This is a genomic window from Lewinella sp. W8 (assembly GCF_004375085.3).
Taxonomy (GTDB): Bacteria; Bacteroidota; Bacteroidia; order Chitinophagales; family Saprospiraceae; genus Neolewinella.
Genome location: NZ_SNAQ03000003.1, coordinates 1 through 57,671 on the forward strand (window position 1 = coordinate 1; position 57,671 = coordinate 57,671).

The 57,671-nt window shown below is 55.9% G+C and carries 40 protein-coding genes and 3 tRNA genes (1 of these 43 running past the window's edge); 19 read left to right on the forward strand and 24 right to left on the reverse strand.

Going from position 1 to position 57,671, the window contains the following annotated elements:
* Positions 1-193: 193 nt before the first annotated feature.
* The 8 genes from E1J53_RS04435 to E1J53_RS04470 all read right to left on the reverse strand — a co-directional run bounded on the left by E1J53_RS04435 (position 194) and on the right by E1J53_RS04470 (position 9,767).
* Positions 194-1,237 (reverse strand): zinc-dependent alcohol dehydrogenase family protein, encoded by a 1,044-nt coding sequence (locus E1J53_RS04435; RefSeq protein ID WP_134271751.1) that lies wholly within the window; start codon positions 1,235-1,237, stop codon positions 194-196.
* A gap of 9 nt (positions 1,238-1,246) precedes the next feature.
* Positions 1,247-2,536: a TlpA disulfide reductase family protein gene (locus tag E1J53_RS04440; RefSeq protein WP_134271752.1), complete on the reverse strand. Its 1,290-nt coding sequence runs from the start codon at positions 2,534-2,536 to the stop codon at positions 1,247-1,249.
* A gap of 110 nt (positions 2,537-2,646) precedes the next feature.
* The gene (locus E1J53_RS04445; protein ID WP_134271753.1) at positions 2,647-3,420 is read right to left on the reverse strand and encodes a hypothetical protein; all 774 of its coding nucleotides are present in this window, start codon (positions 3,418-3,420) and stop codon (positions 2,647-2,649) included.
* A 296-nt stretch (positions 3,421-3,716) separates the two neighbouring features.
* On the reverse strand, positions 3,717-4,757 hold the full coding sequence (locus E1J53_RS04450) for a T9SS type A sorting domain-containing protein (protein ID WP_134271754.1): 1,041 nt from the start codon (positions 4,755-4,757) through the stop codon (positions 3,717-3,719).
* A 419-nt stretch (positions 4,758-5,176) separates the two neighbouring features.
* Entirely contained in the window at positions 5,177-5,782 is a 606-nt protein-coding gene (locus E1J53_RS04455) for a riboflavin synthase (RefSeq protein ID WP_134271755.1), read from the reverse strand.
* Positions 5,783-5,811: 29 nt separating this feature from the next.
* Entirely contained in the window at positions 5,812-8,349 is a 2,538-nt protein-coding gene (locus E1J53_RS04460) for a TIM-barrel domain-containing protein (RefSeq protein ID WP_134271756.1), read from the reverse strand.
* A gap of 39 nt (positions 8,350-8,388) precedes the next feature.
* The gene (locus E1J53_RS04465; RefSeq protein WP_173021360.1) at positions 8,389-9,447 is read right to left on the reverse strand and encodes a DUF547 domain-containing protein; all 1,059 of its coding nucleotides are present in this window, start codon (positions 9,445-9,447) and stop codon (positions 8,389-8,391) included.
* Between the two features lie 235 nt (positions 9,448-9,682).
* Positions 9,683-9,767 (reverse strand) — tRNA-Ser (locus tag E1J53_RS04470).
* Positions 9,768-10,154: 387 nt separating this feature from the next.
* On the opposite strand from E1J53_RS04470, the gene E1J53_RS04475 reads away from it, so the two are divergent.
* Positions 10,155-11,366, forward strand: a complete 1,212-nt coding sequence (locus E1J53_RS04475) for a cytochrome-c peroxidase (protein ID WP_253930456.1) — start codon at positions 10,155-10,157, stop codon at positions 11,364-11,366.
* 1,292 nt (positions 11,367-12,658) lie between these two features.
* On the opposite strand, the gene E1J53_RS04480 is transcribed toward E1J53_RS04475, so the two are convergent.
* The 3 genes from E1J53_RS04480 to E1J53_RS04490 form a co-directional block, all read right to left on the reverse strand.
* Positions 12,659-12,743, reverse strand: a tRNA-Leu gene (locus E1J53_RS04480).
* 86 nt (positions 12,744-12,829) lie between these two features.
* Positions 12,830-13,534 (reverse strand): LytTR family DNA-binding domain-containing protein, encoded by a 705-nt coding sequence (locus E1J53_RS04485; protein ID WP_134271758.1) that lies wholly within the window; start codon positions 13,532-13,534, stop codon positions 12,830-12,832.
* Positions 13,535-13,552: 18 nt separating this feature from the next.
* Positions 13,553-14,671 carry a sensor histidine kinase gene (locus E1J53_RS04490; protein ID WP_134271759.1) on the reverse strand — a complete coding sequence of 373 codons (1,119 nt, stop codon included), beginning with the start codon at positions 14,669-14,671 and terminating at the stop codon, positions 13,553-13,555.
* Positions 14,672-15,082: 411 nt separating this feature from the next.
* On the opposite strand from E1J53_RS04490, the gene E1J53_RS04495 reads away from it, so the two are divergent.
* Both E1J53_RS04495 and E1J53_RS04500 read left to right on the forward strand, forming a co-directional pair.
* Entirely contained in the window at positions 15,083-17,548 is a 2,466-nt protein-coding gene (locus E1J53_RS04495) for an outer membrane beta-barrel family protein (protein WP_134271760.1), read from the forward strand.
* A 153-nt stretch (positions 17,549-17,701) separates the two neighbouring features.
* Positions 17,702-18,382 carry an NAD-dependent epimerase/dehydratase family protein gene (locus E1J53_RS04500; protein WP_216650003.1) on the forward strand — a complete coding sequence of 227 codons (681 nt, stop codon included), beginning with the start codon at positions 17,702-17,704 and terminating at the stop codon, positions 18,380-18,382.
* Between the two features lie 57 nt (positions 18,383-18,439).
* On the opposite strand, the gene E1J53_RS04505 is transcribed toward E1J53_RS04500, so the two are convergent.
* From E1J53_RS04505 to E1J53_RS04530, 6 genes are all read right to left on the reverse strand, one after another.
* A tRNA-Leu gene (locus tag E1J53_RS04505) sits at positions 18,440-18,521 on the reverse strand.
* Between the two features lie 136 nt (positions 18,522-18,657).
* Entirely contained in the window at positions 18,658-19,974 is a 1,317-nt protein-coding gene (gene rimO, locus E1J53_RS04510) for a 30S ribosomal protein S12 methylthiotransferase RimO (RefSeq protein WP_134271762.1), read from the reverse strand.
* A 128-nt stretch (positions 19,975-20,102) separates the two neighbouring features.
* Positions 20,103-21,053 carry a sugar phosphate isomerase/epimerase gene (locus E1J53_RS04515; RefSeq protein ID WP_134271763.1) on the reverse strand — a complete coding sequence of 317 codons (951 nt, stop codon included), beginning with the start codon at positions 21,051-21,053 and terminating at the stop codon, positions 20,103-20,105.
* Between the two features lie 45 nt (positions 21,054-21,098).
* A complete protein-coding gene (locus E1J53_RS04520; protein WP_134271764.1) occupies positions 21,099-22,220 on the reverse strand; it encodes a hypothetical protein in 1,122 nt (373 codons plus the stop codon).
* A gap of 71 nt (positions 22,221-22,291) precedes the next feature.
* A complete protein-coding gene (locus E1J53_RS04525) occupies positions 22,292-23,260 on the reverse strand; it encodes a succinylglutamate desuccinylase/aspartoacylase family protein (protein WP_154640135.1) in 969 nt (322 codons plus the stop codon).
* The gene (locus E1J53_RS04530) at positions 23,257-24,135 is read right to left on the reverse strand and encodes a RimK family alpha-L-glutamate ligase (RefSeq protein WP_134271765.1); all 879 of its coding nucleotides are present in this window, start codon (positions 24,133-24,135) and stop codon (positions 23,257-23,259) included. Before E1J53_RS04530 ends, E1J53_RS04525 begins: the two co-directional genes overlap by 4 nt.
* 214 nt (positions 24,136-24,349) lie before the next feature.
* Between E1J53_RS04530 and E1J53_RS04535 the strand changes: the two genes are divergently transcribed.
* Positions 24,350-25,864, forward strand: coding sequence for a putative maltokinase (locus tag E1J53_RS04535; RefSeq protein ID WP_134271766.1), 1,515 nt, complete (start codon positions 24,350-24,352; stop codon positions 25,862-25,864).
* Positions 25,865-25,879: 15 nt separating this feature from the next.
* On the opposite strand, the gene E1J53_RS04540 is transcribed toward E1J53_RS04535, so the two are convergent.
* Positions 25,880-26,446 (reverse strand): hypothetical protein, encoded by a 567-nt coding sequence (locus E1J53_RS04540; protein WP_134271767.1) that lies wholly within the window; start codon positions 26,444-26,446, stop codon positions 25,880-25,882.
* Positions 26,447-26,637: 191 nt separating this feature from the next.
* On the opposite strand from E1J53_RS04540, the gene dapB reads away from it, so the two are divergent.
* The 9 genes from dapB (at position 26,638) to E1J53_RS04585 (ending at position 33,169) form a co-directional block, all read left to right on the forward strand.
* Complete coding sequence (gene dapB / locus E1J53_RS04545) at positions 26,638-27,402, forward strand: 4-hydroxy-tetrahydrodipicolinate reductase (protein ID WP_134271768.1); 765 nt, start codon at positions 26,638-26,640, stop codon at positions 27,400-27,402.
* A gap of 83 nt (positions 27,403-27,485) precedes the next feature.
* Positions 27,486-28,373: a hypothetical protein gene (locus E1J53_RS04550; RefSeq protein ID WP_134271769.1), complete on the forward strand. Its 888-nt coding sequence runs from the start codon at positions 27,486-27,488 to the stop codon at positions 28,371-28,373.
* A 79-nt stretch (positions 28,374-28,452) separates the two neighbouring features.
* The gene (gene ald / locus E1J53_RS04555; RefSeq protein ID WP_134271770.1) at positions 28,453-29,538 is read left to right on the forward strand and encodes an alanine dehydrogenase; all 1,086 of its coding nucleotides are present in this window, start codon (positions 28,453-28,455) and stop codon (positions 29,536-29,538) included.
* 69 nt (positions 29,539-29,607) lie between these two features.
* On the forward strand, positions 29,608-30,186 hold the full coding sequence (locus E1J53_RS04560) for a hypothetical protein (protein WP_134271771.1): 579 nt from the start codon (positions 29,608-29,610) through the stop codon (positions 30,184-30,186).
* Positions 30,187-30,254: 68 nt separating this feature from the next.
* A complete protein-coding gene (locus E1J53_RS04565; protein ID WP_134271772.1) occupies positions 30,255-30,884 on the forward strand; it encodes a TMEM175 family protein in 630 nt (209 codons plus the stop codon).
* Positions 30,871-31,260 carry a DoxX-like family protein gene (locus tag E1J53_RS04570; protein WP_134271773.1) on the forward strand — a complete coding sequence of 130 codons (390 nt, stop codon included), beginning with the start codon at positions 30,871-30,873 and terminating at the stop codon, positions 31,258-31,260. The genes E1J53_RS04565 and E1J53_RS04570 overlap by 14 nt, the downstream gene beginning before the upstream one ends.
* 36 nt (positions 31,261-31,296) lie before the next feature.
* A complete protein-coding gene (locus tag E1J53_RS04575; RefSeq protein WP_134271774.1) occupies positions 31,297-32,055 on the forward strand; it encodes a DUF2071 domain-containing protein in 759 nt (252 codons plus the stop codon).
* Complete coding sequence (locus tag E1J53_RS04580) at positions 32,022-32,774, forward strand: class I SAM-dependent methyltransferase (RefSeq protein WP_134271775.1); 753 nt, start codon at positions 32,022-32,024, stop codon at positions 32,772-32,774. The genes E1J53_RS04575 and E1J53_RS04580 overlap by 34 nt, the downstream gene beginning before the upstream one ends.
* Complete coding sequence (locus E1J53_RS04585) at positions 32,774-33,169, forward strand: hypothetical protein (RefSeq protein ID WP_134271776.1); 396 nt, start codon at positions 32,774-32,776, stop codon at positions 33,167-33,169. Before E1J53_RS04580 ends, E1J53_RS04585 begins: the two co-directional genes overlap by 1 nt.
* Before the next feature lie 69 nt (positions 33,170-33,238).
* Here the strand turns inward: E1J53_RS04585 and E1J53_RS04590 are convergent, their stop codons facing one another.
* Positions 33,239-33,667: a hypothetical protein gene (locus tag E1J53_RS04590; protein WP_134271777.1), complete on the reverse strand. Its 429-nt coding sequence runs from the start codon at positions 33,665-33,667 to the stop codon at positions 33,239-33,241.
* Between the two features lie 195 nt (positions 33,668-33,862).
* Between E1J53_RS04590 and E1J53_RS04595 the strand changes: the two genes are divergently transcribed.
* Positions 33,863-34,846 (forward strand): hypothetical protein, encoded by a 984-nt coding sequence (locus tag E1J53_RS04595; protein ID WP_134271778.1) that lies wholly within the window; start codon positions 33,863-33,865, stop codon positions 34,844-34,846.
* Positions 34,847-35,069: 223 nt separating this feature from the next.
* Here the strand turns inward: E1J53_RS04595 and E1J53_RS04600 are convergent, their stop codons facing one another.
* On the reverse strand, positions 35,070-35,699 hold the full coding sequence (locus tag E1J53_RS04600) for a metallophosphoesterase (protein WP_134271779.1): 630 nt from the start codon (positions 35,697-35,699) through the stop codon (positions 35,070-35,072).
* Positions 35,700-35,905: 206 nt separating this feature from the next.
* Here E1J53_RS04600 and E1J53_RS04605 point away from each other — a divergent pair, with 206 nt between their 5' ends.
* Positions 35,906-36,556, forward strand: coding sequence for a DUF2911 domain-containing protein (locus E1J53_RS04605; RefSeq protein ID WP_253930467.1), 651 nt, complete (start codon positions 35,906-35,908; stop codon positions 36,554-36,556).
* Here the strand turns inward: E1J53_RS04605 and ilvA are convergent.
* From ilvA to E1J53_RS04620, 3 genes are all read right to left on the reverse strand, one after another.
* On the reverse strand, positions 36,549-37,805 hold the full coding sequence (ilvA, locus tag E1J53_RS04610) for a threonine ammonia-lyase (RefSeq protein ID WP_134271780.1): 1,257 nt from the start codon (positions 37,803-37,805) through the stop codon (positions 36,549-36,551). The genes E1J53_RS04605 and ilvA overlap by 8 nt on opposite strands.
* Positions 37,806-37,913: 108 nt before the next feature.
* Positions 37,914-38,960, reverse strand: a complete 1,047-nt coding sequence (gene ilvC / locus E1J53_RS04615; protein WP_134271781.1) for a ketol-acid reductoisomerase — start codon at positions 38,958-38,960, stop codon at positions 37,914-37,916.
* 145 nt (positions 38,961-39,105) lie between these two features.
* Positions 39,106-41,154 (reverse strand): bifunctional riboflavin kinase/FAD synthetase, encoded by a 2,049-nt coding sequence (locus E1J53_RS04620; RefSeq protein ID WP_134271782.1) that lies wholly within the window; start codon positions 41,152-41,154, stop codon positions 39,106-39,108.
* A 794-nt stretch (positions 41,155-41,948) separates the two neighbouring features.
* On the opposite strand from E1J53_RS04620, the gene E1J53_RS04625 reads away from it, so the two are divergent.
* The 4 genes from E1J53_RS04625 to E1J53_RS04640 all read left to right on the forward strand — a co-directional run bounded on the left by E1J53_RS04625 (position 41,949) and on the right by E1J53_RS04640 (position 55,357).
* On the forward strand, positions 41,949-43,061 hold the full coding sequence (locus E1J53_RS04625; protein ID WP_134271783.1) for an Mrp/NBP35 family ATP-binding protein: 1,113 nt from the start codon (positions 41,949-41,951) through the stop codon (positions 43,059-43,061).
* Between the two features lie 723 nt (positions 43,062-43,784).
* Positions 43,785-49,802 carry a M14 family zinc carboxypeptidase gene (locus E1J53_RS04630; RefSeq protein ID WP_134271784.1) on the forward strand — a complete coding sequence of 2,006 codons (6,018 nt, stop codon included), beginning with the start codon at positions 43,785-43,787 and terminating at the stop codon, positions 49,800-49,802.
* A 770-nt stretch (positions 49,803-50,572) separates the two neighbouring features.
* On the forward strand, positions 50,573-54,442 hold the full coding sequence (locus tag E1J53_RS04635) for an SdrD B-like domain-containing protein (RefSeq protein WP_134271785.1): 3,870 nt from the start codon (positions 50,573-50,575) through the stop codon (positions 54,440-54,442).
* A 207-nt stretch (positions 54,443-54,649) separates the two neighbouring features.
* Positions 54,650-55,357 (forward strand): hypothetical protein, encoded by a 708-nt coding sequence (locus E1J53_RS04640; RefSeq protein ID WP_134271786.1) that lies wholly within the window; start codon positions 54,650-54,652, stop codon positions 55,355-55,357.
* Positions 55,358-55,365: 8 nt separating this feature from the next.
* On the opposite strand, the gene E1J53_RS04645 is transcribed toward E1J53_RS04640, so the two are convergent.
* Positions 55,366-57,671: the 3' portion of a TonB-dependent receptor gene (locus E1J53_RS04645; RefSeq protein WP_134271787.1), read on the reverse strand. 196 nt of this gene lie beyond the right edge of the window; the window shows 2,306 of its 2,502 coding nt (coding positions 197-2,502); its start codon lies off the right edge, out of view; its stop codon occupies positions 55,366-55,368.

The window sequence follows — 57,671 nt, forward strand, 5'->3', positions numbered from 1 at the left end:
ATCTTGACCAAGTAGGGGCTTACCACTTTTAAGATGGTCTGCTAACAGCTTTTGGAGATCCGCTGGTAATTTGTCTTTTGCGCTTTTCATTCTTAAAGATAGTAGACACACTTACTTGAACAGTCTCTTTCATCATTCCCTTAACAGACCAACAGACCAACAGACCAACAGACCAACAGACCAACAGACCAACTTACCCAAACGAATCAATTACCATCACCCCCCGGTGGTCGAAGTCATTCATTTTGGTCAGAATCTTTGCCGCTTCTTTCAGGGTGACGGTAAGCTTGACCAGCTTCCCGGGCTTCAGTTTGCCACTGCGAATCATGTTGAGCATGTCGGCGTAGCGGAAGGCCTGCATGCCGTGGCAACCGAGTATTTCTAACTCGTGGGCGAGCACGCGGTCCATTGGGATTGTCGGATGCTGGTGGTCTCCGGTCATGAGCCCTACCTGCAGGTGTTTGCCCCGTTTGCGTAGGTTGGCGATGGAGTTGAAGCAGGTGGTCTGACTGCCCAGGGCATCCATGGAAACGTGAACTCCACCTCCGCTGAGGTCCCGGATGGCTTCCACTACGTCCGGCACCTTCTTGGCGTTTACGGTGTGCTTTGCGCCCAGGCGTCGGGCCAGGTCCAGGGTGCCTTCGTCAATGTCGACGGCAATGACCTGAGCGCCCAGCGCACGGGCAATCATGATGGCGGAAAGCCCAATTCCCCCACAACCGTGAATGGCGACGCACTGGCCCCCACGCACTTTCCCCTGATCCACGATGGCCCGAAAGGAGGTGACGAACCGGCACCCCAGCGTCGCGGCGGTGAGGTCGTCAATTTCTTTTGGCAGGCGAACGAGGTTGACGTCGGCGTAATCCACCCGCACGAACTCGGCAAAGGAACCCCAGTGGGTGAATCCGGGCTGAGACTGATGGTCGCAAACCTGATGATTGCCGGAGATGCACTCCCCGCATCGCCCACAACCCGCCACGAAGGGAACCGTCACCCGCTCACCGACCCGGAAGTTCTTCACCTCCCTTCCGGTCTCTACGATGGTGCCGGCCAGCTCGTGGCCGGGAACGTGGGGCAGGTTGATGTCCGGATCGTGCCCCATCCAGCCGTGCCAGTCACTACGGCAAAGCCCCGTGGCTCCCACTTTGATGATGACGCTGCCCGGAAGGGGCGTTGGGTCGGGGAGGGATTCGTGGGTGATGGGGCCACCAAACTGCTCGTAGTAGAGTGCTTTCATACGGGTAAGCTAGTCAAAAAATGCCTTTAGTTCCACGACCGATGTCGTCTTAAAGACCAGCTTGCCTTCCTGATCCAGCAGCAGATAAGAAGGGAATCCGCTTATGGCCAGGCGTTCAATGGTTGCGTTGTCCACCCGCCAGGAAGTCCAGGGGATAGCGTGTTTTTCCTTGAAGGCATCGATTGCTTCCTGCTCGTCCCCAAAATTCAGGCCGACGATTTTCAGTTGGCCGGTTTCCTGATCCACTAACTCCTTAAGTTGGGGCAGCTGGACGATGCAACCCTTGCACCAGGTTCCCCAGACGTCAAATAAGGTGTAGGGATGCTCCTCACTAATCAGCGAGGGAATACTGGTCGCCGTTTCCACGTCGAGTGATCCCTGGACGTCCGACAGGTAGCCACCAACCCGCAAACCCAGCGAATTGTCGCCAATGGCGGCCGGGCGAAGCGTCAGGGACGCACCGGATGGCTCCATGTCCACCAGCCGGAAACCATGCTCCTGTACGGCAATCAACGCGTTCTCTTCGTAGTGGAACCCATGTTTACTCCGGTCTTCGTTCAGGGGCTCACGGGAAGACCCCAGCAGTACCATGTCTTCTCCCTCATCATCGTAGGTGCCGTTACAGTTATAATCGTATACACCCACCGCGTAGGTCGAATCCTGGTAGGTGAATTGCGCGTAGCGATAATTCATCCTGCGGTCTTCCAACCAGTGATCGGCATCCGTGATGTCGTTCTTACCCATCTGACGATCGTTGCCGAAGTAGGTTTCGATCATTTGTTTTCTTTCCGCATCCGGGTAGTTTGGCTTGCGGTAGGCGACCAAAAATTTGCAGTCGGCACACTCTCCGTGGGTGGTGACGACGACGGTGGAATCCTCCCTCCGAAAATCAAAACGCTCGGCCGCCAAAAAATTGAAGGAATAGGTGGTGTCCTGGTAGATGGTGGGGAAGGGAGCGTCGTAGGGGTACAGCAGGTAGGGAATGCTTTTGCCCAGCGGATTGTCCGGCTTGCCGGCGAAGTAGTTCACGGCCAGGGCAATTTTCTCCGGATCGAGGGTGCTGGGGTACCGAACGTGGTAGACGGTATCTCCGAAGTGGACGGAATCGTTGTGCATCCGGAAGGTCGCCATCATGCCATGACCGTTCCGGTCCTGCCGCTGATCGTATTTCCCGGCGAACGAAATGGTGATGTCCTCGCTGAGTGGGTTGAGGCTGGTTTGCCCTAATACCGGAAACGACAGGAAAAGGCAAAAAGCCAAAAAACAAAGTTGTCTTTTGTGGGTATTGAAGTGTTTCATTGGGTTGGTTTAGACCGGTAGATGAAGTGCACGTAGCTTTCGGTGGGAGCAATTCTTCACGAAAATGCTTCACCTTAACGGACGGGTGTTTCTGCCCCTGGGTTGCCGCATCAGAAATTTGAATCGATCAGCACCTTCCAGGTGTCCGGCGCGGACTGCTCCCAAACGATCAGGTACTTCCCACCGTAGCTGCCACTGCACTGACCAATTTCAAACACCAGACGATCGTTGACGGCCCGGGAGATCAGGGGCGTCAGGTTGAGGGCGTAGTCGGGATTGTTCATGTAGCTGTATACCGGAATCAGCGCCTCCTGCCCCCGAACTACCGGTCGGTGGTTGTAGTAAATCGTATTGGTGGTGTAGACTTCCCGGATCAATGTTTCCGCGTCGTGCTGGTTGCACAATTCCACCCAGCGGTTCCTGCCGCGATCGATGGCGGCCTGGGGTAAGGGCCCAGGCAGGTGGGGGGTGACGACCTCAAAGGTCCGCTTCCTGCCCGTGCTGTCGGTCATCCAGATCGCCAGGAATTTCTTAGGGGATTCACCCCGGGTGAAACCACCAATTTCGTATTCAATCCAGGGCTCTTCCCGGGCGAGGATGAGGGTATCGGTGTACATTTCACTGATCTCACCTTCCTGGCTGCTCCAGTATCGCTGAATCTCCTCCGCTCCGGAAATCACTTCCCCCGACGGGAGGGCCAGCACGGCGTCGGGGAGGTAAAGGTCGGTGGGGGACTCTCCACCATTGATGGCTTGCCGCCAGCGGAGGTTCTCCGGGCTGGTTTTGGAAGTCTGAGGTGCGTCCGCCTTATCGACCGGGGGACCATCCCCGCACCCGGTGAGCAAAAGGAGGCAAAATGCAAGCCAGTTGAAAAGGATACGCATCGGAAAGTATTTGGCTGCTGAAAATACCCCTCCCCGACGGATATTCCAATCTTTGGTTGGTCCATTGCCGAGCAAAAAAAAGCCGACCCAACGGGAGGTTGAGCCGGCCGATACCATTGATTTTCGTTGGCGAACGTTACTTCTAGTTGTAGGCTGTTCCGCGAATTAACCCTTTGGCCATCAAGTCCTTGAATTTTCCAGTAGCGGCAAGGCATGCCTTGCCGCTACCAATTGCCCCACTGAACGGCCGCGATTCCGCAGGAATCGCTGATGAAACCTCTCGGAACAGCCTACTTCTAGTTACCGATCATGAGCTTACCGGACTGCCGGCCTTCGGGGCCGTCGAGGTGGTAGAGGTACAGTCCGTTGGGGAGGTCCTCCACGGACCATTCCAGCGTGCCATTACCGGCCACGGTGCGCAGTACTTCCCGGCGTAATTCCCGACCGTTGAGGTCCGTCAGAGAGGCCGTAAATTCGGCGGCCGTTGGGGCGTTGACGTTGAGGGTCACCATTTCGCGGGCGGGATTGGGGAAGACCCGCATCCCGTAGTCCGCCACCCGGCGATCTACGGAGGTTACGTCGTCATCGATGACGACGCCCACCAGCATCTCGGCGTTGAGGCCGTTCCAGTTGGCGTTAACCGTATTCCAGGCCAGGTTCATGTCCTGGGTCGGGAAGAGTTCGAATACGTTCGTTCCGTCGCCACATCCGTCCCGGGTGGAGAGGATGCCCAGGTCATCAGAAATATCTTCGCCGTATACGTCAAAGAAATCGACACTGACGAAAAAGTCGTCGTCGGTGACCGTGACCGGGGTGGAGAAGGGGAAACTGGTAAAGAGAATGGCGTTCTCGTCAACAAGTAGGTCACTGACCAGCACGGAATCACTGCTGCCGAGATATTCCCCAAACGACATACCGTCTTCGGGTAAACCGCCGTAGATGTTGATGACCACCTTCCGGTCGGCAATATCTGCACCGACTTCACCAAAGGCAACCAGGACTTCGGTGACGTTAAAGGTCTGTTCTTCCGGCAGGGTGAAGAGCTGCGCTTTTTCGAGGTCGAAAAATTCGTTGCTACCGAAGAGGTAGCCTCCCCCCTGGGTGGTGAACAGGGTCACCGTGTTGGCGCAGGTGTCGGCGAAGATGTCGGGGAACAGGGTGTCGATGACGGCCTTGTTCTCCTGGCGGGAAACGAGTTCCGGGAGGGGGAGACGTTCTCCCTCCAGTAGTTGGATGCCGACTTTAGCGTCGGTGGTTTGGATGGGGGTGATTTCCTGGGCCGCGAGCTGGCCAAATGCGAAGACAAAACAGAGTAAACCGAGTAAATTTTTGAGCATCTTGGTGGTTTTTGGGTGAATTGATTGCACAATGTGCACAGGATGATCATCATAAACAACCCCCTCAATGTCTTTAACCCTACCTTAATTGGCTTTTTTCCGAAGGGGAAGCCCGATTTGGTGCCAATTAAGGCCTACGCTGTTCCGTGAGGTTTCATCATCGATTCCAGCGGAATCGCGGCAGTTCAGTGGGACAAACGGTAGCGGCAGGTAATTACCAGACACTATACTGCTATACAAATGTGTTTCTCCCTCTCCTAACCCCGTCCGACTGGCGGCCAGGCCGGGCGGGCTCTGCATTTCGCTACGCTGGAGAGGAACTGAAACAATCATTTGTCTGGCAGTGTACTGCCGCTACTAAAAAAATCAGGGACTTGATTGCCGAATGATTAATTCACGGAGCAGCCTACAATTAATGCTTAGCGAGCAACCGCATCCCGGTAGGCGGCCATCTGTCGGGCGATGTACTTCCCGATCACGTCGAACTCCAGATTTACTTTGGCACCAGCGCGCAGCGCCCCAAAATTCGTGTGATCGAAAGTGTAGGGGATGATGGCCACCTTGAAAGTATCGTCAACGGGCGTCACCACGGTCAGCGAAACCCCGTTGACGCAGATGCTGCCCTTGTCCACCAGCAGGTGCTCCGGGGTGGGGGTGTAGCGGAAGGTGAAGTACCAGCTGCCGCCGGCCTCTTCCACCGCCAGGCATTCGCCTACGGAATCCACGTGCCCCTGCACGATGTGCCCGTCCAGGCGGGCACCGGCCATCATCGCCCGCTCCAGGTTAACGGTGTCGCCCACGGACCAGTCGCCAAGGCGGGTCCGCTCCAGGGTTTCCCGGATGGCCGTCACGGTATGGGTGCCCTCGCCCAGGGCCACCACCGTGAGGCAAACCCCGTCGTGCGCGATGCTCTGGTCAATCTTCAGGGAAGCACTCAGATCGCTGGCGATGGTGAAGTGGACGTTGTCCTGCTCCCGCTCAATGCCCGCAATGGTGCCGGAGGACTCAATGATACCCGTAAACATGGAGGATGCTTTGTTTAACTGGTAAACAATCAGGCGAGCTGAAGTTCTTGAAAATCGAAGGGAACTTCGACAACCATCCCACGTTTGCCCTGCTTCAGTTTGACTTTCTGCTCCTGTCCGTCAATGGTCATGGTCTTCGGGGAGAAGGGAAGCCCGACGAAACGCAGGCGGATGGTCTTGAAGGAAGCCCTGAAGTCACCGGCAACTTCCTGCGTCAGGCGGAGCTTTTTGCCCTTCATCGTAAAGTGGAAACTGCGGTCGGTGAAACCGTTTTCCTGGTAGTCGTACCCGTCCAGGGCGTCCCAGTAGAGCCGTCCACCACCGCGTTTGGCACAGCAGATGGAAAGATTCAGCTGTCGTAGGCCATCCAGTTCCGAGGTGGACTGCACCGCCGCCACGGTGGGCAGCACCGCACCGGCGCGGACGAAGACGGGAATGCGGTCCGGCCGCAGGGAAACCCGCTTTTTCGACTTTCCGGCGTAGGATTTTCCGGTCCAGTAATCGTACCAGGTGCCCTTGGGCAGGTACACCTGCATGCTTTTCGCTCCGGGCTTTACGACCGGACAAACGAGCAGATCGTCGCCGCACAGGAACTGGTCCGGAAACTTCCGGCAGTAGGGGTCCTGCTGGTCGTAGAAGAAGAGATTCCGGAGGACGGGGGTACCGTCTTCCACGTGTCGCTTCATGACGGTGTAGAGGTAGGGTAGGAGGCGGTAGCGCATCTTGATGGCTGCCCGGTTCCGCTTGGTGTGCTTTTTGCCGTGGACCCAGGGTTCCTGGTCCTGCCGGTTGAGCTTTTCGGCTTCCTTGACGGCCTCGGCTTCCGCCTCGGCGGCCCCGTCCTCGTTGTTGCCCATACTGTGGATGCGCATCACGGGATGGAAGACGGCCAGTTGCAGCCAGCGCGTGAGCATCTCGGGTGTGGGGTCATCCACGAATCCGCCGATGTCCGTCCCGACCAGGCTGTAGCCACTCACGGCCAGGCGGATGCACTGGCGGTTGGCGATGGCGAGGTGTTCCCAGCTGGCTACGTTGTCGCCCGTCCAGAGGGCCGCGTAGCGCTGCCCACCGGCAAAGCTGGCCCGGCCGAGCAGGAAGGGCCGCTTTTCGGGTTTGAGCCGGCGCAGGCCGTCCCAGCTGGCCCGCGTCATCTGCATACCGTAGATGTTGTGGGCCTTCTTGTGGTCGGCGCCGTAGCCCTCATAGTGGTGGCGGATGTCTTCGGGGAAGGTCAGGGCATTGACCTTGAAGACGGCCGGCTCGTTCATGTCGTTCCAGAAGCCACTGACGCCCTGGTCGATGTAGAGTTCTTTGTAGAGGTTGCCCCACCAGTCCCGCACTTCGGGGTCCGTGTAGTCCGGCCACACGCACTCGGGCGGCCAGACGGGGCCGATCATGTGGGTACCGTCCGGCCGACGGCAGAACATGTCCCCTTCCATCCCCTCGGCGTACACGTGATAATCGGGATCTACCCGGATGCCCGGATCAATCATCACCACGGTATGGAATCCGTTTTCCCGCAGATCACTGATCATTTTGGCGGGATCGGGGAAGTGCTCCTTGTTCCAGGTGAAGCAGCGGTACCCGTCCATGTAGTCGATGTCCAGGTAGATGGCATCACAGGGAATGTTCTTTTCCCGGAAGCTATCCGCCAGTTCCCGCACCCGACTTTCGGGATAGTAGGACCAACGGCACTGGTGAAAGCCCATAGCCCAGAGGGGCGGAAGCTCGGCCTTGCCGGTCAGCTGGTGGTAGCGGACGGCGACCTCGTTCAGGCTCGGACCGTTGATGAAAAAGTAGTCCATTTCTCCGCCCGCGGCCCACATGGTGGCCTTGTTGTCGTGGCGGCTGTTGAAGTCAAAGAAGGAGCGATAAGGGTTATCCAGGAAGATGCCGTAGGCCTGTCCCTTGCGCAGGCCATAGAAGAACGGAATGCTGCGGTAGAGTGCCTGGCGGCCCTTCCAGTACCCGAAGGCGTCGCTGTTCCAGTTTTCCCACTCACTGCCCTGCAGGTCGGTGTCCCAGGCCTTGTCGCCCAGGCCATAAAACCCTTCCTTCTTATTGGTTTTGAATTGTACCCGCACCTGATCGAGGCCCTTCAGTAGGGTAGACCGACCGGTAAAGGGGGCGGCAAAATCGTGGAGGACTTTGCCGGACGTGCGGTCCGTGATGGTCAGTTTTCCGTCGGCCTTGGCCACGGAAACGACGAGGGAAAGGGAGGTGAAGGTGAAGGCTTCGGCGCTACTGCTGCTCGTGACCATGGCCGCGGCGGGGTGGGCCCGCTCGTCGCGCGCGTAGCTGAAATCCGGACCGGCCTCGCCCACGCTGAACCAAATGCGCACAATGTCGTCGCTCCAGAAGGAAAGGCTCAGCTTGGCTGCTCCACTGCTCAGCAACCGGAAGGACTGGCTCCCCTCGGCTACCACCGCGGTGATAGCACCGGGATGATGGAGATAATAGACGTCTTCGTAACGGGCGGTATTTTCGGTGGCCCCGTTAAAAACTACCTCGGCGGGAGGGTCGTAAGTGTGGGGAACCTTACCTGCTTTTTGTGGTTTCTTGGACATAAGCCTTCTTTCAGTTGGCCGCCCAAGGTAAGACCTTCTCTAATTATTCAGCGACCAGTCGTAGTCCCGAAACTGAATTTCGGTGGATTCCGCGATGGGGTCGTCCAGGTATTTGTTGAGGTAGGTCCGGAGGTCACCAAAATCACTGCCGTACCAGTCAAAAATCTTGGACACCTTCACGGCCCCCGCCTCAATCTGGTTGTAGCGGCCGTTGTTGATGAATTTCCGCGTCAGGCTTTCCAGCATGCCGTTCAGGTTGCTGGCGGTGAAGGCCCGGTTGGCCAGGGGCGGACAAGAGGCAGCGGCACAGTTGACCGCAAAGTGGATGCGGGGGTCTCCGTATTTGGGGCGAAGAATCTCGTGTTCAATCTGGTTTAGGCTGTAGGTTTTGCCGTCCAGGTCGATCCACTTGACGTCCCAGGTTTTGCCACCGTCCAGGTCCATGATGCTCTTCACCGGCCAGTTGTCCAGAATGCGCTTGACGGTGAAGGCATTGTAGGCATTGATCCAGTAGGCCATCGAGGCATTACGTCCCCAGTCTTTGTCCGGAGTCGCTTCGGCGAGCGTGGCGAGGTAGGCGTCGAGGGCCGCCTCCTGGTTTTTCAGTCGCGCGTAGTTGACGTCGCCCGAAGTGGAGACGTACTGCTTCAGCAGGGCGTTCCAGGCGGAATGATCGGGCGGGGTGGGGGCCTGTGGAGCTGGCTCCGCTGCCGTGGTGACCTCGGTGGTTCGTTCCTCGCTAGAAACGGACTGATCCGCTGGCTTTTCGGCGGTAGCGGGAGAAGAGCTGGCGGCGGGTTGCGTAGTGGGAGCAGGCTTGGGGGCTTTCGGGGCAGTGGTGGTTTTTGTTGGCTGCTCCGTGCCGGCGGCCGCCACGGGTTTTACGGGGAGCTTTTCCTCCGCCACAAATTCGGGGTTGGCTTCCTGGGTGTGCTCAATGACGTCGCGCACCACTTCCTCTTTTTCCATCAGGTCCGGTGCCTCGGTGGACGCCACGCCTTTGTCGGTGGACGCGGCTTCCGGCTGCGGGCCTCCGCAGGCCACTAGGGAAAGAAGGCAAAGAAACGACAGATAGGTAGCAAGGTTTCGAAAGGTCATGGATTCATGGTTTTTTGGGCGCATGCGCGCAGGTGCAGGGTGGTTGGGCAAGGGATAGAAGGATAGAATGATTGGTGGACTGAAGGATTGAAGGAAAAACAAGCTCTTCATGCCCGGTCACTACTCTATTTACGTAAAACCGGGCCACCTTGGTTCGCAGGAGGCGTAAAACTGTCCGGATCGGACAAAATGAAAAAAGCCCGTTCGCGGGGCGAACGAGCTTTTACTCATGGAGCGGAGGAAGAGGGATTCGAACCCCCGGTACCTCTCGGTACGTCGGTTTTCAAGACCGGTGCATTAAACCACTCTGCCATTCCTCCGAAGGCGGGCGCAAAGGTAAATACTTCCGGAATGATCCACAAAATAAATCTCGAAAAGGATCATCGAATTTTCCGGACTACGCTTCCGTCATGCTAACATAAGCAACCGCACGATGAAAAAGTTCCATTTTTTTTCTACGCCGGTTAAACCATCAGCTCCCGGGGGAATCTCATCACAAAGTCGTGGCCTTCCGAGCATTTTTACCTGGTCTACATTTTCTCACCTTTCCCGATGCCGCTCTCCGGAGTGGACGGGACGAATTACCATGAACCATGCTCAAGAATGCCCGCTGCTTAGATTGCTTTCGTTTTTCCCTCCTGATTTTCGCCTGTTCCCTGATGACTGCCTGTGCAGGAGACACCCCCTTCGTCGAACCCTGTATGGAAATGACGTGGTATCTGGACGCCGACGGCGACGGCCTCGGCGATCCGGATAATTTCCTAGAGTCCTGCGAGGCCCCCGACGGCTACGTGGCCAACGCCGACGACACGAACGATCCCGGCGTGATGATGACCGCCGTGGAGGAAACTTTCGGGGGCACGATTGACCCCGAGAACCTTTACGATTACGCGGGCCAGCCGGTCCCCAACTACGTCAACCGCGACAATACGGCGGGCAATCCCATCGATAACCGGGTGGCCACCCTCGGGCGGGTACTCTTCTACGATCCCGAGCTGTCGTCCGGACGCAGCATTTCCTGTGCTTCCTGCCACCAGCAGGCCTTCGCCTTTAGCGACGGCGATCAATTTAGCACGGGGCTGAATGGGTTGACGGCCCGCCACTCCATGCGGCTGGTCAACGCCCGCTTCTCGGATGAAGCGCGCTTCTTCTGGGACGAGCGGGCCGAATCCCTCGAGGCCCAAACCACGATGCCCATTCAGGATCACGTAGAAATGGGTTTCAGCGGTCAGGACGGCGATCCCTCCCTGGCCGACCTCCTGGACCGGCTGGAAGCCATTGACTATTACCGGGAGTTGTTCACGATGGCCTACGGTGACGCGGTGGTCACCGAAGACCGGCTGCAACGGGCCCTGGCGCAGTTTATCCGCAGCATCCAGTCCTTCGACGCCAAGTACGACCAGGGAGCCGCGATGGTCAATAACCTGAACGGCAGCTTCCCCAACTTTACGGCCTCCGAGAACCGGGGCAAGGACCTCTTTCAGCGTCCGGCAGACTTCGACGGGCAGGGCCGCCGCATCGGCGGCGGCGTGGGCTGCCAGGGTTGCCACCAGGCACCGGAGTTCTCCATCGACCCCAATTCCCGCTCCAACGGCGTCTTCCAGACCGCCGACGGCACTGGCATCGACAACGATGTTTTCCGTTCCCCCTCCCTGCGGGATCTCGTCGACCCCGACGGTAACCTCAACGGTCCGTTGATGCACACCGGTCGGTTCAACAGCCTCCTGGCCGTCATTGACCACTACAACGCCATTCCGGCCGCCGCGCTGGGCAATAACCTGGATCGGCGGCTGATGCCCGCCGGCCGCCCCCAGCAACTTCAGTTGACCGACCAGGAAAAGGCGGATCTGGTCGCATTTCTCCGGACGCTATCCGGAAATGACCTCTACGACGAGGAGCGTTGGAGCGATCCCTTTTAGGCTCCGTCCCATAATCCCATAAACTGCTTGGTGTATTTGTGTATTCAAGTAATGACCCCAGGGGCCGGACGGCCGCTGGGGTCGAACTTGCTCCGGTCCCGGCGGCGAGGACTACTCAAACTTTATAAAGCACATTAAAGCGGCCACCGGGCTGGTCGGAACACGTGTAGAAAAACCAATAGGCTCGTTAGAGTGAGGGAAAAAAGTCCCGCCGGCCACAATCGGCCGACGGAAAAAGTGTGTTGTTCAATAGTGAAAGTTGCTCCTGTAGACGTCACTTTTTTGCGCAGGTAACGGGCTCAAAATGGCGGCTTCGCCGCCGTTTGGACAAATCGGGGATGAGGGTAGGAGAAAGGGGGGACTGGCCCCCGTGGGCGGGGTGAAGAAAAAATTAAAAAAAGTTTGGCGGGGGCAACGCAGTGGATGGTGTTTCCTTTCCCCGAAAGGAAACCCAACCACGTCCAGCGAAGCGAGAAAGTATATGCTACTGGCCCAGTCTCAATGGGTTCTACCCAACCGTATTCACTAGCGGAGTGCGGTCGCCTTTCGGGGAAAGGCTCCACCACATAGATTTTGCGCACTGGTGTTTCCTTTCCCCGAAAGGAAACCCAACCATGTCTGGCGAAGCGAAAGAGAATTTGCTACTGGCCCAGTCTCAATGGGTTCTACCCAACCGTATTCACTAGCGGAATGCGGTCGCTTTTCGGGGAAAGGCTCCACCACATAGATTTTGTGCACTGGTGTTTCCTTTCGCCGAAAGGAAACTGAACCATCCTCTACGAAGCAGAAGAGAATTTGTTACTGGCCTAATCTCAATGGGTTCTACCCAACCGTATTCACTAGCGGAGTGCGGTCGCCTTTCGGGGAAAGGCTCCACCACATAGATTTTGCGCACTGGTGTTTCCTTTCGCCGAAAGGAAACCCAACCATGTCTGGCGAAGCGAAAAAGAATGTTCTATTCGCCCAGTCTCAATGGGTTCTACCCAACCGTTCGGGCTAGCGGAGTGCGGTCGCCTTTCGGGGAAAGGCTCCACCACATAGATTTTGTGCTCTGGTGTTACCTTTCCCCCGAAAGGAAACCGAACCACGTCCAGCGAAGCGAAAAAGAGTGTTCTATTCGCCCAGTTTCATACGGTTCTACCCAACCCTTTGGGCTAGCGGAGTGCGGTCGCCTTTCGGGGAAAGGCTCTTCCAGTATTGAAATCAGCCAGGCTAGACTGAGGGGAAGGGCTCCACCAAATCCCATCAAAAAAGCCTGGCCTCCATCGTAGGAGACCAGGCTTAGGAAGTACTGGTGCCGAAGGGGGGAGTCGAACCCCCACGCCCGAAGGCACACGCCCCTGAAACGTGCGTGTCTACCAGTTTCACCACTTCGGCGGATACTAGTTTTCAGTAGGTTTCTACTGCAGGGGCCGCAAAGGTAATACGGGGGTTGAATATTCCAAATAGCTGAGCAAAAAAAATTATCGCGGACTAACTCTCTGCATGAATTGTTCGCGGTAACTGCGGCCGATGGGCACTTCGCCCAGTTCGGTGAACACCTGGTTACTCTCGATTTTGCGCACCCGGTCGATGTTGACCAGATAGGACTTGTGGATACGGCAGAAACGGTCGGGGGGCAGGGTGGTTTCCCAGTGTTTGAGGTTGTGGGAGAGGAAGTAGTGTTGGTCCTGGGTGTGGAGGTGGGTGAAGTCTTCGTCGGCCTTGATGTAAACGATGTCTTCAATGTTGATGCGGTAGATCGTCCGGTCGGCCTTGACGAAGAGGTGATCGGGGCCCGCAGCGGTGGAGACTTCCCCCGCCTGGCCGGAGGCCAGGCTTTCGAGCTTGAACACCTTCTCCACGGCCTGCTGGAAGCGGTCGAGGGAAATTGGCTTGAGGAGGTAGTCCACCACGGAAAACTCGTAGCCCTTCAGCGCGTATTCCGAAAAGGCCGTCGTCAGGATGACGTGCGGCCGCTTGGGCAGGATCTCCAAGAATTCCATGCCCGAAATTTTGGGCAGGTGAATGTCCAGGAAGAGGAGGTCAACGTCGTTCTCCTTCAGGTAGGCCAGGGCCGCCACGGGGTCGGTGAAACTCCCGACGCACTCCAGGTCGTCCACCTGGTCAACGTAGCGTTGGAGGATGCGCTGGGCGGGAAGTTGATCCTCAATGATCAGACAGGTCATTCCGGTGGGGATTTGTCGCTAAGCTAAGGGTTCTTGCACAAGGACCTTTCCGGCGGTCACCATCCGGCCCGTTGCTTGTTTCCGGGAGGAGAGGGGCAGCCGCAGGTCCACCACGTAGCGGTCGCCCTGCGGACCGGCTTCCAGGGAGTGGTCTCCCGGATAGAGCAACTCCAGTCGTTTGCGGGTGTTGGCCAAACCGATACCGCTGGTGAGGTACTCGTTCGAGGCGTTTTCGGCGGCCTGAAAGGTGTTCTCGCAGCGGAAGTGGAGTTCGTCCTCCTCGATGTCGGCCACGATCGAAATGTCGATGTCGTCGGCCTGTCCGGACATACTATGTTTGAAGCTGTTCTCCACGAAGGTGATCAGCACCAGGGGGGCAATGAGTTTGCCCTGTGGCTGGCCGTTGACCTGAAAGTGCACCCTTCCGCGGTCCTCCATCTGCAGTTCCTGGAGTTTGATGAAATCCCCCAGATACTGGATCTCCTTGGACAGATCCACAAAGTTCTCCTTGCTTTCGTAGAGCATGTAGCGCATGATGGCCGAAAGCTGCAGGATAATTTCACTGGTTTTTGGGGAGCCTTCCTGGGCGTAGGAATACAGGTTGTTGAGGTTGTTGAACAGGAAGTGGGGGTTGAGCTGGGACTTCAGGAACTGCAGCTGGCTCTCCGCCCGCTCTTTTTCCAGTTCTTCCAGCACGTTCTGTTTTTTCAGGTTGTCCCAGGCAAGTTTGGCGCACACGAAGAAGACGATGGTGGGGCCAATGTCCCAGAGCGTAGGGAGGAAACCGGGGAACTGCTGTCCGGGACCTTCGTTACCAAAGAAGATTTTTTCCATTACGAATTCCTCCACCAGAATGCCGGTACACAGAAAGAGGATCATGAGGGCAACGGCCGTAAAGTATCGTTTCCGGTAAAGGAATTTGGGCAGCACCCAGTAGCTGATCAGCAGGATGACGATCAGATAGTTGATGGCAAAAACGAAGTGCCGCAGCCCGAGGGTTACGTTCTTTCCGGTGCGCTCGTTGTAGTAATCAATCTGCTGGATGAGCACAAAGAAGTAGAGCACCCACAGCGCAAGCTGAAAGAGGGATTCGCGGGAAATCCATTTGGAGAATGTGGTGGTTTTTTCCTGATTCATGGCCGATTGCTTTTGGGGGGGAGCAAAGCGAACCCTCCAAATATAGGTGATTGGAAAGTCGTAAAACGATTCGGAGCGGCAATGAAGGATAAACGACGGTTGAGGAAGGAGGAATGACGCCCCAAAACCGGGAGGCGCCGGGCTTTTCCGTTTAACCCCTGGAACGTGTCGTTCACCGATTTTAGGCAATAACTCAAATCAATAACGGCACTTTTGCAATTGTAATAGTGATTGAATGATGTGGCGATGACCGCAGGTGCCATGCCCTAACCAAATAAGCCTTGCACCTGCGCATCGCCGACTTCAAAAAACAATCAAATATCCCGGCAAGCTTCACCGCGAGCGGGATTTTGCCCCACTTTTCTTGACCCTGACTTTGACTTCCCAATTACCTCAGCTACCATCGACCAAATGAAACGTTTTCAATTTTTTTTCTTCTTTCTAGCAGCCTTACTCTGCCTGGCACCCGGTCTTCTTTCGGCTCAATCGGCCATCATTAAGGGAGAAATCCGGGGCCGGGTAGTGGACGGCTCCAACGGACAACCACTCGACTTCGCCACGGTCAGCCTTTACTCCGCCGCAGATTCTTCGCTGGTGGGCGGTAATACCACCCAGGCAACCGGCGATTTTGTCATCGAAGCCCCCCTCGGCGAATACTACGCCCGGGTGGAATTCCTTGTCTACGAAACCCTCACCATTCCCTCCATTAACCTCACCAAGGGTGCCCGCAAGGTAGACCTGGGCGTGATTGAATTGGCGCCCGAAGCCGAGGAACTGGCGGAAGTGATCGTGACCGCCGAAAAGAGTACCATGCAGATGGGCCTCGATAAAAAGGTGTTTAACGTCGGTAAGGACCTCGCCAGCCAGGGAGGTACGGCCTCCGAACTGCTGGACAACGTCCCCACGCTGCAGGTAGACGTAGAGGGTAACCTCAGCCTGCGTGGCAGCACGGGCGTGCGTATTCTGATCAACGGTCGGCCTTCCGGCCTCATTGGTTCCGATCCCGCCGCCGGACTCCGTAGCATCCCCGCTAACATGATCGAGAAGGTGGAAGTAATCACCAACCCCTCGGCCCGTTACGAAGCGGAGGGTATGGCCGGTATCGTGAACATCGTCCTCAAAAAAGACGATCGTGGTGGCCTCAACGGCTCTTTCGACCTGATCGCCGGTGCCCCGCTCAACCTGGGGACCTCCGTAAACCTGAACTACCGGAAGGATCGCTTTAATTTCTTCGTTAACTACGGACTTTCTTACCGCGAAGGCCCCGGTGGTGGTAGCCAGACCAACACTTTCTTCCGCCCCGAAGGTACCTTCATTACCCTGCAGGAAAGCGACCGTAACCGGAGCGGCATCAACAACAGTCTGCGTTTCGGAGCGGATTACTCCTTCTCCGACAAGAGCGTACTGACCATGGCCGGTATCGTCCGCCGCGGAGACGACGATAATTACAACGAAACCCGCTACTTTGATTACCTGAACGATCTTGATAATCCCACGGGTGCCGTTATCCGGGGGGACAACGAAACCGAAGAAGAGTGGCGCAAGGAGATTAACCTGAGCTACGTGAAAACCTTCGACCGCAAGGGACAAAAATTCTCCGCCGACATCCGCTACCAGGACGACACTGAGCGCGAAGGTTCGGACCTGTTTAACCGCTTCCTGGACGCCAACTTCGACCCCACCGATATGGAGGATGAACTGCAGCGTTCCAACAACACCGAAAGCTCCGATCAACTGATTTTCCAATCCGACTACATCCACCCCTTCGGAGAAGAGGGCCGGATCGAAGTGGGCGTGCGGGGTTCCCGCCGGAACATCGACAACGACTTCCTCGTGGAGGAATTCATCGATCAGGAGTGGATGTCTTTGGCGCAGTTCAGCAACGACTTCAACTACGACGAGACGGTGGCGGCCGCCTACTTCATCATTGGCAACAAGAAGAACCGGTTCAGCTGGCAAGTGGGCCTCCGTCCGGAGTACAGCCGTTTTTCCACCCGCCTGCTGCAGACCGAGGAGGTCAATGACCGGGAGTTCCTGAATCTCTTCCCCAGTGCCTTCGTGGGTTACGAACTTCCCAACAACAATACGCTGCAGTTGAGCTACAGTCGCCGGATCAACCGCCCGCGTTTCTGGGATCTGAACCCCTTCTTTTCCTTCTCCGACGAGCGTAACTTCCGTAGCGGTAACCCCAACCTCAATCCCGAGTTTACGGACTCCTACGAGCTGAGCCACATTAAAATCTTCGACAAAGGTTCCGTGGGGTCCAGCGTGTACTACCGCCGGACGAACAACGTGATCTCCCGCATCCGCCGCGTGAACGACGATAACACCACCATCACCATGCCGGAAAACCTGCTCACCGAAAACGCCTACGGTGTAGAGGTAACCAGTACCTACGATCCAACCAAGTGGTTGCGCCTGAGTGGTGACTTCAACTTTTTCCGGGCCATCACCGACGGTGGTAACCTGGAGGATGACTTCTCGGCCGATGCTACTACCTGGTTTACCCGGGGTACGGTGCGGGTGAGCCCAACGAAAAAAACCGACATCCAGCTCCGCTTCAACTACCGTGCACCCCGCATCGTGCCGCAGGGGCGGAACAAATCCCTGTACAGCTTTGACCTGGCCGCTAGCCAGGATATCATGAAAGATAAAGCCACCCTGACGCTTTCCGTCCGGGACCTCCTGAACTCCCGCCGTTGGCGTTACCTGAACGAAGGGGTAACCAACGGTAATCCTTTCCGGATTGAGGGAGACTTCCAGTGGAGGGTCCGTCAGGTAAGCCTCACCTTCAACTATCGCCTCAATCAGAGTAAAAAGCGCGGTGGCAACCGCGGCGATCGTGGCGGTGACTACGGTGGCGAAGGAGAATTTTAGGTCTATACGAGAGACGAGTTTATCAGTTCATACTACTACGTTCTAACCAAGTACTAGTGTTTTGCCCCCAGGCGGATGGTCCTGGGGGCTTTTTTTATTCCGTATCCACGCTTTCGACGATCTTTGGACCCAACGCAATAAGCACGTATGGGAATGAGAGTGATTCTGACGGGAGCCACGGGAATGATCGGAAGGGCCGTCTTACTGGAGTGTCTGGCATCCGATCGGGTGGACGCCATTCTGGCCGTCACACGCCGGCCGCTGGGCGAAAGTCACCCTAAATTGCGGGAGGCCCTACTGGAAGACTTTACCCGGTTCGAAGAGCTCTCCGGAGCGTTTCGCGACTTCCAGCCCACGGCCTGCTTTCACTGCATGGGCGTATCCTCCGTGGGAATGAATGAGGAAGACTATACGCGCCTTACCCTGGGTGTGGCCGATAGCTTAAGTGCCACGCTGATGGAGGTGAATCCTGAAATAGTATGCTGTTACGTCTCCGGAGCCGGTTCCGACGAAACGGAAAGCAGCCGGACCATGTGGGCCCGCGTGAAGGGAAAAACCGAGAACCTGATCCTGAACCGTGGCTTCCGCGACGCCTATGCTTTCCGGATCGGTGGGGTCATTCCGAGAAAGGGCGTTAAGTCCCGCACGGGATGGGTGAACGTACTGCTCCAGATCATGCGTCCGGCATTTTCTCTGCTCAGCCGCTTTTCGGCCATCATCGAGAGTCCGCAGGTTGGTCAGGCCATGATCAATCTGGTGGAAGCCCCCCACGCCGTGAAGGTATTGGACAACCCCGTTATCGCGGAGGTGGCGGAAAGAGGGCAGGAAAAGTAATTCGGGAAAAGAAAAACCGCGCCAATCCGTAGAGATAGACGCGGTTTATTCAGGGAGTACCGACGGCGGGAATCGAACCCGCACTTCCGAAGAAACTGGATTTTGAATCCAGCGCGTCTACCAATTCCGCCACGTCGGCCTGGAGACAGGGTAGAAACCGCACGACCTAGTCATAAAGTTCTCCCTGCAGAAGCGGGGCAAAGGTAATGAACCCGCACTAACTTTTTCATCGGAGAAAAAGAATTTTCTCCCGGATGTTCACTGTGTACTGAGGCCTACTTTTCGTCCAGGAGTTCCGCCTGGAGATCGTACTCCGTTGCCCCGGTCACCCGGGCTTTGACCATGTCTCCGGTCCTCAGGTAGGCCTGGTGGGCGGGGAGGTAGACTTCGTTGTCCACTTCGGGGCTGTCAAATTCCGAGCGCCCGACATAAAACTCCGCATCCTTACGGTCGATGAGTACCGTAATCTCCTGACCTACCCGGCTTTCGTTCAGTTCGAGGCTGATCTCCTGCTGGATTTCCATGAGACGATTGGCCCGCTCGGCCTTCACTTCTGCGGGCACGTCGTCTTCCGCCTCGTGGGCGCTGGTATCTTCTTCGTGGCTGTACTGGAAAACCCCCAGGCGTTCGAAGCGCATCTCCCGCACGAAATCGCAGAGTTCCGCGAACTCCTCCTCGGTTTCGCCGGGGTAACCCACCAGGAAGGTGGTCCGGATGGCGATTCCGGGCACCCGTTCCCGGGCGTACCGGATGAGGTCTTCGGTCTCGGCGCGGGTAATTTGCCGGCGCATCCGCTTCAGTACGGCATCACTACCGTGCTGCAGGGGAATATCGAGGTAGTTACAAACTTTGGGCTGTTCGGCCATCACGTCAAAGACCTCCCGGGGAAACTTGCTGGGGTAGGCGTAGTGGAGGCGAATCCACTCAATACCCTCCACACCCGCCAGGGCCTCCAGCAGTTGGGGTAGTGCCCGTTCTTTGTAGAGGTCCAGTCCGTAATAGGTGAGCTCCTGGGCGATGAGCATCAACTCCTTGACGCCCTGCCGGGCCAGGTGCTCGGCCGATTTGACCAGGTCGTCGATGGGACGACTGACGTGCTTGCCCCGCATGAGGGGAATGGCGCAGAAGGAGCAGGTCCGGTTGCAGCCTTCACTGATTTTCAGGTAGGCGTAGTGTTCCGGGGTGGTGATGAAACGTTCACCGATGAGCTCGTGCTTGTAGTCCGCCTGCAGACGGTTCAGGAGCCCCGGCAGTTCCATGGTGCCGAAATAGTCGTCTACCTCGGGAATTTCCTCCTCCAGTTGGTCCTTGTATCGCTGGCTCAGGCAGCCCGTAACGTAGAGTTTTTCAATCTCTCCCCGGCTCTTCCGGTCGGCGTAGTCCAGGATGGTGTTCACGCTTTCTTCCTTCGCCAGGTCAATAAAACCACAGGTATTGACGATCACGATATTGGCCTCCTCATTGCTGTCGTGGCGTACTTCGTAATCGTTGGCCTGTAACTGGGTGATGATATTCTCGGAATCCACCAGATTCTTCGAACACCCCAGGGTAATGACGTTGACCTTGTCCGGTCGTAGCGTTTTGGTTTTCATGCACTTGCGCTTAGCGGCCGCAAAGATACTCCGATTTTTGTACCCATTGTTACTTTCCGCTCATGACTTTGGCTTGGGATTGATCGCCGGTTTTATGGGCAAAAGCTTCGGAAAGCACGGGTTCACCTTCACGTACGCAGAAAGTCATAGCTCTGCCGGGCACTTTTAAGTGAACTTCCGGCATAATTACCGTCCTGCTCGACCATACAGTACTTCACGCCCAGCTCCTGGCCGTACCGCATCAGGTCCTTGATGGGAATGTCTCCTTCGTCCAGCTCCTCGAAGGCATCGGGCGGTACGTCGTCCAGCCGGGTGACCACCGGCGTGCCGCGGTGTAGTTGCTTGAGGTGCAGCAGTTCTACGCGGTCGCTGATTCGGTCGAGCACGACTTTGGGGTCCTGTCCGGCGATCTGCGCCCAGAAAACGTCGAGTTCAAAGGGGATCAATTCGCCATCCATTCGGTCCAGCAGCAGGTCGAAACCGGTAGTTCCCTCCACCGGGTCCCACTCGAAATTATGGTTATGATAGGCCATCTGCAGGCCGTTTTCTTTGGCTTGCAGACCGGCCTCGTTGAGCTGGTCGGCCAGCCGCTTCCAGTCATCGGCCGTTTGCCGGGATTCGGGACGGAGGTAACCAAAAACGAGGTGACTCAGGCCGGCCTCGCCGGCCTGGTCGATCGCCTCCGTAAACTCGAAGGGAGTTTCCTCCGGCAACAGATCCCACCGACCGGTGATGGTGGCCCACTGAAGAAAACTGGAGTGAATGGCCAGTCCCAGGTCGTCACAAATCGGTTTAAGGTCGGTGAGCGTACGCGTGTCCCCGAACTCCACCTGCCGGTACCCAATGTCCCGCAGGGTCGTCAGCGTAGTCCGTGGGTCAATTCCCATTTGGTCACGGACGGTCCAGAGTTGAAGGCCAAGACTTTCGAGGTAGGGCAGGGGGGGCTCGGGAGTGGACATGGTTGAAGTATCGGTATTGGCAGTTTCGGTCGTATTTCCTCCGCACCCCAGGAAGGGCAGACTGGCCAATCCCAGTACACTCTGGCGGACGAATTGACGACGATTGGAACGATTAAGCATGAAGTCGGTTTGGCGAGGGTTTATGCCAGCAAGACGGGCTGGGGCCTAGCGAATGCTTACTTCCTCACCGTTAATTTCCGTGACGAAGGCATCGGAAGTAAATCTGGACCGAATCACGTTCAGGGCTTCAAACAATTCCTCCTCGGTGTCGTAACTCAACCGGATGCCTACCCGGGTCAGCCGGCCTTCCGGACGGGAGTAGGCCTCGTAGCCCGCTTCCTTGATCCGACGCAGATTTTTCTCCACGTTGCGGTCTTGCCCGTACAAACCCGTGGCAATGATGGCCACGTTGGGGCTGCCCGGAGACGGGGTAGTGGACGGTGTGCGGGGAGGCGTCACTGGCGCGGGTTCTTCCGTAGATGACGGGACCTCACCGGAAGGCTCCTCCGGTCTCGTTGGTGGCTGGTTTAATCTCGGCGGATCGTCGGGGCGAACCCGATCGGCATCCACGGGGGGAGGCGTGGGGCGAACGGAAGTAGCGGGTGGCGGCACGTTCAGGCGGTCGTCAGGAATCTCGGTGGCCTGGGGTTCCAGAGGGTCTTCCTCGCTGGTGCCCGCAATGGTCTGGGCCAGTCGCCAGAGGATCACCGCCAGCAAAATTACCCCAAGGACCGCCGCAACGTACCAGAGGATTTGTCGCAGGGCCGGATCCTGAAGGAGATTGGATTTGGGAGTGCTTTGCCCCGCAGCCGTTCCGGTGACCAACATAGGATCATCGGCCGTACTGCTTCTGCGTTTTTCCGTTCTTACTACCGGCTGAAGGGCAATTTCGGGGAGCCCGAAACTGTCTTTGCTGTAGTTGTCACCGGAGGCCGTGAACCGCATCTGACCGTCGTAATGCTTGAACAGCCTACCCACACCTTCAATGGTGAACGACCGTCCGGCGTCAAGGGCTTCGGAAGTGCTGGCTAGGAAGAGCTTGAGCTCCTTTTCGAGCACCTGCGGGTCAATTTCCGTGGTGGAGATCAGGTACTGCAGTATTTTGCCGTCGTCCAGGACCAGGTTTTCATTAAAGGTCACGCGTTCCGAAGGAGGCAGGGCCTTTCCTTCCACCGGACTGATCAGAGCCGGCTGGGGGGCCAGCTGGAGGGTCCCCAGGCCCGGAAGGCCTACTTTCCCTTCTTCCATCAATAATTCCCGAATGGCGGTGACGATCTGTTCGGTCATTGGGTAAAGGTACGGAAAGGCACTAATTTAGTACCGTGCCGAAAGGCTGGATTAATCCGAAATGGTCGGAATCAGTCCTGCGTCCACCCGATGTGGAAAAGCGCATCGCCCTGGCTAACCACCGCGGCATTGGCGTGCCCGATGATGAAGCCGTCCCGGGGGGAAAGGACGCGTTTATCCGACCGCTTACCCTGGGGGTCAGCAATGAAGCCGATCGGTTCGCCCTTACGGACGGAGAACCCGCTCTTTTTTGTCCACTGAAACAGTCCGGCCCGGCTAGCCCGCAGCCAGCTGCTCTGGGTCAGTACGCGGGGAGGAACACTGGGCTCGGCTGGGGCCCCGGCCAGCATCTTTTCGTGCTGTAACAGCCGTCGAATACCAACTACGCCCGCTTCGATGCTCTGGCTGTCGTAGCGTAGGTTCTCCCCACCTTCAAAGGTGAGCACCGGTAAATCATAGTTTTTAAGTGCCACCCGGCGTAAAGATTTCGCGGGTGCCCGGTTGGCCATGATGAGCGGTGGGGCAAAATATTCGGCGGCAATTCTGGCCCGCTCATCACCGGTATTGTACCGAATCTGAGGATAATTATAGGTTCCCCGTCCGCCGGTATGGAAATCTACCACGAGGTCGATGTGGGGCAGGATATTCCGATGTAATCCATTGGCGATTCTACTGGCCAGAGAGCCTGCGTTACTGCCGGGGAAACTCCGGTTGACGTCCTTGCCGTCGGGCACGTCGCGGCTGAAATTATTGAAGCCGTAAACGTTCAGCAGGGGAATGGCAATGACCGTTCCGCACTGGAGATCGCTGAATATTTTGGCCCGTACGCACCGGCGTACGATCTCCACGCCATTGATTTCGTCTCCGTGTACACCGGCCAGGAACAGGATGGTCTTGCCGGGTTTGTAGGCCCGGTAGACGGAAGCCCGAATCTGTACGGGATTGCCACTCGGCAGCTGCCCGGCCGCTACTTCAACTTCACCAGACTGGCCGGGATAAAACTCTCCGTCGGCAATGGTAATGGGGGCAATGTCACTCATGTAGATACTTTACTAACTGCGTAATCAATGATGGCGCCGGCAATGTCCACTCCCGTGGCCGCCTCGATACCTTCCAGACCGGGACTGGCGTTGACCTCCATCAGCAGTGGTCCTCGCTGACTGGGTAGCAAATCAACACCCGCAATTTCCACCCCGACCAACCTGGCGGCCTTGAGGACGAGGGCTTCGTCTTCCGGACTTAGTTGAACGGCCCGGGCCGTGGCACCCCGGTGGATGTTGGCCCGGAATTCGTCCCCCGTGGCCCGGCGCTCCATCGTAGCTACCACCCGGTCTCCGACCACAAAGGCCCGGATATCCACCCCCCGGCTTTCGGCGATGTATTCCTGCAGGATTACCCGATCCTGAAACCGGAGAAATCCTTCTACGATACGCTCCAACTGAAAGGGAGTAGTAGCCAGGGCAACGCCAACCCCGTGGGTGCTTTCCAGCAATTTGACGACCACCGGATAACTGTTCATCCTTTTGGCCGCCAGCCGGGCTTCCCGGGTACTGAAGCAGAGAATGGTTTGCGGAATGGGGACGTCGTTTCGGGCGAGCACCTGAAGACAGCTCATCTTATCCCGCGCCAACATGAGGGCGTCAGCGTTCAGGGTGTGCGGAACGCCGAGAATATCCAGGTGGCGGATAATGGACGCTCCCCGAGCCGTAATGTTAGCCCCGATGCGGGGAATGGCCACCTGGGGTAAATCCAGGGGTTTACCGTCTAGCAGTATCGCCGTATTGCCCTGGGCGAGGAAAGGGCTGCATAAGGCATGGTCCGTTACCTCCGTCCAGTGCATCCGGGCCTTACCCGCCTCGACGAGGCGACGGGTACTGTACAAGCTTGGTCCGCGGGAGAAAACCGTAATGCGCATGGGGGAAAGGTAAGAAGACTGTCGCTAAGCGTTGGTCGAGATTCTTGTCAACTGGCCGGAATGAAGACTTTTTGGTGCATGTGGAAAGAACTCAGACGGCATAATCCGATTTTAGGGGAAGAAGCGATTATTAAAGTCCAAACAAGCTCATAATTAAAAAATCTGTATCATATTACCGGAACACTAACAACCCGATCAAGACCAAAGTAACTGCATGACCACTCCAACCCCCTTACAGGACCTGCTATCGGACCCAATTTTTCTTCCCGAGTTTCACCAGCAACTGCTGCCCAAGTTCCTGACGACACAGCGGTGGTTCACCAGTAAGGGGAAGTCCATTGCGGCCTGTAGCCTGGACCACTTTTTCGCGATCACCTCCCGTACGGGGATTCTGCTGGTTTCGGTGAAGTTTACCGACGGCAGTCTGGAACGCTATCAGATGCCAATGGCCTGGATCAAAGACGGAGGGGCTGTAGAGGACTATCTGGCGAGCCACCCCAAACTGGTCGTGACGGAACTGGCCGCGGGTGGAATTCTTGCCGATGCCGTACCCCTACCGGAGTTTCGTAAGGGCATCTTTGACAGTATTCGCCAGAATATCCGCCGGGAGGACGGATTTAATTGTGAGGCCGGGCGGGCGCTGGAGGAGGCTTCGGTATCGAGTGAAAGCATCGTGCCGGCCATCGATACGAGTAATACGGCCATTATCTACGGCGATCAGTTTTTCTTCAAGCTTTTTCGCAAGCTGGACCCCGGCCTGAATCCCGATCTGGAGTTGGTACGATTCCTTTCCGAACACGGCGGATTCGATAATTGCCCGCCCTACGGCGGTAGCGTTGGGGTAGGGGACATGGCCGACGAGCACTACCTCAACCTCGGTATGCTGAGCGGGAAGGTGGACAACCTCGGTGATGCCTGGGAGTTTTTTCAGGGGCTCACCGCTCGCTACTACGCTAGCGACGGTCCCGTGGACGCGGAGACCCTTCAACGAGCCGCACTGTTGGGAACACGTACGGCCGAAATGCATCTGGCACTTAACCGGGGCGCTACCGCAGGTGCCCTGCTTACCCCAACGGCCATGACCCGGGAATATCGCCGGGAAATCTGTGCCGCGGCGGCGAAAATACTGAGTCGACAGATGAAGGAACTCAGTGGTAAATTGGCCGATCTTGCTCCGGCCCAGCGGGAGCTGGCCAGCCGGGTGGTCGCGCTGGAAGACCAACTGCAGGAGCGGCTTAACCGGTTGCAGGACGCCGAGGTCAACTGCGACCTCATCCGAATTCACGGTGATTATCACCTCGGCCAGGTACTGGTTACCGAGGATGATTTCTACATCATCGACTTTGAGGGGGAGCCCCTGCTGAGTATCCCCGAGCGCCGGCGTCGCCGTCCGGCCCTGAAGGACGTGGCCGGGATGCTCCGGTCCTTCCACTACGCCGCCCAGGGACAACTCCTGCTCAACCCCGACCGCTACGATGCGGCCCGCCGGGCCGCCCTGGCCGACCGGGCCGCCACCTGGAATGACCGGGTGTCGGAAGCCTACCTGACCGCCTACTACGAGCGCTGCGGAGATGCGGCCTTCCTGCCCGCTGCCGACGGGGACCGGCAGCTGCTCCTCGACCTCTTCACCCTGGAAAAGGCCGTCTACGAAGTGGCCTATGAACTGAACAGCCGTCCGGACTGGCTCGCCATACCGCTGGGGGGCGTGCTCGAGGTCGCCGGAGAATAGTGAGCCACTGGTCCTTTAGTTGAGTGGCTGCGGCACTGGATTGTCATGGGTCAGCAACCAGCGTTCACCATACACGGAGGAGTAATACACTCGAATGTCAAGGCTATCGTTGTTGATGAGCTGATAGAGTGTCCGAGCTCCCCTGGGGGTGTTTTCGGGAATATCGGCTTCTTCAAGGCCAAGATCTGTTTTCATTTTCTTGTCTAACATCTGGATCATCAGTACGTTACGCTCCGACTGGAGTACTTGTCCGGGATAAACATCGGCCTGAAAGAAGATGATTGAATCATTTTCTCCCAACCGATCGTTCAGGTAATCGACCAAAGAGGGATATTCCTCCTCCCCGTACCGTACTATGCAGGAATCAATGAAGGCCGGCCCAATCCCCTGATTTGTAAGCCTGAATTGATAGGAAATAGTGCCGGAATAGTAGTTGGACAACGATAGATAGGGAAGGGCCATAGTGTACTGGTGCTCCCGAATCAGATTGGTCTGATACACGAAGACCGCGAGGGTCAGGATGCTGATGAGTATGGCGGTCAAACTCAGTAATCGATCGCTGGAAAGTAATTTTTTGGCCATCTGGGAGCGCTTTTTTTACCACCGGCAGGAAATACTGCCCACCTTTGGAATAGTCTGATGCTCAGTAACTTGTTTTCTACGGGAATGAAAATGCAGCGAATTGCTGATTTCACCAAGCGTTTGGGGACTCTGCCGACTAGTGAATACTGCCCGGACCCCTTACCTTCGCGGCTAAATTCGACGGTATGGGCATGCGCATCGCTCTTTTGGGCTACGGCAAGATGGGACGAATCATCGAGGAGTTGGCGATCGCCGACGGTGATGAAATCGTCCTGAAGGTGGACGAATCCAACCGGGACGACATCGGTCCGGAGGATCTGTCGGCCGCCGACGTGGCCATCGAATTCAGTCGGCCGGAAGCCGCCGTAGGCAATATCGAACTGGCCCTCAGCGCCGGGGTTCCGATCGTGGTAGGAACCACCGGGTGGCTACACGAACTGCCGGCCATTACCCAACGGGTGGAGCAGGAAGCTGGCGCCCTTTTCTGGGCTTCCAACTTCAGTGTGGGGGTTAACGTATTCTTCGCCACCGCCAAACGGGCGGCCGAACTGCTGAGTTCCTTCGGTGGGTACCGGGCGTCCGTGGAGGAAATCCACCACGTGCACAAACTCGATGCTCCCAGCGGGACGGGGATTACGCTGGCGGAAACGGTAGCCGCGGCCATGGCGGACTACGACAGCTGGGAATTATCCTCCGTTGACAGCGCTGCCCCACAGAAGCGCATTGCACCTGCGTCCGCGCCAAAAACTGGAAAACAACCGCTGCCGATAAGCTCCGTTCGTCGGGACGAGGTGCCCGGAACCCACCGGCTGAGTTTGGTGTCCGAAGTCGATACCCTGGAAGTCAATCACCGCGCTCATTCGCGTAGGGGCTTTGCCCAGGGAGCTCTGGTGGCCGCTCGCTGGATACGGGATAAGCGGGGCGTGTTCACCATGAATGATCTGTTGGGGATTTAACGCCACTCAGCGGGACGCCAAAAAATTGACCAGCAGCGCACTCCGTGTTCTATCTTTGCCGCCATACTCAATTCCACCCATTGATGCGATTCCTTATTTGTGCCCTATTGTTTCTGGCTGGCAGCCTCAGCCTGGCGGCCCAGCTCCCCAACACCCAGGTGTATGTTTTTGACATTGCCCAAAAAGACACTAGCCTGGTATTTTCCAAGCCTCGCTACCTGACGGCCTTCAACCAACTGGGGTACAACAATCAACCCCACTGGCTGGATAGGAACGTCCTGATGATGTCCGTGCAGTTGCCGGAAATGGAGCAGCCCGACATCTTCAGCTTTGACCTGAACACGAACACCCGCACGCGGATGACCCGGACCCGCTCCGGCGAATACAGCCCCAAGGCCATCGGCGACGGCCGTAAATTTTCGGCCGTACGTCAGGAATACCTCGGTCGGGACACGGTGCTGCGCCTCTGGGAGTTCCCCGCCAACCTCACCGACAATGGCCGGCCGGTATTCAAATACATCAACGGCATCGGCTACTACGAGTGGCTGAATTCCTCGCAGCTGGCGCTCTTCATCGTCGGTAACCCCAATACCCTGGCCATTGCCTCGGCCGATTCGGATCGCCCCCGAGTGCTGGCTACCGAAGCTGGCCGCTGCTTCAAGCGCCTGCCCAACGGTAATCTCGCCTACGTCTCCAAGGCCGAACCCGGCTGGACGCTGGTGGAGCAAAACCTCTACCGTCTCAACGATCCTCCGCGCCTGGTAACCACCGTTGTTCAGGGATCGGAAGACTTTGCCATCCTCCGCGACGGCAGCTACCTGATGGCTGGAGGAAGCAAAATTTTCCGTTTTGACCCCATCCGCTCTCCCCAGTGGACGGAGGTGGTGGACCTGCGGTTCTACGGCATCAAGAACATTACCCGTTTGGAATCAAACGGCTTTGGACAACTGGCCATCGTGGCCGAAAACTAAACCCGTGCTGCCTCGATTTGGCGGCCAGCCGGCCTAACCGTCCGGATTTATCTAACCAAGACCAAATTTAACTACGAGCATGATTATTGGTTGCCCTAAAGAAATTAAGAACAACGAATACCGGGTGGCACTTACCCCCGGTGGCACTATGGAGTTGGTTCGCCGCGGACATACCGTATACGTACAGACTGGGGCTGGCGTCGGTAGCGGCTACAGCGACGAGGACTACGTGGAGGCCGGAGCCGAGGTGTTGCCCACCATCGAGGACGTCTACGCCAAGTCAGAAACCATTGTGAAGGTCAAGGAGCCCATCGAGGCGGAGTACGACCTGGTCCGCGAAGGACAGTTTCTGTTCACCTACTTCCACTTCGCCAGCTCCCGCCCCCTGACGGAAGCCATGGTGAAGAGTGGTGCCATTTGCCTGGCCTACGAAACCGTCGAGGGCCCCAACGGCGGCCTGCCCCTTTTGGTTCCCATGAGTGAGGTGGCCGGCCGGATGGCCGTCCAAAACGGCGCCAAGTACCTCGAGAAACACGCCGGCGGACGCGGCATCCTCCTCGGTGGCGTCCCCGGGGTTCCTCCCGCGCGGGTCCTCATCCTCGGTGGTGGGGTAGTGGGCATGGAAGCGGCCAAAATGGCCGCCGGTCTGCACGCCAACGTCATCCTGATGGACATCAACCTGGAGCGCCTCCGCTACCTGGCCAACGTCCTGCCCGCCAACGTCACCCTCGTCTACAGTAACGAGTACAACATCCGCCACGAACTTCCCCGCGTGGACCTGATCGTGGGTGCCGTACTCATTCCCGGAGCCAAGGCTCCCCACCTGATTACCCGGGAAATGCTCTCGGAGATGAACGACGGAACGGTGGTCGTTGACGTCGCGGTCGACCAGGGAGGTTGCATCGAGACCTGCCACCCGACTACCCACGAAAACCCGACCTACGTCGTCGATGGCGTGACCCACTACTGTGTGGCCAACATGCCGGGTGCCGTGCCCTTTACCAGCACGCTGGCCCTCACCAACGCCACCTTCCCCTACCTGCTGCAGATTGCGGAAAAGGGATGGGAACGCGCCACCATGGAGAACGAAGGACTGGCCAAAGGACTCAACGTCGTACGCGGTAAGATTGTCTATCAGCCCGTGGCGGAGGCCTTCGGGATGTAATCCGGACCATCCGAAACCGTATATTGAATGGCCCGCGAGATAGCTTGCGGGCCATTTACCTTTCAAGCCATGTCGTACACCCTTACCCCACTGCCCACCCGAAGCCCCACTGGCCAACGCTACGGGATGATGAAGGGGGCGGAACGGATGAGTTTCCGGGAAGTATTCAACGGTTGGAGGCAAGACGACGCTTTTCGGTTGGCCTACCACGAAGCGTTGAAACAACAGTCTGATCTGGCCGCCTTCTGGGAGCACCCGTTGGTCACCAGCCAAACGCTGGATGCACCCTACGAATGTGCGCTGGTATCCAGTGGAGCCCTGGCCCGGTTGCGTCCCAATCCGGAGCCGTTTGGCGAATACCTCCGCGGAAAGACGGGCACCGTGGCTTTTGCGAACTTACGGGGAGATGCGATGATGGTCGTTCCGGCCGCCGGGCCGGAGGGGCAAGGGTACGCTCACCTCCTGGACTTCGTCCGGGAGGCCTCCCCGGGGGAATTGCATGATTTCTGGCGAGCCGTTGGCCGGGAAACGCTGCGGCTGTTGCCCCAGCGTGGGGTATACCTGAATACGCACGGCCTGGGCGTAAGTTGGTTGCACGTCCGACTGGATTCCCGCCCCAAATACTACAGTTTTGCGGCTTACCGATGAAGCGGGGTGCGGGACCCTAATTCTGGCACCGAAGGTCAATCTTTTCCGCGGGACCCGTAAATTTCGGTATGAAAGAATCTAAAAGCCGGGTGGAGGCCATCAGTGACTCCATCTTTGCCTTTGCGGCGACCCTGGTAGTGGTCTCGCTGGATATTCCGGAAGACTTCACCGAGCTGAAGGCTTCCCTGGGTAGTTTTATCCCTTTCGGCATCAGCTTTTTCGCCCTGGTGATGATCTGGCGGACCCACTACAACTTCTTCCGGCGTTCGCAATTTGTTGATACCTGGGTGATTGCCCTCAATATGATGATGCTTTTTGTGGTGCTGTTCTACGTCTATCCCCTGAAATTTCTGGCCAACCTGGCCTTCGGGGAGGCCAAAATCTCGGGTTGGGATCAATTTGCCGAACTCTTCGAATTGTACAGTCTGGGCTTCGCGGCTATCTTCTTCTTCCTGGGCATGATGTACTTTGCGGCCGCCCGCAAACCGGCCACGAACGCGAAGTTGATGCGCTTCTGGGGGCGTCACTTTCTGATCTTCACCGGGATGGGGATACTCAGTATCATCCTCTCGCTCACGGGCGTTGGCCTCCGGATTGGTCTGCCTGGATTCGTTTACGCGCTGTTGGGGCCCCTGTGTTATCTCCACGCCAGGCTTTATGGTGGTGCTACCGAAACGGAGGAGGATGCAACGGAATAAGGAGCGGCTACCGTGGGGAAACTTCGCCATTGCGCTGGTGTGGTTGCTTAACGGCCTTTTGGCCAAAGTGATGGGGTTGGTTCCCCGGCACGAGGCAATTGTGGGCGAAATTCTGGGCTCGACCTACTCCCGGGAGCTGACCCTGCTAATTGGCCTGGGAGAGATGGCCCTGGCGGGCTGGATTGTGGTGGGCAAATTCCCGAAGCAAACGGCCATCGGGCAAATCATCATTATCCTGAGCATGAACGCCCTGGAGACCCTGTTGGCGCCGGAATGGCTCCTTTGGGGCAGGTGGAATTTCCTTTTCGCCCTGATATTTTGTGGCTTCATTTACCTGGAGGCTTTTTACCTCCGGAAGAGCCAACAATCAACCTGACCGGTTACGGTCTCTTTCAATAAATGTTCCGAAAACATGATCCGCCTACCCAGCCATCCCTTTGGCGTTGATGCTTTTTTTCGTCGGTCGGTGGTACTGACGTTTGCGTTACCGCAGGTGCAATTATTGCCCCGGTTGCCGGCGCCTCTGGAACTGGACGGTTTTGCGGATCAGTATGGATTTGTGGCCTTTGCCCTGGTGGATACCACCGCCCTGCGCCCCAGTGGTTTCCCGGACTGGATGGGCCAGGACTTTTTCCTGGCCGGCTACCGCATTTTCGTTCGCTTCCGCGATGAACGGGGAAGAAGGCTCCGGGGTCTGTACATCCTCGAATCCCAAACGGACAGTTGGCGCATGACCCTGCTGGGTAACGCCATGACCCACTACAATTACCGCCGCATCACGGTAGGCGGGGAAGACCAGGAGGACCGTCAAACCATCTTTTCTCCCAGCGAAGGTTTTTCGGTCACCTATTCTTCCGCCGACGATGAAGCCGGGTTGCCTCCGGGTAGTCCCTTTTCCTCCTGGAAGGAAGCCCGTCGCTTTGCCGGACCGATGCCCTTCACCTTTACCTACCTTGCGCAGCAGGACCGGGTCATGATTGTGGAGGGGGTACGCCGGGACTGGACGCCGGTACCCGTCAACATCCACGACTGGAAACTACCCTGGCTCGACCGTCAGGGCTGGGGAGACGCCGTACTGGCCAGCGCCTTCGAGGTAACTAACGTGCCCTATCACTGGAAAAAAGGAAGAACGGAATCATGGAGACCAAACGAGTACCCTGGCAGGGGGTAAAGAACATCGTCCGGTTCAATTACCACTTCTATCTCCTGGCTGCGGTTGGCATCGGGGGCTTGTTGGTGGTGGCGGCCTTCAGTTCCGGGTGGTTATCCTTATTGCCGCAAGTTCTCGCGGGCATGGTACTGGTGACCACCGCGGTATCCCTGCTGGTTTCCGCCTGGATTTATGACTGGTCGGATCTGTATTCCTTCGGCTGGCTACGACTTCGGGACCGTCCCGGCAAAATTACTTCGGTGATCAACATCCACGCAGGTTTTGACGAAACCAGTCGCCCGCTACGCCAGCTCTTCCCCGATGCCTCCCTGGAAGTGTATGACTTCTACGACCAAGAGCGGCACACCGAAGTGTCCATTGCCCGCGCCCGGCGGGCTTATCCACCTTATCCGGGAACCATCCGGATGGACGCCCGTCGGCCGGAAACCATCTCCGGGCGGGCTGACCTCATTTTCCTGATGCTGGCGGCCCACGAAATCCGGGACCGCGAAGAACGCCTTGCGTTCTTTCGTGGACTATCCGAAAAACTACTGCCGGGAGGGGAGTTGGTGGTCCTGGAACATTCCCGCGACTGGATAAACTTTCTGGCCTTCAACCTAGGCTACCTGCATTTCTACGCCCCACGGGAATGGCGGACGACTTTTTCCCGGGCGGGATGGACCATTCGTGAGGAACATCGTCTCACCCCCTTCTTGCGCGCCTACTATCTTGTGACCTGATGGAAGTACAAATTCAAATCGTGGGTGGCCTTCTGTTGGTGCTGGCCATCATTCACGTCATCTTTCCCCGGTATTTCAACTGGAGGGAAGAGCTGGCCGGCCTGCAATTGATCAACCGGCAAATGATGCAGGTGCACACCTTCTTTATTGCCCTGACGGTGGGCCTGATCGGACTGTTATGCCTGACGTCGGCTCCGGAAATAGTGGGCACCCCGCTGGGGCGAAAATTGGCGATTGGGTTGGCCGTCTTCTGGGGCCTGCGCTGGTGCTTCCAGTTTTTTGTTTACTCCCCGGACCTGTGGAAAGGAAAGACCTTTGAAACCACGGTACACGTGGTCTTTGGCCTGTTGTGGACCTACCTTGCCTTCTTGTTCACCCTCGTGGCCCTAGGCTGAAATTTGGCGCTAGTTTGGATTTTACTAATTGACCCCCATAGGTCAGAAAAGTAAAACCTAAACAAGCTCTCACTCTTTGCGGGGCTGCCAGCCGGACAAGCGCAGTCTTCCCGTGATTTCTCCCTTCACCAGGTCCCTTTTAACCTCTTCAATGCGACCCCGTCCAAAACCATAGGTGCCGATTTCCAGCTTTTGGGCAATCTCGGGATGCTGTAATTCATCCAGCAAGTAGGTGATGCCGGCGCGGTCGGTGAGGGTGTAGACGGCGCTCGGTTCGCGGCCAAGTGCGGAGGTCTTCTGGTATCCCGCCACATAAAATTGCCAGCCATCAATGAGCTGCAGGGGCTCCAGCACGGGCTCCAAAGCGCCGTGGTCCTTCATCCGCAGGAAACTCAACTCCACCTCCAGTTGATCGGGGGGAATGGAAGATGCATCAAAGTCTTGCCCTCCGCAGGAGAGGAGCAAGGTGGCGAGAAGAATCAGGGAAGGGAGGCGCACTTTTTTGCCGGTAATTTACGGGGCTTTTTGTGCTCCTACGGTACGGAACGTAGGGGAAAGATGGTCCCCTGCTCCGGGGATGGTCGTGGTTAGGGGGCGAGAGGACCGTCATGATACTGAAACGCACCACCACTTCCGGCATCAGTTGGGTCAAGGTGGGAACCTTCTGTTCAAGACCAAAAATTACCAACGGCCATGATCACACGTTTGTGCATTGGGCTTCCGCTCCTCCTTATTGTCCTGAACCTGGGGCCCCTTTACGGCGAAGCACTAACCGGCGAAACCGGTTTACATTGGCAACCTTTGGAGGGTCAGATGTCGATTGAGGTAGTTGATGTTTCCCGGTTCTGTCGATTGGTTCCGCCCGCCAAGAAAGTCAGGATTGAAGAAACCGTGCTATACGGGGTGGCCCACTACAAGATTACCACCCCAAAGGCTACCTATTTTCTGGACCGCCTGGCCGGGGGCTTTTCGTCGATCATCGATGAAGATGGTTGGGACTGGGTGGCGTACCGGCCCGCCAGGAACAAAACGGTACCCGGGTCGGCCGGTAACGCCTTCCGGGGTCTTCCCAATATGGTCTTTCTGCCCGGTAGGGACGAGGGCGCCGGGCACCCGGGCTTTTCGGCCACCCAATCGGTGAAAAAGGTGGCCAAAAACCGGATTCGTTGCGTGAGCAATTCGGGAAAGTTTGTCTGGGAATTCACCTTTTGGGACACCTACCTACGCATGGAACTACTGAAGACGGATCCGAAACTGCCCCACTGGATTCTGTACGAGGGGCCGGTGGGCGGAACCTACCACCCCGCGGAGGCCTACTGGGGAACGGCAGACAGCATCAGCTACCAAACCCCCAATCTGATGGAGGGTGGCCCCCGGTTGCTCAACGAATCCTGGTGCTACTTCGGAGACAAAAATACTCCTCGGGTCTTCTTTGCCGTCCAGCAGCAAGCCGACGATCACCCTGATTTACTGGCCTACATGGGGGCGGAAGCCGCGGGGCTGAAGTCTTCTGACGGGATGATTGTCTTTGGCTTTGGCCGGGACGGCAACACGCGACCCCAAATAACCGCTCCTAATACCTACTACTTCGGGTTTTATCCGCACAATCTTCACCGGGAACCGGACAAGCGGAAAGAACTACGGGTATTTATTGAACTACTCCGACGAATGAATTAAGGTTCCGTTGAAATGAACCCGGCCGTACCCATACACCCGGCACCCGCACCCCGTGGCAATTTCTAAAAAACCAGTGGCCCCTAAGCGCCCCGCAGAACCCGGGGACATTGCCTAAGGGTAAGCTACTCCACTTGACCCAAGGTGCTATTTAATTTTGGAACCACGAGCACTCTGAGCCCCCGGTGCTTATCCACCGATTACGCATGGTCCTTACCCAAATGCACTAGGCGTGTCCGTCGACATTCGGTACGTGAAAACCCGCTCCGGTGTCCAGGTTCAGCGCCGTCAGGTAACCAAAGCCATTCTCCGGCGGATGGCTGCACCCACTGTCGATGCAAACCCACTGGCGTTCCTGCATGCGACCGATACCAAACTTTATGGATCGGAGGGGCTCCGGTGTGTGGCCGTGGACGATAATCCTTGACCCCAGCCAATCGTAATTAATATCGTATTGCCAATAACGTTTGTAGATCATGGCCTGCTGATCGGCCATGGGATCGGGGTGGCGAAAATTCAGGCCCGCGTGGACCAAAAGATAGCCGGGCGTCTCCATGAAATAGGGGAGTTTATCCATCCAGTTGACGACCATCCGAAACCTTGGATCAGCGGGGTCCAGTCTGGCCCCGACACCATTGATCCACATCTGTTCGTGATTGCCCCGGGAACACCGGACCCGATAGCCCTGGTTTTGCAGGCGCCAGATTTGCTGCACCACCCCCAGGTCGTCCGGCCCCCGGTCCACAAAGTCGCCGAGTAGGAACAGTTCGTCGTTTTTGGTGAGTTTTATCTTCTCCAGTAATCGGGTAAAGGTTTGTGGACAAGCGTGAATGTCGGAAATGGCGAATCTTGACATAAGGAACGGGGGAATTCTCCGGAACGAATCGTCGGATACCCCAAAAGAAAGTTTATCGGATAAATTGTGGGTAAAGTAGATACATTTAGGACGAAATAATCAAAGTCTAATCCGCTTTACACCGGATAAAACCTTAAAAAAATTAACAATTCCGTCGACCTTTCCGGCGTTCAACTGTTATCCCCACTAAACCAATTACTACAATTATGCTCAGAACAACTTTACTCTTCGCCCTGCTGATCCTGGGGTTGACCGCTTGCAATAATTCCGGAGAAGCCGTGGCCGACGCGGTGGAGGAAACCACCGACGTTGCCGCCGATACGGCCGACGAGGTGATGAACGCCGTGAGCGACGCTGAGACAATGGTTGGTGATGGGTTTGAGGTCAAAGTACTTGACGGTACGATCAAAAGCCCCCGGAAAGAACTTTCCGGTGCCGTAGCCGGGGTTCCGGTGACGATCAATTACGGAAGCCCCGCCGTCAACGGACGGGTGATTTACGGAGACCTGGTGCCTTACGCTAAAGTATGGCGCACGGGCGCCAACGAAGCTACCCGGATTACCTTCGGGGAAGACGTTGCCGTAGGCGCGGAGGGCGAGACGCTGCCCGCCGGAACTTACTCCCTGTTCACGCTGCCCGACTCCCGCGACAGCTGGACGATCATCTTCAACAAGGTTCCCGATCAGTGGGGTGCCTACGACTACAACGCCGCCGAGGACGCGCTACGTGTGTCCGGTGTCAGCATGCCTAACGAAGACAAGGCCGAAAGAATGGACTTCACCATTGACGGTGAAATGGTAAAGCTGATGTGGGATGACCTCATCGTTGGCTTCCCCGTAGCCAAGGCCGCTAAATAAACATTTCGAAGAGCAGCGGCTGCTCGTTGATGTGTTCAAACTGAATGCCGCTGTCTTCCATTCGTTTCACCAGGGGGCCAAACTCATCTTCGCTGGCCAGTTGAATGCCCACCAGGGCCGGGCCCACGGCCCGGTTGTGCTTCTTGGTGTACTCGAAATGCGTAATATCGTCCTCGGGCCCGAGGATGTTCAGGAATTCCCGCAGTGCCCCCGCGCGCTGCGGGAATTCTATTATGAAGTAGTGCTTGATGCCCGACCAGAGCAGGGCTCTTTCCTGAATTTCCGCCGTGCGGGTAATGTCGTTGTTCCCGCCACCAATTACGCAGACCACCGTTTTTCCCTTGATGTCTTCCAGCTGATCGAGGGCGGCGACCGAGAGCGCCCCGGCGGGTTCCACGACCAGTCCCTCCTCATTGTACAGTTCCAGCATGGTGCCGCAGACCTGTCCCTCCGGGACCAGCAAGATGTCCTTAACCACTTCCCGCACGATGGGGAAGTTGTGGTCTCCGACCCGTCGGACAGCCGCGCCGTCCACAAAGCTATCGATCCTCTCCAGAGTCACGATCTCCCCGGCCGCGAAGCTGGCGTGCATGGCCGCTGCTCCGGAAGGCTCCACACCGTAGATGGTTGTTTCCGGACTTAGCTGACGAAAGACGCTGCCGACACCGGCACTCAGACCGCCGCCGCCCACGGCCATCAGCAGGTAATCAACCGGCTGGGTGAGGTCGTCGAGAATTTCCAGTCCCACGGTGCCCTGTCCGGCAATGGTGTCGGGGTCATCAAAGGGATGTACGTAGGTAAGTCCCCGTTCCTCGGCGGCCTTCAGGGACTCATTGTAGGCATCGTCGTAGGTGTCGCCAACGAGTTCAATTTCCACGAATTCTTTACCAAAGGCCCGCACCTTGCGGATTTTCTGGGCCGGCGTCACCGCCGGCATAAAGATGACGCCTTTAACCCCCATTTTGGCGCAAGCCAGGGCCAGGCCCTGGGCGTGATTGCCCGCACTGGCGCACACCACGCCGCGTTCCCGCTGCTTGGCCGTTAGGGTAGACATTTTGTTGTAACTACCCCGGATTTTGTAGCTCCTCACTTCCTGTAGGTCCTCCCGTTTGAAGTAGATTTCGGCCCCGTAGTGTTCGCTCAAGCGATGGCTCCGCTGGAGGGGCGAGTGCAGGGCTACTCCCCGCAAACGGCGGCGGGCCCGGGTGACGGCTTCAACGGAAACGAGAGGAGTGGTAGTGGCAGACATATTCTAAAATAAAAAAATTGCCGGTAACTCATGAGATGGGTTACCGGCAGGGGAAGTATAGATTCCAACGATTGTTCTTGCGGGCTACTGCCCGTGGGCCACCGACACCTACTTGTTTTCGGGGCGCAGACTGCGAACCGTCCGGCCCGCCTGCCACATTTCACTTTCGTGGAGTTCCTTGAGTTCCGCCTCCAGCTTTACCCGGTAGTCCGGTTGGGAGTTGGAATCAATGGAACGCTGGGCTTCTTCTCCGGTAGCCACACTCTTATAAAGGTCCTCGAAGACCGGCTTGGTGGCGTCGCGGAACTTATCTTTCCAGTCCAGGGCACCGCGCTGGGCGGTGGTGGAACAGTTGGCGTACATCCAGTCCATACCGTTTTCGGCGACGAGGGGCATCAGGCTCTGCGTCAGCTCTTCCACGGTTTCGTTGAAGGCCTCGGAAGGGGTGTGTCCGTTTTCCCGCAGCACCTGGTACTGGGCTTCGAAAATGCCCTGGATGGCGCCCATCAGGGTGCCGCGTTCTCCGGTAAGGTCGGAGTAAACTTCCCGGCGGAAGTCGGTTTCAAAGAGGTAGCCGGACCCAACGCCGATACCGAGGGCAATGACCCGCTCGTAAGCACGGCCGGTAGCATCCTGGGCAATGGCGAAACTGGAGTTCAACCCACGGCCTTCCAGGAACAAACGACGTAAACTCGTACCGGAGCCCTTGGGGGCCACGAGAATGACGTCAATGTCTTCGGGAGCAATGATGCCGGTGCGCTCGTTATAAGTAATGCCAAAGCCGTGGCTGAAGTACAGGGCTTTGCCGGGAGTAAGGTGGGGCTTCAGCGTGGGCCACACCTCAATCTGGGCGGCGTCGGATAGCAAATACTGAATGATGGTGCCCTTGGCGGCAGCTTCTTCAATGGGGAAGAGCGTTTCGCCGGGAATCCAACCGTCGGCGACGGCTTTGTCCCAACTGGCGCCTCCTTTGCGTTGACCAACGATGACGTTGAAGCCGTTGTCTCTCAGGTTCATGCTCTGACCGGGGCCCTGAACGCCATATCCGATCACGGCAATGGTTTCATCTTTAAGGATTTCTCGGGCCTTGTCTAAGGGGAATTCTTCGCGGGTAACGACGTTCTCTTCAACGCCGCCAAAATTGAGCATTGGCATCTGTTAGATTTTCTGGTGGTCCGCAAAGATGCAAAAGGACCCTTCCCCCACGGCCCCAAATGCCCGGTCAATTACGATTCCCAACACCGCAAAGCAGTAGTGAAATTTCGCTGGTGCGGCCCGTCTATACCTTAACGAACTCCAATTACTGCCGCCGGACTTCAATGGGTTGAACCTTAATTTGCTCGGTATAAATTTCGGCAAAACGATGGTGGCCGAGCAGGTAGTAGTGCAGGACAATACTGTCCGAAATGCGTCCTTCCTCCGATCGGCTCAGCCCAATGGCGGCCGCATTGATCTGCGCCTGTCGGTCTTTCCTTCGGTGACGCCACATGGTGAAATTCCGGAAAAAGTGCCAGTGAGCGTCCACGATGGCCCGAATGTGCTCAAAATTCCCCTGACTGAGGAAGAGCAGCCCGGCCAGCCCGTCCAGAAGCAAGCGTACGGGCAGCCACCAGATCAGGCGACTGGTGGGCTCGTTCTTGAAGCTGGTCACCAGAGTGTTGCGGAAGTTCAGGTAGGTTTTTCGGGGGGTGTTGTAGGACAGGGTTCCGCCACCCACGTGATATACGGTGGCCGCTGGCTCCACCATCACCCGGTAGCCCGCGCGCTTCATCCGCCAGCAGAGGTCAATTTCTTCGGCGTGGGCGAAGTACTCCGCCTCAAAGCCCCCGAGATCGTGGAAGAGCTGCGCCCGCACAAAAAATGCGGCTCCCGTAGCCCAGAAGACTTCCGTCCTGCCGTCGTACTGCCCCTCGTCCCGTTCAGTGTGGGCGAAGATGCGGCCCCGGCAAAAGGGATACCCCAGATAGTCAAGGTAGCCACCCGCCGCTCCGGCGTACTCAAAACGGTCGTGATCTTCTTCCGCCAAAACCTTCGGCTGCGCCGCTCCGATGGTCGGGTCCTTGAACAGGGGGGTGATCTGCTCGATCCAGCCCGGACTTACCCGGACGTCGCTGTTCAACAGCACGTATAACTCGGCGGTTACTTGTTGAAGTGCCTGATTATAACCACCGGCAAAGCCGTGATTTTCTTCCAGGGTGATCAGTTCGACCTGGGGATGATGTTCCTGCATCCAGATCACGGAATCGTCCGTGCTGGCGTTGTCCGCCACCACCACCCGGGCGTACTCGGGGAGAGATTCCTCCACCAGGGAGAGGTACTTCTCCAGAAAGTGGCGTCCGTTGTAGTTGAGGATGACCACGGCCGTGTCCGGCCCGTTCTCCTGCTCCTTGCGCCGTCTTTCGGCAACGGGATTTTTGCTGGAAGCCAGCACGGCCTGGGTGGCCACCTTGTCGGCCGCCAACTGGTGCTTGAGGGCCTCCATATTGTCCAGCTTTCGGTCTTCCCGGACGTAATCGATGAAGACGATGGTGAGGGACTCTCCGTAGAGGTCCTCGTCAAAATCAAAGAGGTTCAGCTCAATGGTGATGCCCCGTCCGTCTTCCAGGCTCGGACGATCGCCGATGTAGAGCATGCCGTCCAGCAGCTGATCGCCCCGGATGGCCCGCACGGCGTAGATTCCGTTGGCGGGAATCAGCTTCAGCGGGTGGTCGGGTTGGATGTTGGCGGTGGGGAAGCCGATGGTTCGCCCGAGTTGCTGCCCCTCCACCACCACGCCGGAAATCTGGTAGGCATAGCCCAGCAGCTCCCAGGCCCGCGCTACTTCTCCCTTCAGGAGGGCGTTGCGGACTTTGGTGGAGCTGACCGTAATGTCGTTCACCTCCTGGGGGGCAATCTCGATCACCTCGTATTTATGTTCCTTGCCGTGGTGGCGCAGGTAGGCGATGTCGCCCTTCCGGTCCTTGCCGAAGCGGTGATCGTAGCCGATCACGATCCGATCCGGCTGAAAGTACTTTACCAGGAAGTTTTCGATGTATTCCTCCGGCGTCTGCTTACTGAATTCCCGGGTGAAGGGGATCACCACCAAATGATCGATGCCGGAAGCTTCGCAGCGCTTGATTTTTTCTTGGATGGTGGTCAGCAACCGGAGGCTGTCGTCGTCCGGCTGCAGCACCGTTCGCGGGTGGGGATCAAAGGTGATGACCACACTTTCGCCTCCCCGTCTTTCGGCCAGTCGTTGAATCCGTTTCAGCAGTTGTTGGTGCCCGCGGTGGACGCCGTCAAAACTACCGATGGTGACCACGGCACGACGAAAACGGGGAAGTTGATCTAACTGGTAGTGAACCTTCATTAGGGTAGCGTACAAATAAAACCGGCGCGCGGAGCTCGGGGATTGATGAAAAGCTAACGAATGCGCCCGACGCAATCAGACCATTGCTTTTCTGGGGTTGGAGTTAAGAGCTTGTTTGGAATTTAGTAATCGACCTCCATTTGGCTTTTTTTGGCGCTAGCTTCGTTGGTAAAATCCTCATTTAGCGCTGCTAAATTCCGGTTTTCCCGCCTTGCTACCACCAAAAAAATCTCAAATTCGGTCAGACGACTAAAATCCGAACAAGCTCTAAGGTTGGCGTAAACGCAGGTGCAAGGTACAACGGTTAGGGCAATGAAAAGGATGTGCGGGGGAGGCTAAATGTGTCAGGGCCGGACGATTGCTGATTGCTGGTTGCTGAGTTGCCGATTGCTGAGTTGCTGGTTGAAGGAGGGCCATCCGCTGCTCAAGCCCAGAACCTTAGGCTGAATCCTAAATCCTTAAGCCTAGATCCTGAAACCTCAAATCATTGCACCTGCGCTCCGTCGCATCATGTTTAAATCCTTGATCCTAAGTCCTCACTCCTGAATCCTAACCAAAAATCCCCCGGCCAAGTCGGACCGGGGGCTTCCTTGAAGAGATTCACGATTTACTCAGGGTCTTTGGGCGGGTGCCAGGTGTTTCTTGTAGCTTATGGCGGGCAACAACCGGAATATTCCGTGTCCCGGCAAGGCATATTGATTATTCGGTCCCGTTGAAAGATTGATCGGAGAATTCGTCATCCCATTCAACCCTAAGTCTTTCCGTTCGTTCCCTTCCCAGACCCAACTGAAGTGATGGAATCTTCCAAAATCGTCAAAGCACTGTCCACCGTCATGGACCCCAACACGGGCCAGGACCTCATTACGGCCAATATGGTCCTGCACCTGAAGGTGGACGCTCCGAACGTATCCTTTACGCTGCAATTGCCCAAGCTGGATGCTGACTATAAGCAGCAGCTCAATTTTGCCTGCCAGGAAGCCATCCTAGAAGTTTATCCCGAGGCCAACGTCCACGTCCACATGCAGAACCCGGCGGCTACCGCCGCCGCGGGGCAGGGGAGTGGCGGCCCCAAAACCAACAATCCCCTGCCGCACGTGCGCAACATCATCGCCGTAGCCAGTGGCAAGGGCGGGGTAGGGAAGAGCACCGTGGCGGTCAATCTGGCCCTGGCGCTCCAGGAACTCGGGGGCACGGTGGGCCTGCTGGACGCCGACGTCTACGGCCCCTCCGCCCCGACGATGCTTGGCCTGCAGGGACAAAAGCCCAAAGTGGAACGGGTCTACGGCAAACCGAAGATCAAACCGCTCTTTGCCTACGGCATGCCCGTCATGAGCACCGGCTTCGTCGTGGAGCCGGAACAGGCCGTGGTCCTGCGCGGCCCGCGCCTGGCGGGCATCATCCGACAGTTCTTCGAGGAAACGATCTGGCCACCGCTGGATTATCTCGTGGTGGACCTCCCTCCCGGCACCGGCGACGTGCAGCTTACGCTGGTCCAGACCGTGCCGGTGACCGGTGCCGTGCTGGTCACTACCCCCCAGGAAGTAGCCCTGGCGGACGCCGTGAAGGCCATGAATATGTTTTTCCTCGACAGTGTCAACGTCCCCGTGCTGGGGGTAGTCGAGAATATGTCCTACTTCACCCCGGCGGAACTACCCGATAACAAGTACTACCTCTTTGGAAAGGGAGGCGGTAAGACCCTGGCCAAGAAGAGCCAGAGCATGCTGCTGGGTGAAATACCCCTGGTGCAGTCCATCCGCGAGGGGGGTGACGAGGGCAAGCCCGCCTTCGTCAACAAGGAGGACCAGGTGACCCGGGAGGCCTGGATGAAGGTGGCCAAAAACGTGGCCCGGCAGGTGGCCATCCGCAACGAATTGTTGCCGGAAACGCGGCGGGTGGAGATGAAATAAGAGTTCACGGGATTGAATCAATTCGAGTGAATTATTTTCATTCCCTTTTGTAATTACAGAATTAGTCTATCTTTACTGCACAAGTAGTGGAAAGGTGATGTTTGCATTACTTTTCCTCTTGGTGCTGTCTGAATTATTTTTAGTCTCTCTTGAAAACCATAGGCCTCCAATTCTCAGAATTGCTGTTGTGTCTAGAATGCGGTAAGGATTTCCTATTGCCTTAGCCTGCTATCTGGTGCTGGTAGCTGTTCTTGTTTGGGTCTAATTCTTGGCTTGGCTATCCACCTTTTTGTGGAAGCTTTCCGTTGTCCATTTTCTGGTTGACTATTTTCGGGTGTGCATGCTACTTGTAGCCTGTTGTACCGATCACTTTTGTGTTATGTCGAGCATTAGAATGGATTGTTCCATAATTTCTCAATCGCAATTTTGACTTCCTCTCTCGGCTTGTCCAATTGGGGTAAGTGCGGGTAAGGAGCAGCTTACTTTAAGCTGTGCGATCGGAAAATTTTAGTGACCTGACTTTCTTTTCGGTGGTGTTCTCCATGAATGTGGTTGACCAATAGACTTACGCTGGGAACTATCCCATCCTTTTTCCCACGGTTCACGAACCGTGCTAAAGGCACGGGATCGATTAAACTTAGTGGTGGTCAGAACAACTGATTTTCTTTTAAGGTCTTTGTACTCACTTACTACTGAATTGCTGTCTTGAAAACTCTCATCCACATGAATTTTAACCTACGCGCCCTTTTACCTTTGGTCGCTTGTTGTTTACTGGCAACCATCCTTTCTGCGCAAGAAGCTCCCCCCATCTATGTGGAAGTTGAAGTTCAACTTCCTACCACACAAGCTGCAGAATATCTGGAGTCCCTGGAATTGGATACGGACCACTTCCATCCTCACGTTGGTCTCAATAAACTCGTTATTCCAGAGACTGATATTCCTAAGCTCCAGGCGAGTGTGCTCGACTACGAAGTGACGGTCAAGGATATGGCCTTCTTCATTGAGCAGAGGAACCTCCTGGACATGGCCAAGTATAACCCCAATGCCCCGGACCAAAAGTCAGCGACGGCGGGCTTTGAACTTGGTAGTATGGGTGGATTCTACACCTTTGATGAACTGATTGCCCAATTGGACGAGATGCGTAGTCTCTATCCAAGTCTGATTACGGAGAAGTTTAGCATCGGTACTACCGCTCAAGGCCGAACCATCTGGGCGGTCAAGATCTCCGATAATCCTTCAGTTGATGAATCCTCATCGGAAGCAGTGTTCTACGTTGATGCCCTGCATCACGCCCGTGAGCCGGCATCTGGAGCGACGGTGATCAATTATATGTTCCACCTTTTAGAAAACTACGGTTCTGATCCAGAATTGACATATTTGGTCAACAATCGGGAAATTTATTTCGTACCCTGTGTCAATCCAGATGGTTATGTTTACAATGAACAAACCAACCCTAATGGTGGTGGTTTCTGGCGGAAAAACCGTCGGGTAAACTCAGGAAGCTCTTGCCGGGGCGTAGATATCAACCGGAACTACGATACCGATTGGGGGGGGAGTGGTTCAAGCAGTAACCCCTGCTCGGATTCCTACCGTGGCCCTTCGGTATTCTCAGAGTTGGAGTCCCAAGCCGTGCGTGATTTTGTGAACGCTGTGCAGCCTTCAATTGCCTACACTACGCATACTTCTGGTGGTTACTGGTTAGGGCCCGACTTTAGCAATGGTCAGCAAGAATTTGCGATCCATGCGGAAGTCATGGCGGAGGCAATGAGCATAAATGAATACATCCACGGCGATGCTGACGTGATTCTTGGTTACGCTAGCGGAACGACTCAGAACTGGATATATGAAGCTACGGGTGCCCTAACCTGGACGCCCGAGATAGGCGAAACCGGATTTTGGCCCAGTATACCGGAAATTATTCCTCTGGTGAATGAGCAACTCTTGGCGTACGAACACGCTACCTGGGTGGCGGGGGCTTACGCTGATTTCCAGGGCTTCCAAGTGCTGAACGGCTCCAGCCTTTCCAGCGCAGATAACCTTGAACTTGGTGTTGAGATCTTCAATAAAGGACTCTCCCGTACGGCTAACAACGTTCAGGTGACACTGACCACGGACAATCCCGGCGTTACGGCAGTGGTAGGTTCTCAGTCTTACGGCAACATCGCTTCCCGGGCCAAGGTATCTAACTCCACACCGTTTGAGTTTAGCGTCGGTGCCGGCGTTCCCGCAGGTACGGTGGTAACCTTCTTCGTTGAAGTTACCCAGGACGGTGTAACCTCAAATTCTGACAGCTTCTCCGTAACCGTTGGGGAACGAAATGTTCTGTTTAGCGACGACGCGGAAGGAGGGAACGGAAACTGGGTAAACCAGGGTTCTGGTACTACTTGGCAGGCCTCCAATGAAGATACCTATACGGGTAACAACTGCTTTGTTGATTCTCGATTGAGTCATACTTCCAGTAGCCAAAACCGGGCGTTTGCCATGAACAGCTCCGTTTCTCTTGCGGGTACTTCTAACCCCCGACTTGAATTTGCCGCAAAGTGGCAAGGACATAGAACAACCGATTACATACGGCTTCAAATTAGTACGAATGGGGGGAGTTCATGGTCAACAATTGGTACAAATTCTACCTCAGACATAAGTGGGTCGCCCGCCTTCCGGGAAAACGAAAATTGGACCTGGCAGGACGTTGATCTTTCCGCTTATGCTGGTCAGTCGGTCCGCTTTCGCTTTTGGTCAATTTCATCTGGCGGACTTCGTCCAGATGGGTTTTATTTTGATGCCTTCAGAATTGTTGATTATTCTACTCCACCGGCCTGCGCCGTTTCGGGCTCCATCGTTAATGAGAATTGTGATGGCCAGGGAACGGTAAACACCGCGGATGACGTGTATACCATTACCGTTACAGCTACGGTTACCAATGGTAGCGGCGCTTACGACCTCCTGGTCAATGGCTCCCAAGTTGCGGCCAACCGTCCTTCAGGATCGAATACTTCCTTCACGCGCCCTGCGGATGGAAATACGGTAAACATCAGTTTCCGGGATGCCAGTGATAACAGTTGCGTTTCGGGAACGATCACTTCCAGCCCCCTGGTTACCTGTAGCCCCCCTCCACCTACATGTGAGGTAACGGGCAGCATTACCAACGAGAGCTGTGACGGGCAGGGCACCGTGAATACCTCCGATGATATTTACATCATTTCGGTTTCCGCTATGGTTACCAATGGCAGCGGTGCCTACGACGTATTGGTTGACGGGACCGAGGTTCAGGGAAACGTAGCTTCCGGCACTGGCACGAGTTTCACCCTGCCGGCCTCTGGAACGACCGCAAACGTAACCTTCCGCGACGCGACGGACAATGGCTGTGTATCTGCTACGAGTACCACCAGTGTACTAAGCACCTGTAGCCCGCCACCTCCCGTATGTAGCGTAACGGGTAGCATCATGAACGAAAGCTGCGACGGCCAGGGTACGGTTAACACGGCCGATGATGTATACACCATTACGGTATCCGCCACGGTAGCTAACGGCAGCGGCGCCTACGACGTATTGGTAGACGGTACCGAGGTTCAGGCCAACGTGACCTCCGGCACCAGCACCAGCTTTACCCTGCCCGCTTCCGGTACGACGGCAGAAGTTACCTTCCGCGACGCGACGGATAATGGCTGTGTATCAGGCACCAGCACCACCAGTATCCTCAGTACTTGTAGCCCACCACCCCCCTGTGTGGTTTCTGGTTTCATCGTTAATGAAATCTGTGATGGCCAGAATACTGCTGCCACGGGAGACGACATTTACACCATCACCGTAAACGCTACGGTCGCTAATGGCAGCGGTGCCTACGATGTATTAGTTGACGGCAGCCAAGTGGTCGCTAATGTATCCTCTGGTTCCAACACCAGCTTCACGGTTCCTGCTTCTGGATCCAGCGTTGCCGTTACCTTCCGGGATGCTTCGGATAATGGCTGCGTTTCTTCCGCCGTCAACAGCTCCACTCTGGTGAGCTGCAGCCCCAGCTGTTCGGACGGAATCCAAAACGGGCAGGAAACCGGCGTAGATTGTGGCGGTCCGGAATGTAGTGCCTGTCCTACGGTTGGCTTCCAGTTTGAGCGGGGAACAGTAACGGCCAGCAATGGGTGGATCAGTGTGCCCCTCAGTAACTCCTACAATTCAATGGTTGTAGTGGCTACTCCGGTGTTACCCAACAATTCTACTACTCCCGTAGTAACCCGAGTACGTAACGCAAGCGGAAGTTCATTTGAACTCAGGGTACAGAATCCCTCCAATGCTTCCATCGGATCCTACCTGGTACACTACGTCGTAGTGGAAGAAGGTGTTTACACGGTAGCTAATGACGGCATCAAGCTTGAAGCTGTCAAAACAGTTGAAAGCGTTACCTCTCGAAAAAATGGCTGGTCGCTTCAGAGCAAATCCTACCAGCAATCCTACTCTAGTCCAGTAGTACTTGGTCAGGTAATGACCGCTAATGACAATGACTGGTCCGTATTTTGGGCCGCTTCCGGATCGTCCAGAACAACGCCTCCGACGAGCTCTTCCTTCTCTGCGGGTAAGCACGTAGGGGAAGATTCTGACATTACGCGCGCATCAGAAACCATCGGTTACATCGTGATTGAAGCCGGTACTGGTACTATTCAGGGTACGGAGTATATCGCTGGCGTCGGGTCGGATATCGTGCGTGGACCATCAAACTCCTCTAACGGTTATACCTATGGCCTGAGTGGACTCAGTACTACTTCTGCGGCCGTAGCCAGTGTGGCAGCACTAGACGGCGGTGACGGTGGTTGGCCAGTACTATTTGGCGGAAACCCCTTCACTTCTTCTTCGCTGACCCTGTCCTTTGATGAAGACCAGATTGCTGACTCCGAGCGTTCTCATACCACGGAACAAGTAGCCATCTGGGCATTTGGTACTACTGCTGGTCCTCCTGCTTGTACGGTTTCAGGGTCAATCGTTAGTGAAAGCTGCGATGGACAGGGAACGGTGAATACCGCAGATGATACTTATGACATTACCGTAACGGCTACTGTTTCTAACGGTAGTGGTGCCTACGATGTGTTGGTCGACGGTAATGAAGTAGCCGCGAACCGGCCTTCTGGATCAAATGCGACGATTACCGTCTCTGCTGATGGCGGAACGGTGGACATTAGTTTCCGCGATGCCGCTGACAACAGCTGTGTTTCTGGAACAATTACTTCAAGTACACTATCAACCTGTAGCCCGCCACCTTGTAGCATCACCGGTAATATTGATAGTGAGGATTGTGATGGACAAGGAACGGTAGATACCGCAGATGATATTTACACCATTACCGTTTCGGCTACAGTATCTAACGGTAGCGGAGCTTATGATGTATTGGTTGACGGCTCTGAGGTGGTAGCAAACGTAGCCTCTGGAACGAGCACAAACATCACGCTTCCAGCTTCGAGCACCACTGCTGATATCACCTTCCGTGATGCTTCTAACGATGGCTGTGTATCTGGTACCAGTACCACTAGCGTGCTGAGTACCTGTAGCCCGCCGCCACCGACCTGTGATGTTTCCGGCAGTATTATCAGTGAAAGTTGCAATGGACAGAATACGGTCTCAACGGCGGATGATGTCTACACGATTACGGTAATTGCCACGGTAGCAAATGGAAGCGGTTCTTATGACGTACTGGTGAATGGAGCCCAGGTAGTCGGAGGGGTAGCTTCCGGTACTAGCACAAACTTTACGACTGCTGCTTCCGGTGGCGCTGTGGCGATTTCCTTCCGGGATGCTATTGACGGTAGTTGTGTTTCTAGCATCATTACCTCTTCTCCCTTATCAAGCTGTAGCCCAACTTGTGGCGACGGTATCCAGAACGGCCAGGAGACGGGCGTCGACTGCGGTGGCCCCGATTGTGCCGCCTGTCCTACCTGTGACGACGGTATCCAGAACGGTAACGAAACGGGCGTCGATTGTGGTGGCCCCGATTGTGCCGCTTGTCCCATATCATATTGTGGTTCTCAGGGTAACAGCACTAACTACGAATTCATTCAGTCAGTGACCTTCAACGGCCAGACGAACAACTCCGGAAACAACGGGGGATACGCTGACTTCACTAGTATTATCTTCAATGCTGATCGCGGTGAATCGGTACCCATTAGCCTGACGCCTGGTTTCAACGGAAGCTCGTACAATGAGTTCTGGACGGTCTTCATCGATTACAATGCGGATGGTGACTTCTCCGATAATGGTGAAGTTGTTTTCCAGAGCGCAGGATCCAATACCCGCACCGGGAATATTCTCATCCCAAGCGGAGCTGTCTTAGGGAATACCCGGGTACGGATTTCTATGCAGTGGAATGCCTACGTTGGTAGTAGCTGTGGTTCCTTCACTTACGGTGAAGTAGAAGACTACACGATCAACATCAGCAGCAGTGGAGCGAGACTGGAGCGTGAGGAAAATAGCTTCCTGGACGCTTATGCGGACGATGGACCTCCAGTGCTGGAGCTTTTCCCGAACCCCGCTCAAGAGTCCATCAATTTAAAAGTGAACGGAAATTTCCAATCCGTCGATAATGTTTCCATCGATATTGTTGGTGCAGATGGACGCCTCGTGAAGCATCTGGAACAAACCTCATTCTTCCGCGGCGATCAACTAAATATTGACCTGAGTAACCTCAAAGCCGGTGTTTACATCATGTTGATCAAGGGAGATGGCTACCAGGAAAGCTTGCGGTTTATTCGTAGGCAGTAATTGATAATTAACCTTATTGCGAAGCTGGAGCCCTAGAGTACTCTAGGGCTCCAGTTTTTTTTTTTGGAGTAGGGAAACATACGATCAATATCCTTGTGGCGTCTAGCTGACTTAGTACCAAGAATCCTCAGGGACTTTTGGGCTGCCCTTGGATAGCGATGCTAAGGCAAGAGCCTCGTAAATGTCAAGCAGCCTAACGGTTTTTTTACGCAAAAAGCTGAATGTTAGCATCATTCGACTAGGTCAAGGTATTTTTGTTCCGTAATGTTCCAAACATTGTTTATCTTTGGTATACCCAGTTTTTACTGGATGTTTTTAATTGCATGAAAAATTAGACCTAAATTTCTCTCAAAAGCCTTTGTTGGCTCCCTAATTCTTTACGTGCGATTGTTTTATTCTAGTGACTTGTCACTAGGAGTATATGTGCTGTCCGAATTAGCGTTTTATGAAAGTCGACCCGACAAACCTGTCTAAAGGAGAGGAGTACCGTGCGGGTACTCTCTCTCTTCCGGAGTTCAGCAATTCGCTTGACTGGGGCCTTTCCTTCTCTGTTCGTGGTTCAATTTGGCATGGTTTATCTTCTGAAGCAAGACCATCACGGAGATCTCTACTTCTTATTCGCGGCATCATATTCGTGAACCTGGCAATAACCATGACTACATCGCTAAGGCTACATGTAGGCTATGAGTTGATCTGGTACTATTGGGTGACCTTCATCCATGGCCATCGGTAGACCTGCTTTTGATCTTGAATTTTTGAGTTAACATCTTATGAAAAACAGAAGACCTAAACAAACAATCAAAGGCCGGATGGGGAATACCTCATCCCGATGGCTGCTTTCTACGGGGATTTTACTATCCGTGTGGGGAATCGTAACTGGACTTCCAGCAACGAAATCAGGTGGTGACGCTCCCGAAAAGAGTGAAATTGCTACGGAGACGTCGGTAGTTTTCAACGATCCTAACGACATCTGCGTGTCCATTTTCCAGGACTTTGACAGTGATGGTACTGATGACGGAACGGGCGAGCCTGGAATAGCGGGCCTAACCGTTACTGCCTACAGTAGCACCGGAGTCGCTACCGTTTTTGATGATGATGGGGGAGGAAATTATTCCTTTACGCCCGGCAATACGGACGAATACCGCGTTGAGGTAACTGGTTTACCCGCAGGCCTTGAGCCCAGTGTTGCGGGCTCAACGACCGTTTTCTTTGGCTCACGGGGTGACAATATTCCCGTAGCCCTGCATCGTCCGGCAGAGTTTGTGAGCGGCTCCAATTTATTTTTAGCCACTCCGTGTTACGTTGATGGGCCATTGAACGGAAGCAACAGTAGTGGAGATGTACTGGTACTAACCAATGTGTCCCAACTAGCACCGGGGGTCGGAACGGTTAGTCCAACTTCCTTCTACGTAGCCGAGCATCAAGAAATCGGTGCTACTATGGGAGTAGTTTATTCAGGAGCTTCGAACAGCATTTTTGCCGCCGCTTTTACCAAAAGGCACACTGCGTTCGGCCCAAGTGGTACGGGGGCCATTTATAAAATTGATCTCAATGGATCAGGTCCAATGCCTCCGATCTCCAATACTGGAGTATCAACCTTAGTAGATCTCAATGCACTATTCGGAGCGAATACCGCAGGGGCTAACCCTCACCCAAGTATTGCGGGTACGGACTTTGATCGTGATCGAGCTACCTACGATGCCGTTGGTAAGGTCGGATTAGGCGGATTGAGTTACGATCCCGAAAATAATGTTTTGTGGACTATCAACCTTGCAGATCGCAGACTCTACGAAATACAACTTGGTGGCACGGCGGTTAATCCCATGCCCCCCGTAGTGGGGGATATTTCTCGTTGGCCTGCAGGGGGTAATTTGACGGGGCTAACTGGATTGCCAGGAAATGCCGCCGCAAGAAACACTAACATTCGTCCCTTCGCCGTACAGTATTACCGAGGTAAGGTATATGTAGGGCTGGTGTCAACGGCCGAATCCACGGTAACTTTTAACGCTTCGAATAGTACGGTATCCAATTTTGGTAATCGCAATGAGTTGGAAGGATTTGTGTACGAATTTGATCCTGTGACCGACCAGTTTAGACAAGTGCTGAGGTTTCCACTTAATTATGGCCGTAATTCAGCGATTGATTTTTGTAGCAATAATGCTGATGCTGAATTTAATCCCTGGACCCCCGTTTACGATCGCGCAGGATTTCTCACCCGGCAAAATGCCACAATTGGAACCGGAAATCTTGCCGAACAATCTTACCCACAACCCCAAATTGCGGACATCGAATTTATGGAGGATGGTCGAATGGTTGTCGGCATCCGGGATCGTTTTGCGGACCAGCATGGCTACCTAAAGCTTCCCCCAAATCCAAATGCAGCCACGGGGGCTAATACACGTTTTACTGCTGATGGAGGGGGGGATATCCTGGTGGCATCACCGAACATTTCTCTCAATGACGGCACTTTCGTGATAGAGAATAATTCGTCGAACGGTACCAACGGAGCTCCCTTCGGCCCAACCTTTGGAGCCGGCCGTGGAGAGGGCCCCGGCGGTGGAGAATTTTTCTTTGGAGATCGTTACCGTCCAACCAACGCGCCACCAGATGGCCCCACCCGGCCTGGATGTAGTACGGACGTGAATGACGTTGATCCCGCTCCGCCGTGGCAAAACCGTGAACAGGGGCATGATGAGGTTAGTCTCGGGGGCGCGTTTATCTACAGCGGACGAGAAAGGGTAGTAATGTCCGCGTACGACCCATTAGAGGACTGGAACTTCTTTAATAATGCGGGTATGATTGAGATGTCCTCTACGGATGGCAGTCGTCTCAGAGCGCTGCAGATTTATGCTTCCACTCCTGGTTCGGGTACCTTTGCAAAAGGCAATGGTTTGGGTGACGTGATTGGCGTTGGAGGAGGCGCACCCATTGAGGTTGGTAACCGCTTGTGGGTAGACGCCAATGAGAACGGCCGTCAGGACCCTGGCGAGAACGGGATCAATGGAGTATTGGTCGAGCTTTTCAAAGAAACGAGTCCAGGGAATTTTACCAAGGTTGCCGAGACGACCACTGCATCGGATCCCGTACAGGGAAATGGCTTCTTCGTTTTCAGCACCGACGATGACGGTGCGCAGACCTGGTTAAATGGTTTCACGGAGGTGCAAGCGGAAATGAGTTATGAGATTCGCATCTCCCTTGCCTCCATCCAGGCCGTTGATAATACGGTCTCCGCCTTTACCACTCAAGATTATGATGTTGGTGAAACGACCAACGATCGCAAGACAGACTTGAATGACTCCGATGCTTCCTCGACGGGAGTGATTGCCTTCAGAACTGGCCTTCCGGGCCAAAACAACCATACCCTAGATATGGGCGTGGTGCAGGCAATGCCGTGCACAATCACGGTTAACAGCGCCACACCGAGTGTATGTGATCCAGGTACGAATACCTACTCCCTGACCGTATCGGTCACCTACGCCAACGCACCGGCGGGCGAAGATATCGAAATTACCACGGATAATGGAGGTAGCCAGACCTTTACTCCCGCAGGTACGGATGGTACCGAAAGCTTTGTGCTCACCAGCCTCACTAGTGACGGGGTTATGGACATTGACGTAACGGCCAACTATGCAACGACAACGGGTTGTTCGGATGAATTGGAAGACGCCTACACGGCTCCGATGGACTGCACGCCTTGTTCGATCACAGTCAACAGCGCCACACCGAGTGTTTGTGATCCCGCCACGGGAGAATACAGTCTCGAGGTGTCGATAACCTACGCCAATGCCCCCGCCGGTGAAGACATCGAGATTATGACCGACAATGGGGGGAGTCAAACCTTTACACCTGGTAGTACTGATGGTACGGAAACCTTCACCCTTATAGGTTTAACTAGTGATGGAACCGCCGACATTGATGTTTCGGCGAGTTACGAGACCACTACCACCTGTACCGATACGAATACTGACGCTTATACTGCGCCGGAAGACTGTGTTTGCGATATCGTGATTGATGAAGTGAATGTTGGCCCCTGTAATCCTGCGGATAATACGTATTCACTTTCGGTAGAAGTCACTTACGTTAATGCTCCGGCCGGCGAAGACATCAGAATTACTACCGACAACGGAGTTGATGAAGTATTTACTCCCGCAGGTACCGAAGGAACGGAGACCTTTACCATTTTTGATATCACTAGTGATGGGGTAACGGGCGTTGACCTTACGGCAGCATTCGAGAATAGTAGTACTTGTTCCGATGCCCAAGTGGATGCTTATGACGCTCCTGAAGCATGTTTCACGGAGTGCCCCGTGGTGGTTACCGTTGCTTCATCAGCGGCACTTTGTGCTACTCAAGATGTTGATTTGACGCAGGGGGCCAGCATTCTTCCCATGGGCTTGGGCGGTGTGTGGTCCACACCCGACGGTACGGGCTCGTTTGATGACGGAGCCGGCGTCTTTGGAGTTGCAACTTCCTACATACCGAGCCCGGAAGATCGTGCGCGTGGGTCGATCACCCTCATCTTGACCGCCAACCCAATTAATCCGCCCAACCCGAACTGTAATGAGCCAATCAGTAACCAAGTTACCTTCACCATCCAAAATGTTAACTGCGGCACCTTCCCCTGGGATGGTGGCAATTAAGAATTTTCGGTTTTTGGGTCTTTAGGTGAGCATTCACCTGGAGGCATAGTCTCTCATGAATTTTTATTTTTTAAATGTTTCATCCCTCAAAGTTGGTTATTTAAATTATCGTTTTAAGTACATAAATGTAAAATCTTACGGGTCCCATCTCCTTCCGGAGGTGGGACTCTTTTTGCTAATTTGTCCCCGACAACAAGAACACAATTTATGCGCCGCACTGGTACCCGCTTGCTGAGTTTATTTTTCCTGGCTTCCTTCCTGATCATCACGGGCTGCGGCGAGCCGCCGCAGGGTGATGCTTCGTCGGACGACCAACTGGTCATGGCCAGGTTCATGGACTCGACCACCGTGGCCAAGGTCACGGAGCTCAAAGCCCGGTTTGACCAGGGGTTGCAGGATTACGGGGGGCAGGAACGAGCATTGTCCTATCTCTACCAACAGCATGCGCTGCGTCTGCGGGGCCACTTTCTGGAGGAAGAACCCTTTCATTCTCTGTATCCCTTCGACGGGCGGTTCCAACTGGGGGATCATGCGTCCCTGATCCGGGAGATTCCCTTCTTTTCGGACGCCTGCGGCTTCCGGGACGCCAACGGCAAGGAGGTGAACTACTATTGCCCGGCCATGAACCCCGAATATTTTGCCTATCTGGAGTCGCTGGGAACCACCAACGAGATCATTCAGAACTTCGCCAACGATTACCAGCAGTATAAAACCATCTCGCCGGCCGTACGCCAGCAAATGCTACTCTCGGCACCGGATGTCTTCAATTTTGCCAGTGAAGACGAGCAGCTCTTTTATGCCCTCATGCACACCTGGGTGAACGAAGAAATGCAGGCAAGGCTCAGCCTCACCCGGAATCAAAACCCACCGGCTGCCCCCGCGAGTGGTGGTGAAACGGGTGGTACTCAGCAATAAACCCCAGCCTACAACCTAATTTCTACTCCGAGGTAAAAGGCCCGCGGGGCACTGGGGATAATGCCGGGCCCCGGATACCCGGTAGCACGTCGCGTGAAGTAGCTATTGTCCGTCAGGTTGGTGATCCCGCCCTCCAGGGTGAAGGCCTTCCAGCGGTAGGAAAGGGAAAGATCGGCCACGCCGTAGGCGGGGATGACGCCCACGATGCCGCTTTGGTTGTCGCGCCGGTCCTGGGGGGCGTTGCTGGCGTCGGTAAACTGGTCGGAGAGGTAGCTGAATTGCAGGGAGCCCAGCAGGTCTCCGTAGCCAAAGCGCAGTCCGGAACGCAGGTTGAGCAGGGGAATGAATTCCACTTCTTTTCCCACTACGCCGGCAATTTCGGAGGCGGTATACTCCGAGCGGGTCAGGCTGGTATTGGCGAAGGCCGTCAGGGTATAGGGCGTTCCCCCTTTGCTGCGGGCATCCAGCGCTTTCCATTCCACCAGGCTTTCCAGCCCGTAGATGAGGGCCGAACCGATGTTGCCCCGCAGCCGGATGATCCGACCGGTTTCCACCTCCATGCCGTCGGCATTCAGCTGAACCTCCGGCTGCAGTACTTCCCCGAGGCGGTCATTGTACCGTAGTCCGAAAACGTTCAGGGTGTAGGCTAGCCGTTTGGCTTCCCCCCGCAGGCCGAGGTCGGCCGTCCAGCCGCGTTCGTCGCTGATGTCCGGGTCAACCTGGAAGGAGGGGTTGACGGTGCGAATGTCGTTAAAGGTGACCGAGCGGTAATTCTGGCTGGCGTTGGCGAAGAATTCGGTGCTTTCGGAGGGCCGGTAGCTCAGTCCCAGCCCCACCAGCAACAGATTGCGTTCAAAGATGCGGTCATCGGCAAAATCCTCCTCGCGAATGGGGTTGCCCGCCAGGTCGAAGTCGATCCGCCGGAAGGAGCCCGCACTTTCGGTGCGGATGTATTCGTAGCGTGCGCCCGGAGTGATGCTCAACTTATCGTTGAGGTAGAAGATGTGTTCTCCGAAGAGGGCCAGATTCCGGTTGGGGAAGGTGAAGGAGGACTGATTGGGGTAGGCCGGAAATCGGTCCAGCGCCAGGGAGAAATCGGCGTCCTCCGCGGCGGTACCCGGCCCCTGCAGGGCCGAATTGTTGGCCCGGTAGAGCTTGGCCCCCAGCAAGAATACAGCGGATTGAGCGGCCAGTTTGTAGCGGTGGAGCAAGCGTGCTTCGGCCCCCCAGTTTTCAAAGTTGCCGACGAGCAAATCCCGCGGTGCCGTCGGGTCATCGGTCTGGCTGACCCGATTGGTGCGGAAGCCCACCGCACTGCGGGCGGCGTCCAGCCCGAACAGGTTCAGGGAGAAGTTTGTCCGGTCGCCCCAGCGCTGGTCCCAGCGGAGATTGAGCAGTTGCCAGTCGACGGCAAACCAGTTCCGGCTGCGGTTGCTGAAGCTTGGGTCCGCGTAAAACTGGGCGTCGGTGAGTCCACCGGCCTGCTGGGCGAGGTAATCGAGGTAAGTGTATTCCAGGCTCAGGCTGCTGCGCTCCGAAAGCCGATAGTCGAGATGAAGGTAGGCGTTGTGGGCACTGAAGCCCGAATTCGGCCGGAATCCATCCCCGCGTTTGTAGTTGTAGTAGCCGTAGTAGCCCAGCTTCCCGACGGTGCCGCTAACGGAGTTAAAGCTGGTGAACAGCCCGAAACTACCCACCGTCTGCCGGGAAGTGAGGCTAAAGGCCCGCTCCCGCTCGGGCTTGCGAAAGACGAAGTTGATCAGTCCACCAAATTGGGTGCCGTACTGCAGGCTGGCCGCACCGCGCACCACCTGGATTTCCCGCAGGGCTTCGGCGGGTGGCGTGTAGTAACTTTCGGGGTAGCCGAGGACGTCGGCGCTGATGTCGTAGCCGTTTTGCCGGGTGTTGAAACTGGCCGTCCGGTTGGGGTCAAGGCCGCGGCCACCGATACTCAGCTGCAGGCCGGCGTCGTCGCTTTCGTAGATGTTCAGCCCCGATACTTCCCCGTACAGCTGCCGGGCCTGATTGCTGGCCAGGTTGACGGTGAGGGCCTCCAGCCGTACGACCTCCGTCTTTTTGCCCGCGTAAATGGCCGTGCCCTCCACGGCCCGCAAGCGGTTGAGCGCAAATCGCCGTTGCCCTTCGGCCACTACCGTGACGGCGCTCAGGTTTTGACTTAGTTTCGTCATGGCCACCGCCAACTCCTGGCTTGTTTCGGTCAGCGTGACCTGCCGTCGCAGGGTGGTGTAACCTTCCGCAAAAATGGTCAGGTTGACCTCCGCCAGGCCGGCGTCGAACTGCATGCGCACTCGCC

Excerpts from the sequence above, each read along its gene's own strand:
- E1J53_RS04460 (WP_134271756.1), bottom strand. The coding sequence starts at position 8,349 with ATGTCCAAGAAACCACAAAAAGCAGGTAAGGTTCCCCACACTTACGAC.
- E1J53_RS04625 (WP_134271783.1), top strand. The coding sequence starts at position 41,949 with ATGGAATCTTCCAAAATCGTCAAAGCACTGTCCACCGTCATGGACCCC.
- E1J53_RS04455 (WP_134271755.1), bottom strand. The coding sequence starts at position 5,782 with ATGTTTACGGGTATCATTGAGTCCTCCGGCACCATTGCGGGCATTGAG.
- E1J53_RS04560 (WP_134271771.1), top strand. The coding sequence starts at position 29,608 with ATGTCGTACACCCTTACCCCACTGCCCACCCGAAGCCCCACTGGCCAA.
- E1J53_RS04585 (WP_134271776.1), top strand. The coding sequence starts at position 32,774 with ATGGAAGTACAAATTCAAATCGTGGGTGGCCTTCTGTTGGTGCTGGCC.
- E1J53_RS04465 (WP_173021360.1), bottom strand. The coding sequence starts at position 9,447 with ATGACCTTTCGAAACCTTGCTACCTATCTGTCGTTTCTTTGCCTTCTT.
- E1J53_RS04565 (WP_134271772.1), top strand. The coding sequence starts at position 30,255 with ATGAAAGAATCTAAAAGCCGGGTGGAGGCCATCAGTGACTCCATCTTT.
- E1J53_RS04630 (WP_134271784.1), top strand. The coding sequence starts at position 43,785 with ATGAATTTTAACCTACGCGCCCTTTTACCTTTGGTCGCTTGTTGTTTA.
- E1J53_RS04490 (WP_134271759.1), bottom strand. The coding sequence starts at position 14,671 with ATGAATCAGGAAAAAACCACCACATTCTCCAAATGGATTTCCCGCGAA.
- E1J53_RS04445 (WP_134271753.1), bottom strand. The coding sequence starts at position 3,420 with ATGCGTATCCTTTTCAACTGGCTTGCATTTTGCCTCCTTTTGCTCACC.
- E1J53_RS04550 (WP_134271769.1), top strand. The coding sequence starts at position 27,486 with ATGCGATTCCTTATTTGTGCCCTATTGTTTCTGGCTGGCAGCCTCAGC.
- E1J53_RS04500 (WP_216650003.1), top strand. The coding sequence starts at position 17,702 with ATGAGAGTGATTCTGACGGGAGCCACGGGAATGATCGGAAGGGCCGTC.
- E1J53_RS04435 (WP_134271751.1), bottom strand. The coding sequence starts at position 1,237 with ATGAAAGCACTCTACTACGAGCAGTTTGGTGGCCCCATCACCCACGAA.
- E1J53_RS04575 (WP_134271774.1), top strand. The coding sequence starts at position 31,297 with ATGATCCGCCTACCCAGCCATCCCTTTGGCGTTGATGCTTTTTTTCGT.
- E1J53_RS04540 (WP_134271767.1), bottom strand. The coding sequence starts at position 26,446 with ATGGCCAAAAAATTACTTTCCAGCGATCGATTACTGAGTTTGACCGCC.
- dapB (WP_134271768.1), top strand. The coding sequence starts at position 26,638 with ATGCGCATCGCTCTTTTGGGCTACGGCAAGATGGGACGAATCATCGAG.
- E1J53_RS04635 (WP_134271785.1), top strand. The coding sequence starts at position 50,573 with ATGAAAAACAGAAGACCTAAACAAACAATCAAAGGCCGGATGGGGAAT.
- ald (WP_134271770.1), top strand. The coding sequence starts at position 28,453 with ATGATTATTGGTTGCCCTAAAGAAATTAAGAACAACGAATACCGGGTG.
- E1J53_RS04620 (WP_134271782.1), bottom strand. The coding sequence starts at position 41,154 with ATGAAGGTTCACTACCAGTTAGATCAACTTCCCCGTTTTCGTCGTGCC.
- E1J53_RS04515 (WP_134271763.1), bottom strand. The coding sequence starts at position 21,053 with ATGCTTAATCGTTCCAATCGTCGTCAATTCGTCCGCCAGAGTGTACTG.
- E1J53_RS04475 (WP_253930456.1), top strand. The coding sequence starts at position 10,155 with ATGACGTGGTATCTGGACGCCGACGGCGACGGCCTCGGCGATCCGGAT.
- E1J53_RS04580 (WP_134271775.1), top strand. The coding sequence starts at position 32,022 with ATGGAGACCAAACGAGTACCCTGGCAGGGGGTAAAGAACATCGTCCGG.
- ilvC (WP_134271781.1), bottom strand. The coding sequence starts at position 38,960 with ATGCCAATGCTCAATTTTGGCGGCGTTGAAGAGAACGTCGTTACCCGC.
- E1J53_RS04595 (WP_134271778.1), top strand. The coding sequence starts at position 33,863 with ATGATCACACGTTTGTGCATTGGGCTTCCGCTCCTCCTTATTGTCCTG.
- E1J53_RS04440 (WP_134271752.1), bottom strand. The coding sequence starts at position 2,536 with ATGAAACACTTCAATACCCACAAAAGACAACTTTGTTTTTTGGCTTTT.
- E1J53_RS04605 (WP_253930467.1), top strand. The coding sequence starts at position 35,906 with ATGCTCAGAACAACTTTACTCTTCGCCCTGCTGATCCTGGGGTTGACC.
- E1J53_RS04485 (WP_134271758.1), bottom strand. The coding sequence starts at position 13,534 with ATGACCTGTCTGATCATTGAGGATCAACTTCCCGCCCAGCGCATCCTC.
- E1J53_RS04450 (WP_134271754.1), bottom strand. The coding sequence starts at position 4,757 with ATGCTCAAAAATTTACTCGGTTTACTCTGTTTTGTCTTCGCATTTGGC.
- E1J53_RS04525 (WP_154640135.1), bottom strand. The coding sequence starts at position 23,260 with ATGAGTGACATTGCCCCCATTACCATTGCCGACGGAGAGTTTTATCCC.
- E1J53_RS04600 (WP_134271779.1), bottom strand. The coding sequence starts at position 35,699 with ATGTCAAGATTCGCCATTTCCGACATTCACGCTTGTCCACAAACCTTT.
- E1J53_RS04495 (WP_134271760.1), top strand. The coding sequence starts at position 15,083 with ATGAAACGTTTTCAATTTTTTTTCTTCTTTCTAGCAGCCTTACTCTGC.
- E1J53_RS04570 (WP_134271773.1), top strand. The coding sequence starts at position 30,871 with ATGCAACGGAATAAGGAGCGGCTACCGTGGGGAAACTTCGCCATTGCG.
- E1J53_RS04535 (WP_134271766.1), top strand. The coding sequence starts at position 24,350 with ATGACCACTCCAACCCCCTTACAGGACCTGCTATCGGACCCAATTTTT.
- ilvA (WP_134271780.1), bottom strand. The coding sequence starts at position 37,805 with ATGTCTGCCACTACCACTCCTCTCGTTTCCGTTGAAGCCGTCACCCGG.
- rimO (WP_134271762.1), bottom strand. The coding sequence starts at position 19,974 with ATGAAAACCAAAACGCTACGACCGGACAAGGTCAACGTCATTACCCTG.
- E1J53_RS04530 (WP_134271765.1), bottom strand. The coding sequence starts at position 24,135 with ATGCGCATTACGGTTTTCTCCCGCGGACCAAGCTTGTACAGTACCCGT.
- E1J53_RS04640 (WP_134271786.1), top strand. The coding sequence starts at position 54,650 with ATGCGCCGCACTGGTACCCGCTTGCTGAGTTTATTTTTCCTGGCTTCC.
- E1J53_RS04520 (WP_134271764.1), bottom strand. The coding sequence starts at position 22,220 with ATGACCGAACAGATCGTCACCGCCATTCGGGAATTATTGATGGAAGAA.